The sequence below is a fragment of the Achromobacter ruhlandii genome, assembly GCF_002082135.1.
GTDB classification, from domain to species: Bacteria; Pseudomonadota; Gammaproteobacteria; order Burkholderiales; family Burkholderiaceae_B; genus Achromobacter; species Achromobacter ruhlandii.
This window is the reverse complement of sequence record NZ_CP017433.1, coordinates 3520845-3575011: the sequence shown is the minus strand read 5'-3', so window position 1 is coordinate 3575011 and position 54167 is coordinate 3520845. Positions and strand designations below refer to the sequence as shown.

General features: G+C 67.1%; 56 protein-coding genes and 2 pseudogenes. 38 read left to right on the top strand and 20 right to left on the bottom strand.

All coding sequences use genetic code 11. From position 1 onward, the window contains the following. From AruCF_RS29550 to AruCF_RS16070, 5 genes and pseudogenes are all read right to left on the bottom strand, one after another. Positions 1-401, bottom strand: a pseudogene (locus tag AruCF_RS29550) (flagellar hook-length control protein FliK); the annotation flags it as partial. Beyond that, entirely contained in the window at positions 398-751 is a 354-nt protein-coding gene (locus AruCF_RS16085; protein WP_049074307.1) for a flagellar protein FliT, read from the bottom strand. The gene AruCF_RS16085 and the pseudogene AruCF_RS29550, both read right to left, overlap by 4 nt. 48 nt (positions 752-799) lie before the next feature. After that, complete coding sequence (gene fliS, locus AruCF_RS16080) at positions 800-1228, bottom strand: flagellar export chaperone FliS (RefSeq protein ID WP_049074305.1); 429 nt, start codon at positions 1226-1228, stop codon at positions 800-802. Between the two features lie 18 nt (positions 1229-1246). Beyond that, a complete protein-coding gene (gene fliD, locus AruCF_RS16075; RefSeq protein ID WP_049074303.1) occupies positions 1247-2635 on the bottom strand; it encodes a flagellar filament capping protein FliD in 1389 nt (462 codons plus the stop codon). A 144-nt stretch (positions 2636-2779) separates the two neighbouring features. Next, entirely contained in the window at positions 2780-3157 is a 378-nt protein-coding gene (locus tag AruCF_RS16070; RefSeq protein ID WP_049074301.1) for a flagellar protein FlaG, read from the bottom strand. Positions 3158-3300: 143 nt separating this feature from the next. Between AruCF_RS16070 and AruCF_RS16065 the strand changes: the two genes are divergently transcribed. Beyond that, a complete protein-coding gene (locus AruCF_RS16065; protein WP_049074299.1) occupies positions 3301-4038 on the top strand; it encodes an IclR family transcriptional regulator in 738 nt (245 codons plus the stop codon). 72 nt (positions 4039-4110) lie between these two features. Here AruCF_RS16065 and AruCF_RS16060 read toward each other — a convergent pair whose 3' ends face one another. The 4 genes from AruCF_RS16060 to AruCF_RS16045 form a co-directional block, all read right to left on the bottom strand. After that, positions 4111-5277: an acyl-CoA dehydrogenase family protein gene (locus AruCF_RS16060; protein WP_049074296.1), complete on the bottom strand. Its 1167-nt coding sequence runs from the start codon at positions 5275-5277 to the stop codon at positions 4111-4113. Further along, the gene (locus AruCF_RS16055; RefSeq protein ID WP_372364165.1) at positions 5277-6503 is read right to left on the bottom strand and encodes a CaiB/BaiF CoA transferase family protein; all 1227 of its coding nucleotides are present in this window, start codon (positions 6501-6503) and stop codon (positions 5277-5279) included. The genes AruCF_RS16060 and AruCF_RS16055 overlap by 1 nt, the downstream gene beginning before the upstream one ends. Positions 6504-6505: 2 nt before the next feature. Beyond that, positions 6506-7477: a Bug family tripartite tricarboxylate transporter substrate binding protein gene (locus AruCF_RS16050; RefSeq protein ID WP_049074291.1), complete on the bottom strand. Its 972-nt coding sequence runs from the start codon at positions 7475-7477 to the stop codon at positions 6506-6508. A gap of 78 nt (positions 7478-7555) precedes the next feature. Continuing rightward, entirely contained in the window at positions 7556-7972 is a 417-nt protein-coding gene (locus AruCF_RS16045; protein ID WP_049074288.1) for a cupin domain-containing protein, read from the bottom strand. A gap of 163 nt (positions 7973-8135) precedes the next feature. Between AruCF_RS16045 and folC the strand changes: the two genes are divergently transcribed. The 4 genes from folC (at position 8136) to purF (ending at position 12422) form a co-directional block, all read left to right on the top strand. After that, on the top strand, positions 8136-9446 hold the full coding sequence (gene folC, locus AruCF_RS16040) for a bifunctional tetrahydrofolate synthase/dihydrofolate synthase (protein ID WP_049074285.1): 1311 nt from the start codon (positions 8136-8138) through the stop codon (positions 9444-9446). A 97-nt stretch (positions 9447-9543) separates the two neighbouring features. After that, complete coding sequence (locus AruCF_RS16035) at positions 9544-10383, top strand: SPOR domain-containing protein (protein ID WP_049074282.1); 840 nt, start codon at positions 9544-9546, stop codon at positions 10381-10383. Beyond that, complete coding sequence (locus AruCF_RS16030; protein WP_025138852.1) at positions 10383-10871, top strand: CvpA family protein; 489 nt, start codon at positions 10383-10385, stop codon at positions 10869-10871. Before AruCF_RS16035 ends, AruCF_RS16030 begins: the two co-directional genes overlap by 1 nt. A gap of 30 nt (positions 10872-10901) precedes the next feature. Next, positions 10902-12422 carry an amidophosphoribosyltransferase gene (gene purF / locus AruCF_RS16025; RefSeq protein ID WP_006385207.1) on the top strand — a complete coding sequence of 507 codons (1521 nt, stop codon included), beginning with the start codon at positions 10902-10904 and terminating at the stop codon, positions 12420-12422. A 75-nt stretch (positions 12423-12497) separates the two neighbouring features. On the opposite strand, the gene AruCF_RS16020 is transcribed toward purF, so the two are convergent. The 6 genes and pseudogenes from AruCF_RS16020 to map all read right to left on the bottom strand — a co-directional run bounded on the left by AruCF_RS16020 (position 12498) and on the right by map (position 18390). Further along, positions 12498-12998, bottom strand: coding sequence for a M48 metallopeptidase family protein (locus tag AruCF_RS16020; protein ID WP_049074280.1), 501 nt, complete (start codon positions 12996-12998; stop codon positions 12498-12500). A gap of 4 nt (positions 12999-13002) precedes the next feature. After that, complete coding sequence (locus AruCF_RS16015) at positions 13003-13617, bottom strand: nucleotidyltransferase family protein (RefSeq protein ID WP_235432667.1); 615 nt, start codon at positions 13615-13617, stop codon at positions 13003-13005. After that, the gene (locus tag AruCF_RS16010) at positions 13604-14086 is read right to left on the bottom strand and encodes a disulfide bond formation protein B (protein WP_049074279.1); all 483 of its coding nucleotides are present in this window, start codon (positions 14084-14086) and stop codon (positions 13604-13606) included. The genes AruCF_RS16015 and AruCF_RS16010 overlap by 14 nt, the downstream gene beginning before the upstream one ends. A 68-nt stretch (positions 14087-14154) precedes the next feature. Beyond that, a pseudogene (locus AruCF_RS16005) lies at positions 14155-14869 on the bottom strand (MarC family protein). A gap of 73 nt (positions 14870-14942) precedes the next feature. Beyond that, positions 14943-17549, bottom strand: coding sequence for a [protein-PII] uridylyltransferase (locus AruCF_RS16000; protein ID WP_049074275.1), 2607 nt, complete (start codon positions 17547-17549; stop codon positions 14943-14945). A gap of 19 nt (positions 17550-17568) precedes the next feature. Beyond that, positions 17569-18390: a type I methionyl aminopeptidase gene (gene map, locus AruCF_RS15995; RefSeq protein ID WP_049074274.1), complete on the bottom strand. Its 822-nt coding sequence runs from the start codon at positions 18388-18390 to the stop codon at positions 17569-17571. Between the two features lie 852 nt (positions 18391-19242). Between map and rpsB the strand changes: the two genes are divergently transcribed. The 21 genes from rpsB (at position 19243) to AruCF_RS15890 (ending at position 37546) form a co-directional block, all read left to right on the top strand. Next, the gene (rpsB, locus tag AruCF_RS15990) at positions 19243-19992 is read left to right on the top strand and encodes a 30S ribosomal protein S2 (RefSeq protein WP_049074271.1); all 750 of its coding nucleotides are present in this window, start codon (positions 19243-19245) and stop codon (positions 19990-19992) included. Positions 19993-20173: 181 nt separating this feature from the next. Further along, on the top strand, positions 20174-21052 hold the full coding sequence (gene tsf / locus AruCF_RS15985; protein WP_049074268.1) for a translation elongation factor Ts: 879 nt from the start codon (positions 20174-20176) through the stop codon (positions 21050-21052). 97 nt (positions 21053-21149) lie between these two features. Continuing rightward, entirely contained in the window at positions 21150-21866 is a 717-nt protein-coding gene (pyrH, locus tag AruCF_RS15980; protein WP_006394495.1) for a UMP kinase, read from the top strand. Between the two features lie 15 nt (positions 21867-21881). Then, complete coding sequence (gene frr / locus AruCF_RS15975) at positions 21882-22442, top strand: ribosome recycling factor (RefSeq protein ID WP_049074267.1); 561 nt, start codon at positions 21882-21884, stop codon at positions 22440-22442. A gap of 166 nt (positions 22443-22608) precedes the next feature. Further along, the gene (gene uppS / locus AruCF_RS15970) at positions 22609-23373 is read left to right on the top strand and encodes a polyprenyl diphosphate synthase (RefSeq protein WP_049074264.1); all 765 of its coding nucleotides are present in this window, start codon (positions 22609-22611) and stop codon (positions 23371-23373) included. A 65-nt stretch (positions 23374-23438) separates the two neighbouring features. Continuing rightward, positions 23439-24296, top strand: coding sequence for a phosphatidate cytidylyltransferase (locus AruCF_RS15965; RefSeq protein WP_049074262.1), 858 nt, complete (start codon positions 23439-23441; stop codon positions 24294-24296). Further along, positions 24293-25492, top strand: coding sequence for a 1-deoxy-D-xylulose-5-phosphate reductoisomerase (locus tag AruCF_RS15960; protein ID WP_049074259.1), 1200 nt, complete (start codon positions 24293-24295; stop codon positions 25490-25492). The genes AruCF_RS15965 and AruCF_RS15960 overlap by 4 nt, the downstream gene beginning before the upstream one ends. Before the next feature lie 66 nt (positions 25493-25558). Beyond that, positions 25559-26890, top strand: coding sequence for an RIP metalloprotease RseP (gene rseP / locus AruCF_RS15955; protein WP_049074256.1), 1332 nt, complete (start codon positions 25559-25561; stop codon positions 26888-26890). Positions 26891-26943: 53 nt separating this feature from the next. Next, positions 26944-29289, top strand: coding sequence for an outer membrane protein assembly factor BamA (bamA, locus tag AruCF_RS15950; RefSeq protein WP_049074254.1), 2346 nt, complete (start codon positions 26944-26946; stop codon positions 29287-29289). A gap of 107 nt (positions 29290-29396) precedes the next feature. Further along, positions 29397-29957, top strand: a complete 561-nt coding sequence (locus AruCF_RS15945) for an OmpH/Skp family outer membrane protein (RefSeq protein WP_054416197.1) — start codon at positions 29397-29399, stop codon at positions 29955-29957. A gap of 14 nt (positions 29958-29971) precedes the next feature. After that, positions 29972-31072, top strand: a complete 1101-nt coding sequence (lpxD, locus tag AruCF_RS15940; RefSeq protein WP_049074249.1) for a UDP-3-O-(3-hydroxymyristoyl)glucosamine N-acyltransferase — start codon at positions 29972-29974, stop codon at positions 31070-31072. Positions 31073-31144: 72 nt separating this feature from the next. Continuing rightward, positions 31145-31600 (top strand): 3-hydroxyacyl-ACP dehydratase FabZ, encoded by a 456-nt coding sequence (gene fabZ / locus AruCF_RS15935; RefSeq protein ID WP_006385190.1) that lies wholly within the window; start codon positions 31145-31147, stop codon positions 31598-31600. Then, a complete protein-coding gene (gene lpxA, locus AruCF_RS15930; RefSeq protein WP_049074247.1) occupies positions 31601-32395 on the top strand; it encodes an acyl-ACP--UDP-N-acetylglucosamine O-acyltransferase in 795 nt (264 codons plus the stop codon). It begins immediately after the preceding gene. Continuing rightward, a complete protein-coding gene (gene lpxB, locus AruCF_RS15925; protein WP_049074245.1) occupies positions 32392-33588 on the top strand; it encodes a lipid-A-disaccharide synthase in 1197 nt (398 codons plus the stop codon). The genes lpxA and lpxB overlap by 4 nt, the downstream gene beginning before the upstream one ends. Further along, positions 33575-34183 (top strand): ribonuclease HII, encoded by a 609-nt coding sequence (gene rnhB / locus AruCF_RS15920; RefSeq protein WP_049074243.1) that lies wholly within the window; start codon positions 33575-33577, stop codon positions 34181-34183. The genes lpxB and rnhB overlap by 14 nt, the downstream gene beginning before the upstream one ends. Next, entirely contained in the window at positions 34180-34968 is a 789-nt protein-coding gene (locus AruCF_RS15915; RefSeq protein WP_049074240.1) for a TrmH family RNA methyltransferase, read from the top strand. The genes rnhB and AruCF_RS15915 overlap by 4 nt, the downstream gene beginning before the upstream one ends. A gap of 119 nt (positions 34969-35087) precedes the next feature. Next, positions 35088-35549, top strand: a complete 462-nt coding sequence (locus AruCF_RS15910; protein WP_049074237.1) for a DUF2846 domain-containing protein — start codon at positions 35088-35090, stop codon at positions 35547-35549. Positions 35550-35556: 7 nt separating this feature from the next. Next, entirely contained in the window at positions 35557-36087 is a 531-nt protein-coding gene (locus AruCF_RS29950; protein ID WP_235432666.1) for a hypothetical protein, read from the top strand. Beyond that, entirely contained in the window at positions 36084-36551 is a 468-nt protein-coding gene (locus AruCF_RS15900; RefSeq protein ID WP_049074232.1) for a DUF2846 domain-containing protein, read from the top strand. The genes AruCF_RS29950 and AruCF_RS15900 overlap by 4 nt, the downstream gene beginning before the upstream one ends. Before the next feature lie 20 nt (positions 36552-36571). Further along, positions 36572-37045: a DUF2846 domain-containing protein gene (locus AruCF_RS15895; RefSeq protein WP_157809308.1), complete on the top strand. Its 474-nt coding sequence runs from the start codon at positions 36572-36574 to the stop codon at positions 37043-37045. A gap of 126 nt (positions 37046-37171) precedes the next feature. Further along, complete coding sequence (locus tag AruCF_RS15890; RefSeq protein WP_231891595.1) at positions 37172-37546, top strand: DUF2846 domain-containing protein; 375 nt, start codon at positions 37172-37174, stop codon at positions 37544-37546. Between the two features lie 63 nt (positions 37547-37609). Here the strand turns inward: AruCF_RS15890 and ppsR are convergent, their stop codons facing one another. Continuing rightward, entirely contained in the window at positions 37610-38437 is an 828-nt protein-coding gene (ppsR, locus tag AruCF_RS15885) for a posphoenolpyruvate synthetase regulatory kinase/phosphorylase PpsR (protein ID WP_006394509.1), read from the bottom strand. A 192-nt stretch (positions 38438-38629) separates the two neighbouring features. Between ppsR and ppsA the strand changes: the two genes are divergently transcribed. Further along, positions 38630-40993 (top strand): phosphoenolpyruvate synthase, encoded by a 2364-nt coding sequence (ppsA, locus tag AruCF_RS15880; RefSeq protein WP_049074224.1) that lies wholly within the window; start codon positions 38630-38632, stop codon positions 40991-40993. A gap of 196 nt (positions 40994-41189) precedes the next feature. On the opposite strand, the gene AruCF_RS15875 is transcribed toward ppsA, so the two are convergent. Next, complete coding sequence (locus AruCF_RS15875; RefSeq protein ID WP_080977580.1) at positions 41190-42032, bottom strand: bifunctional transcriptional activator/DNA repair enzyme AdaA; 843 nt, start codon at positions 42030-42032, stop codon at positions 41190-41192. Positions 42033-42143: 111 nt separating this feature from the next. Then, a complete protein-coding gene (locus AruCF_RS15870; RefSeq protein ID WP_049074222.1) occupies positions 42144-42881 on the bottom strand; it encodes a glutamine amidotransferase in 738 nt (245 codons plus the stop codon). Positions 42882-43037: 156 nt separating this feature from the next. Here AruCF_RS15870 and AruCF_RS15865 point away from each other — a divergent pair, with 156 nt between their 5' ends. From AruCF_RS15865 to AruCF_RS15855, 3 genes are all read left to right on the top strand, one after another. Further along, the gene (locus tag AruCF_RS15865) at positions 43038-43478 is read left to right on the top strand and encodes an NfeD family protein (protein WP_006394517.1); all 441 of its coding nucleotides are present in this window, start codon (positions 43038-43040) and stop codon (positions 43476-43478) included. Between the two features lie 150 nt (positions 43479-43628). Beyond that, positions 43629-44555, top strand: coding sequence for an SPFH domain-containing protein (locus AruCF_RS15860; protein ID WP_049074219.1), 927 nt, complete (start codon positions 43629-43631; stop codon positions 44553-44555). 26 nt (positions 44556-44581) lie between these two features. Beyond that, positions 44582-45772: a GGDEF domain-containing protein gene (locus AruCF_RS15855; protein ID WP_049074217.1), complete on the top strand. Its 1191-nt coding sequence runs from the start codon at positions 44582-44584 to the stop codon at positions 45770-45772. A gap of 1 nt (position 45773) precedes the next feature. On the opposite strand, the gene smpB is transcribed toward AruCF_RS15855, so the two are convergent. Further along, a complete protein-coding gene (gene smpB / locus AruCF_RS15850; protein ID WP_006385177.1) occupies positions 45774-46241 on the bottom strand; it encodes an SsrA-binding protein SmpB in 468 nt (155 codons plus the stop codon). 246 nt (positions 46242-46487) lie between these two features. On the opposite strand from smpB, the gene AruCF_RS15845 reads away from it, so the two are divergent. From AruCF_RS15845 to AruCF_RS15815, 7 genes are all read left to right on the top strand, one after another. Then, the gene (locus AruCF_RS15845; RefSeq protein WP_049074216.1) at positions 46488-46922 is read left to right on the top strand and encodes a type II toxin-antitoxin system RatA family toxin; all 435 of its coding nucleotides are present in this window, start codon (positions 46488-46490) and stop codon (positions 46920-46922) included. Beyond that, the gene (locus tag AruCF_RS15840) at positions 46912-47259 is read left to right on the top strand and encodes an RnfH family protein (protein WP_049074214.1); all 348 of its coding nucleotides are present in this window, start codon (positions 46912-46914) and stop codon (positions 47257-47259) included. Before AruCF_RS15845 ends, AruCF_RS15840 begins: the two co-directional genes overlap by 11 nt. A gap of 207 nt (positions 47260-47466) precedes the next feature. Beyond that, positions 47467-48621 carry an acyl-CoA dehydrogenase family protein gene (locus tag AruCF_RS15835; protein ID WP_049074213.1) on the top strand — a complete coding sequence of 385 codons (1155 nt, stop codon included), beginning with the start codon at positions 47467-47469 and terminating at the stop codon, positions 48619-48621. Beyond that, positions 48618-49793: an enoyl-CoA hydratase/isomerase family protein gene (locus AruCF_RS15830; RefSeq protein WP_049074207.1), complete on the top strand. Its 1176-nt coding sequence runs from the start codon at positions 48618-48620 to the stop codon at positions 49791-49793. Before AruCF_RS15835 ends, AruCF_RS15830 begins: the two co-directional genes overlap by 4 nt. Before the next feature lie 80 nt (positions 49794-49873). Continuing rightward, positions 49874-50764: a 3-hydroxyisobutyrate dehydrogenase gene (gene mmsB, locus AruCF_RS15825; RefSeq protein WP_049074205.1), complete on the top strand. Its 891-nt coding sequence runs from the start codon at positions 49874-49876 to the stop codon at positions 50762-50764. Between the two features lies 1 nt (position 50765). Continuing rightward, entirely contained in the window at positions 50766-51203 is a 438-nt protein-coding gene (locus AruCF_RS15820) for a PaaI family thioesterase (RefSeq protein ID WP_049074202.1), read from the top strand. Between the two features lie 58 nt (positions 51204-51261). Next, positions 51262-51951: a VIT1/CCC1 transporter family protein gene (locus AruCF_RS15815; protein ID WP_049074201.1), complete on the top strand. Its 690-nt coding sequence runs from the start codon at positions 51262-51264 to the stop codon at positions 51949-51951. A gap of 62 nt (positions 51952-52013) precedes the next feature. On the opposite strand, the gene ygfZ is transcribed toward AruCF_RS15815, so the two are convergent. Continuing rightward, complete coding sequence (gene ygfZ / locus AruCF_RS15810; protein WP_049074199.1) at positions 52014-53012, bottom strand: CAF17-like 4Fe-4S cluster assembly/insertion protein YgfZ; 999 nt, start codon at positions 53010-53012, stop codon at positions 52014-52016. Between the two features lie 157 nt (positions 53013-53169). Here ygfZ and mltG point away from each other — a divergent pair. Beyond that, on the top strand, positions 53170-54167 hold a 998-nt coding region (mltG, locus tag AruCF_RS15805; protein WP_083037079.1), incomplete at its 3' end, for an endolytic transglycosylase MltG.

Genomic DNA, 54167 nt, shown 5'->3' with positions numbered 1-54167 from the left:
CACAGCGGCGCGCGGCCCTGCACCGCCGGGGCGGTTTCAGGATACTGGGCCAGCAGGGCCAGGATGGCGCGGGCGGTGGTGCCCAGCGTGGTGGGGGCCGAGGCGGTGGTGTCGCTGCTGGTGACCAGGCCGCGCGCGGCCAGCGCCAGCGCGGCGGCGGTCTTGGCATCGATAACGGTGGCCGGGCGATCGCCGCGGGCGCCGCCCGTCTGTATACCTTGGCGGGGATCGCGGTTGGAGCCGTCGGCCGAGCCGGGCTTGTCCAGGTTGCCGGGCTGGCTGACCGCATCCGGCCGCGCGCCCGACACCTGGTTGGCGCTGGCGGCGGACATCGTCGTGCCAAGCACGGCATCCAACCGCTGCACCAGGACGTTGCCGAGTGCCGCGGGACCCACGCTCATGCTTCAGGCGCCTGGTAGCCGTAGGCCGAGAGCAGGGTCTGCTGGCGCTTCATGCGCCCCAGCAGCTCGCCCAGCCGGGCCAGTTGCGGCAACGCCAGATCGCGCGTCATCGCGTCGTTCTCCAGGATGCGCACCAGCAGGTCGTATTTCATGGCGCGGCCGGCCTCGTCCAGCGGCGCCGTCGGCTCGGCGATGCGCAGGCGTTCCACCAGTTCGCAGTACTGCTGGCCATGCGCCATCGCCGTATCCCAGTCACCGGCCTGCGCGGCCGTCAGCATTTCGCCCGTGATGAGGGCTATCTCCTGGTAGTGTTCCAGAATAGGGGAGGTGTACTGGGTAAGGGACGTCATGGAAATCTCGGGCGTTCGATGGCGGGCTGGATTTGTGTTTCTGGGCCATCAGGGCTGCGTTACACCAGCCGGTCGGTCGATGGAAGTCTGCCAAGCCTCGGCCAGATCCGCCAACAGGCGGTCGGCGATGTCGAGTTGCTCGGGATCTGCTTTCAGATTTGCCGTCAGCAGGGTGCGGACGATGTAATCGTAGAGCCGGGCGAGGTTGGCGGCGATGTCGCCGCCGGCCTCCATGTTCAACCCGGTCTTCAAGCCTTCATCGACGATCTTGATCGCTTTCGAGATGGCCGCGCCGCGTTCGGCGACCCGGCCGTCCTGCAGGTGGATGCGCGCTTGCCCGATCGCCGCCCGCGCACCCAGGTACAGCAGGGTGATCAGCCGCTCGGGCGTCGCGCTCAAAACCTGGGTTTCCAGGCCGATATCGGCGTAGGAGCGGACGGATTGGGACCCTGTGGGGCGGCGGGCGGCGTAAGTCATTGATGCATCTTCTACAGGTTATTTGCTCGATTTGTTCATCGCCGCAAATTGTTGGGTCAGGTAGTTGCCCGTGACAGCCAGTTGGGAAACGTATTTGTCCAGCGCCACGAAGCGCGTGCGCATTTGGTCCATTTCGGCATCGCTGGCGGCCTTGGCCCGCTTTTGCTGGGCGTCGAGGTCGCTCATGGATTTGGCGAGGCCATCGGTCCGCGTCTTGAGTGAGCCGGTGCTACCCAGGACGTCCTTGAAGGCGGCTTCGAAGTTCTTGGCCAGGCCGCTGCTCCCGGTTAGCAGCTTGGTGACGTCACCGGGGTTCTCGGTCAGGGCCTTGTCGAGCTTGGTCTGGTCGAGCTTGAGCTGGCGCGTCTGCGGATCGGTGGTGATGCCCAGGTCGGCCAGCGAACGGACGGTGCCTTCGCCAAGCACGGCCTGCAGCGCATTGGTCACCGACGACTGGATCGAACGCGTGGTGCCGTCGCCGGTCAGCGGCTGGTTGGTGGCCGCCTTGGCGTCGAAGGCCGTCAGGTTCTTGATGGTCGTTTGCAACGCGTTGTAGGTCTTGACGAAGTCCTGGACGGCCTTGCTGGCGACCGAGGTGTCGGCTTCCAGTTTGAGCGTGATCGGCTTGCCGGCCTCGGTCTTCTCGGTCAGGTTCAGCGTGACGCCGTCGATGGCCTTGGAGACGTTATTCGAACCGCTCTTGACCGTGATGCCGTTGATAACCACTTCGGCGTCTTCGGCCTTGTTATTGGCCATGCCGCTGGTGGTGCCGTCGGCGGCGGTGCTGAAGGTCAGGATGTCCTTGAGCGATTGGTCTCCGGTGACGGTGATGTTCTTCACCGAGGCCTGGACGCCGGTATCCTTGGCGGTCAGCATCAGGTAGTTGTTGCCATTGCCGTCATTGATGACCGTGGCGCGCAGGCCGGACTTGTCGTCGGCGTTGATGGCCTTGACGATGCCGTTGAGGGAGGTGTCGCCCTTCAGATCGATGGTGCGTTTGGTGCCGTCGGCCAGTTCGACCTCGAATGAGCCCGTGTCGCCGTTCTTGGCGGTGCGATCGGCCACGGCACCCGATTGCAGGCTCTGGGCGCGGGCCAGGTTGTTCACATAGATGGTGTACTGGCCCGCGACGGCGCCCTCGGCGGCCACGCTGGCCGTCAAGGCGGTGCCGCCGGTGACGCTGCCTTTGATGGCGGCCATCGTCTCGGTCTTGCCCAGCACGCCGGCCGACTTCTGCAGCGCTTCCAGCGCGCTTTGGAGCTGCGCGTAGGCATCGATGCGGGTCTGGTAGCTTTGGGCGCGGGTGGTGTAGATCGAGAGCTTCTTGTCCTCGGCGTCCTGCAATTTTTTCAGTGTTTCTTCCAGGGGCAAGCCGGAAACCGAACCGAGGTTAGTGATAGAGGCCATGTGAAATTCCTTCCTAGCGATGCGATTCTGTCAAAAATAGGGTGCCGGCGATTGACCGGGTAAGGGCATAAGGCGGGCCTAATTCAATGCTTCCGGCATCGATTGGCGCCAAAACAGGCACGGCGGAAAATATCCGGTGCCATATCAAGCCGTGGTTTTGATGCCGTTTCCTTGCATGTTGACGATCATTTTGGCGATCTTCAGTACGGCTTCACTCGGGATGGTGCGGATGACGTCCCCGGATTTCGCGTCCACCACCGACACCACTACCTGGTGCACGTCGGGATCGACCTCAAACTGCAATTGGGTGGACCAGGCCTTCATCTGTTCGTTGATCTCGTCGAGCGCCTTTTCCAGCGGCAGCTTCTGGGAGGTCGACTGCTCCGATGTGGCGGTGTCGGCGCCACCGCTCTGGCTGCCGGCGGCCGGCGGCGCGACGGTCACCGACGGATCGGCGGTGACCGGCACGGGCGCCGCCGGCGCGGGCGCGAACGTAGCGGGGGCTAAGGGGGTTACGGCCATGATCACTCCAACGGCGATGAGGGCGTCTCGGAGGAACGCGCTGTTTTCAGGGAATTCTCAGCTACGATTACGGCAGTCCCGCAGGGAACTTTAGGGCCCGGCGCGGACGGTTGTTTCATGTGCTAACAAGTTGGGAACGGGCAATGAGTGTCAAGACGGCGCTGCGAGTCATCGAAATCATCGAAACCTATGCCCGGGAGAAGCGCGCACTGCCCCTGTCTGAACTGGCCCGGCTGCTGGACGTGCCGGTGTCGAGCTGCCTGGCGCTGATCCGAACCCTGACCGGCCTGGGCTATCTCTATGAAACCGGCCGCCGCCAGGGCTATTACCCGACGGGCCGCCTGCTGGCGATGGCGCAGCGCATCGCCCGCGCCGACCCGGTGCTGGACCGGGTCTACCCGAGCCTGATCGAACTGCGCGATGCCACCCGCGAAACCGTTGTATTCGCCAAGCTGACGCAGGATGGCCGGGTGGTCTATCTGGACGTGCTGGATTCGCCCCATACGATCCGATACGCGCCGGTTGCCGGCGAGTTCAAGGACGTACACGCCAATTCGCTGGGAAAAGCGCTCATGTCGCTGATGGACGAGCCGGCCCGCGACGCGCTCCTGGCCGCCACGCCGTTGACGCGCTACAACGACCGCACGCTGGTCACGCGCGAGGCGGTATTGCAGGATATCGACCGGTCGCGCCAGCGCGGCTGGTTCATGAACAGCGGCGAGTCGATTCCCGACGTGGGTGCCATCGCCTGGCCGGTGACGCTGTCAGGCGAGCATTACGCCATCTCGGTGGGCGGACCGATCTACCGGATCGAGCCGTGCCAGGAAGAGTACGCCCGCATCCTGCGGGCGGCCTGCACGGGGCTGGAACAGCAGTCCTGAGGTGGTCCCGGGCCGCCCCGGCAAGGCGTCGCCCGTGCGGAAGGCGCGCCGGCCGCGCGCTGGGCAGGCGCCTCAATAGGACTTCGGCAGGCCCAGCACCTTTTCCGCGATGAAGCACATGATCAGCTGCGGGCTGACCGGCGCGATGCGCGGGATGAAGCTCTCGCGCAGCAGCCGTTCCACGTGGTATTCCTTGGCGTAGCCCATCCCGCCCAGCGTCATCACCGCCGTCTGGCAGGCGTTGTAGCCGGCCTCGGCCGCCAGGTACTTGGCGGCGTTGGCGGCCGGGCCGCAGGGCTGGCCGGCGTCATACAGGCTGGCGGCCTTGAACACCATCAGGTCGGCCGCCTCCAGTTGCATCCAGGCCTGCGCCAGCGGGTGCTGGATGCCCTGGTTCTGGCCGATGGGCCGGCCGAACACCTTGCGCTCGCCGGCATAGCGCACCGCCCGCTCCAGGGCGGCGCGGCCGATGCCCACCGCCTCGGCGGCGATCAGGATGCGTTCCGGGTTCAGGCCATGCAGGATGTATTCGAAGCCGCGGCCTTCCTCGCCGATGCGGTCGGCGACCGGAATCCGCAGGCCGTCGATGAACAGCATGTTCGAATCCACCGCCTTGCGGCCCATCTTCTCGATCTCGCGTACCTCGACCTTGGCGCGGTCCAGGTCGGTGTAGAACAGCGACAGGCCCTGGGTCGGCTTGGCCACGTCCGCCAGCGGCGTGGTGCGGGCCAGCAGCAGCATCTTGTCGGCCACCTGGGCGGTCGAGATCCAGATCTTGCGGCCATGCACCACGTATTCGTCGCCCTCGCGCACGGCGCGGGTGCCAAGCTTGGTGGTGTCCAGGCCGGCGTCGGGCTCGGTCACCGCGAAGCAGGCCTTCTCGCGGCCCGAAATCAGGGGCGGCAGCCAGCGGGCGCGCTGCGCGTCGTTGCCGAACACCACCACCGGGTTCAGACCGAAGATGTTCATGTGCACGGCCGAGGCCCCGGTGAAGCCGGCCCCCGAGGCGGCGATGGTCTGCATCATCAGGGCGGCCTCGGTCATGCCCAGGCCGGCGCCGCCATGCTCTTGCGGCATGGCGATGCCGAGCCAGCCGTCGCGCGCCAGGTCCGCGTGCAGGGGCTCGGGGAAACCGCCTTCGCGGTCGCGTTCCAGCCAGTACTCGTCCGGATAGCGTTCGCAGATGCGCGACACGGCATCGCGCAAGGCCAGTTGGTCGGGGGTGAATTCGAAGTCCATCAGTGGGTTCCGTCCAGGGTGATGCGATGGGTGAAGAGGGCGTCGATGGCCGTGTCGTCGTAACCGGCCTCGGCCAGCACTTCGCGGCTGTGCTGGCCCAGTGTCGGCGCCGGGCGGCGAATAGCGGTCGGCGTGCCCTGGTAGCGGCCGAGCGGGGCGGGGGTGCGCAGGCGGCCTTCGGTGGGATGGTCGTGGCGCTGCACGAAACCGGTGGCCGCCAGGTGTTCGTCCTCCAGCAGATCGTCCACCGTATAGAGCTGCGAGGCCGGGATGTCGGCGTCCGCCAGCGTCCGCAGCCAGTCCTGGCTGGAGCGGGTGCGGATCACGTCGGCGACGAAGGCGTAGACCTCGTCGATGTGCGCGGCGCGCGCGCCGTGGGTGTGAAAGCGCGGATCCTGGCCCAGTTCGGGTTGGCCGATCAGGGCGAAGAAATTGCGCCAGTGCTTGTCGTTGTAGATCAGCAGGCAGATGTAGCCGTCGGCCGTGGCGTACGGGCGGCGGTGCGGCGCCAGCAGCCGCGCGTAGCCGGTGGGGCCGAGCGGTGGCTCGAAGGTCGCCCCGCCCAGGTGGTCGCCCAGTACCAGGTGGGCCATGCCTTCGAACATGGGAATCTCCACCTGCTGTCCCTGGCCGCTGGCCCGGGCATGCAGCACCGCGGACACCAGCGCGATGCCGACGTGCAGGCCGACCGCCCGGTCGGCCAGCGTCAGCGGCGCGTAGCGCGGCACGTCACCGCTCTGGCGCGCCGCCAGCGCCGCGATGCCGGTCTGGCCCTGGATCAGGTCGTCATAGGCGGGACGGCCGGCGTAGGGGCCGGCCTCGCCGAAGCCGTACGCGCCCAGGTAGACGATGCGCGGATTGCGCGCGGCCACCGCCTCGTACGACAGGCCCAGCCGGGCCATGGCCTGGGGGCGGATGTTGTAGAGCAGGGCGTCGCAGTTCTCGGCCAGGCGCAGGCAGGCCTCGCGGCCCTCGGGGGTTTTCAGGTCCAGCACCACGGAGCGCTTGTTGCGGTTCAGGTGCAGGTACAGGTGCCCCATGCCCGGATTGCGCATGGGGCCGACCGCGCGCATGTTGTCGCCCGCCGGCGATTCGACCTTGATGACGTCGGCGCCGAGGTCGGCCAGCACCTGGGTGGCATAGGGGCCCATCACGACCGAGCTGAGGTCGAGGATGCGCACGCCGGCAAGGGGGCCGGCGGCCTGCGGGGCGGCTGCGTGGGGCATCGTCATTGCTGCTCGATCCCCGCGTCGCGGATCAGCTTGCCCCACAGGTCGCGCTGTTCGCCGACGAACTGGCCGAAGGCCTCCGGCGAGCTGGAGAAAGCGTCAAAGCCCAGGCCCGCCAGGCGCTTGCGCACGTCGGGCTTGGCCACCACCTGCTTGATGGCGTCGTTGAGCTTGGCCACCACCTCGGGCGGCAGGCCGGCCGGGCCGAAATAGCCGTTCCAGGAGTTCAGGTCGAAGTCCGGCACGCCCGACTCGGCCATGGACGGCAGGTCCGGCACGATGGCGCTGCGCTCGGCCGTGGACACGGCCAGCGCCCGCAACTGGCCGGACTGCACGAACGGCAGGCCTGACGCCAGGTCGGTGAACATGAAGTCGACCTGGCCGCCGACCACGTCGGTCAGCCCCTGGGGCGTGCCTTTGTAGGGCACGTGCAGGATGTCGATCTTGGCGCGGTTGGCCAGCGTGGCGCCCGCCACGATGCCGGTGCTGTTGCCGCTGGCGTAGGTGATGCGGTCTGGATGCTGGCGCGCGTCGGCCACCAGGTCGGCCACGCGCTTCCAGGGCCGCTTGGGATTGACCACCAGGATGAAGGGCAGGTTGCCGCCACGCGCGATGGGGGTGAAGTCCTTGACCGGATCGTAGGGAACGTTCTTCATCAGCCAGGGGGCTGCCGAATGCGAGGTGTTGGTGGTGACGAACAGCGTGTAGCCGTCAGGTTTGGCGCGCGCGACGTAGCTGGCGGCGATGGTGGCGTTGGCGCCGGGCTTGTTCTCCACCACGATCTGCTGGCCAAGGATGGTCGACAACTCGGCGCCGAAGATGCGGCCGACCGCGTCGGTGCCAGAGCCGGCAGGGAATGGCACGATCAGCGTGATGGGTTTGTTCGGATAGTCCGCGGCGTGGGCCGCGGGCAGGGCCAGCAGGCTGGCGCCACCGATCAGGGCGGCTCCCAACAGGCGTGGAAGTTGCATGGTTTGTCTCTCCAGATGGTGGGAAACCGGGCGCGGCTTCTGCGGCCGCTGTCCGGGGATGCCGGGGACCCCGGCGCCTCAGGCGCCGGCGGTGGGCGCGGGGAAATCGCGGATGACGCGGTCGGGGGATTCCTCGTAGGGCGGCGTGTAGATCACCAGCAGCCGGGCAGGCTCGTCGCTGGTCACGGTGAATACGTGCGGAATGTCGGGCGGGAAGTAGCAGCAGTCACCGGGTCCCATGTCGGCCCATTCGTCCTGGACCTGGGCGCGGGCGGTGCCGGACAGCAGGTAACAGACCTGTTCGATGCCGGGATGGGCATGCGGCAGCGCGCCTTTGCCTTTTTCGATCACCCCCAGCAGCACCTCCACGCCGCGCGCGCCCACGGTGTCGGGGCCGATCAGGCGGCGGTTCAGGGTGCCGGTGTGGTTGGCCGGGTGATAGCCGGGCACGTCGGCTTCGCGGATCAGCCAGGCCGGGGTTTTCTGCTGCGTCATGTCACCTTCCTTTTGAATTCTCATATGTGAATTTATTTTTACGTATGAGAAAAACATCGGCAAGCGGTTTTTCCCGAGAACCCGTGCCGCGCCCTGGGGGATTAGGGAAAACACCGGGCGCGCGCTGCTAAAATCCGCGGTTGTTCACCTTTTCGATGCCGTCATGCCTTCTGCCCTCCCGCCCGCCGCCGGTGCTTCCCTGTCCGTCTGGCTGCAGTACCTGGAATCCATCCACGCCACCGCGATCGACATGGGCCTGGAGCGCGTGCGGGAAGTGGCGGCGCGCATGAACCTGGAACTGTCCGGCGTGAAGTTCGTGGTCGGCGGCACCAACGGCAAGGGCTCGACCTGCGCCATGCTCGAAGCCATCCTGCTGGCGGCGGGCTACAAGGTCGGCCTCTACACCTCGCCGCATCTCATCGATTTCAACGAGCGCGCCCGCGTCAACGGCCAGATCGCCTCGGACGAGGCCCTGATCGAGCAGTTCGCCGCCGTCGAGGCCGCGCGCGGCGAGGTATCCCTGACGTACTTCGAATTCACCACGCTGGCGATCCTGCGCCTGTTCTCGCAATCGCGGCTGGACGCGGTGGTGCTGGAAGTGGGCCTGGGGGGGCGCCTGGACGCCGTCAACATCGTCGACGCCGACTGTGCCATCGTCACCAGCGTGGACCTGGACCACATCGAATACCTGGGCGACACGCGCGACAAGATTGGCTTCGAGAAAGCCCACATCTATCGCGCCGGCCGGCCGGCCATCTGTGCCGACCCGGTGCCGCCGCAGTCGCTGCTCGATTACGTCGCGCAGATCGGCGCCGACCTGTGGCTGTTCAGCCGCGACTACAACTATTCCGGCGACCGTCAGCAGTGGGCCTATGGCGGGCGCGAGCAGCGCCGCAGCGCGCTGGCGTATCCGGCGCTGCGCGGCGCCAACCAGCTGCTGAACGCCTCGGCCGCGCTGGCCGCGCTGGAATCGGTGCGCGACCGCCTGCCGGTGCCCCAGCAGGCCGTGCGCCAGGGATTGCTGCAGGCCTCGCTGCCTGGCCGCTTCCAGATCCTGCCGGGCCAGCCGACCGTGATCCTGGATGTGGCCCACAATCCGCACGCCGCCGCGGTGCTGGCCCAGAACCTGGACAACATGGGTTTCCATCCGTACACCTACGCGGTGTTCGGCATGCTCAACGACAAGGACTTGGCCGGCGTGCTGGCCAAGCTCGGCACCCGCATCGACCACTGGTTCTGCGCCGGCCTGCCCGGGCCGCGCGGTGGCACCGGCGAGCGCCTGGCCGAGCAGGTGGCCGCCGGGTTGCCGGCGGCGCCGGCCGGGGCCGAGGCGCCGGGTGTGTCAGCCTACGCGGATCCGGCCCAGGCCTTCGCCGCGGCGCGCGAACGGGCGGGCGAGAATGATAGAATCGTGGTGTTCGGATCATTTCTCACCGTGGCCTCGGTTTTGCAGTCTCTGGGTCGCAAGGCGTAGGTAAAGCGGCATAGGCAAAACCGGGTGCAGCGTCGTGGCGGTTTGCCGCCATACCCGCAAATCCGCCGCCGCGAGGCGCCGCAAGGAATTCTCTCCCATGGGTTTTTTCAAACGCAAAGATCCTGCCGACCAGGCGCAGCCCTCCAAGCGAGCGGCGGTGCCCAGCGAGGTCCAGGCGGCGGAGTTGCGCGGGCGCGCCCGGCGCCGGCTGGCCGGCGCCATTGCGCTGGTGCTGGCTGCTGTCATCATCCTGCCCATGGTCCTGGACTCCCAGCCGACGCCCGTCGCCGATAACATCCCCATCAAGGTGCCGGAACGCAACACGCCGTTCCAGCCGCAGGTGAGCGAACCACAGGCCACCGCGCCGGCCACGCCGACGCCGGGCGCCGCGCCCGCCGATCCGTCGGCCGTGCAGACGCCGCCGCCGCTCACCTCGGCCCAGCCGCAGGCCACCACGCCGCCCGCCACCACACCGCCCGCCGCGACGCCGCCCATGGCCACGCCGCCGCAGGTAGCCGCCACCACGCCGCCGCGCGCGCAGCCGGCCACGCCGCCCAAGCCGGAATCCAAGCCCGAGCCCAAGCCGGCCACGCCCAAGCCCGAAACCCGTTCCGATGACGGCGCCCGCGCCCTGGCATTGCTCGAAGGCCGCGCGGCGCCCGCCGCGGCCGCCACGCCAGCGGCCAAGCCGCCGGCCGCCAAGGGCAATTTCGTGTTGCAGATCGCGGCCTACACCACGTCCGAGGACGCCCAGTCGCGGCGCGCCAAGCTGCATCAGGCCGGGGTGACCAACGCATTCGTCGAGCAGGCTTCCATCGGAGGCAAGCAGCAGTACCGTTTGCGGGTGGGGCCGTTCCCCTCGCGCGAGGCGGCGCAGGCGGCCCAGGCGCGGTTGCGCACCCTGGGCTATGACAACGGTTTCATTGCCGCCCAGTAGTGACCGGCTTCGACTTCGTCGTGCTGGCCATCCTGGCGGTATCGGGTGTGCTGGGCCTGGTGCGCGGCCTGCTCAAGGAAGTGCTGTCGCTGGTCGCGTATCTGCTGGCCTTCGTGGCCGCGATCTGGTGGGGGCCCACGGTCTATACCTGGCTGGAGCCCTATATCGAAACAACGCTGCTGCGCATGGGTGTCTCGTACGCGGTGGTTTTCATTATCGTGCTGCTCGGCGTGGGGTTGGTCAACATGACGCTTGCCGCCTTGATCCGCAGCACCGGGCTGGGCCCGGCCGATCACGGCCTGGGCGGCATGTTCGGACTGGCCCGGGGGCTGCTCATCGTGCTGGCGCTGGTCGCCGCCGCCGGCTATACGCCGTTGCCGCAGGAGCCGTGGTGGCAGGACGCCATGTTTTCGCATTCGGCCATCGAGGCCATCAAACATATCAAGACGTGGCTGCCGCCGTCCCTGGCGACATGGCTGCCGTATTGATTAGCTTCACATCAACCAGGAAATCTCACCATGTGTGGAATCGTAGGGGTCATCGGGCGCGGGCCGGTCAACCAGCTGCTCTATGACAGCTTGCTGCTGTTGCAGCATCGCGGGCAGGATGCCGCGGGCATCGCGACGTCGCAAGGCAACCAGTTCAATATGTACAAGGCGCACGGCCTGGTGCGCGACGTATTCCGCACGCGCAACATGCGTGCCCTGCCGGGCACCTCGGGCGTGGGCCAGGTGCGTTATCCCACCGCCGGCTCCAGCGCCAGCGAGGAAGAGGCCCAGCCGTTCTACGTCAACGCGCCGTTCGGCATCATGTTCGCCCACAACGGCAACCTGACCAACTGGCGCGAGCTGCGTGAATCGCTCTACCGCGTCGACCGCCGCCATATCAACACCAATTCCGACTCGGAAGTGCTGCTGAACGTGCTGGCCCACGAGCTGCAATCGGCCGCCAGCGGCGTGTCGCTCGATGACGACGCCATGTTCCGCGCCGTTGCCGCCGTGCACAAGCGCGTGCGCGGCGCCTACGCCGTGGTGGCGCAGATTTCCGGTTACGGCCTGCTGGCGTTCCGCGATCCCAACGGCATCCGTCCGCTGTGCATCGGCCGCCAGGAGACCGACGAAGGCGTCGAGTGGATGGTGGCTTCGGAATCCGTGGCGCTGGAAGGCAGCGGTTTCGCCTTCGTGCGCGACGTCGAGCCCGGCGAAGCGGTGTTCGTCGACCTGGATGGCCGTTTCGTCAGCCGCCAGTGCGCCGACAATCCGCAGCTGGTGCCCTGCATCTTCGAATACGTCTACTTCGCCCGCCCGGATTCGCTGATCGACGGCGTGTCGGTGTACGACGCCCGCCTGCGCATGGGTGAATACCTGGCCGACAAGGTCGCGCGCAACATGCGGCTGGGCGACATCGACGTGGTCATGCCGATCCCCGATTCCTCGCGCCCGGCCGCCATGCAGCTGGCCGCCCGCCTGAACCTGGACTACCGCGAAGGCCTGATCAAGAACCGCTACGTCGGCCGCACCTTCATCATGCCCGGCCAGGCCGTGCGCCGTAAATCGGTGCGCCAGAAGCTCAATGCCATCGGCATGGAATTCAAGGGCAAGAACGTGCTGCTGGTGGACGACTCCATCGTGCGCGGCACCACCAGCCGCGAGATCGTCGACATGGCGCGCGCCGCCGGCGCCAACAAGGTGTACTTCGCCTCGGCCGCGCCTCCGGTGCGCTTCCCCAACGTCTACGGCATCGACATGCCGACGCAGAGCGAACTGATCGCCACCGGCCGCAGCGACGAGGAAATCGCCCGCGCGATCGGCGCCGACAGCCTGGTCTACCAGGACCTGCACGACATGCAGCAGGCGGTGCGCGACCTGAACCCGAAGCTGTCGCGCTTCGAAGCGTCGTGCTTCGATGGCGAGTACATTACCGGCGACATCACCGCGGAATACCTGGCTCGCCTGGGCCAGTCGCGCGCGGAGTCGGGCGATGGCGAAGGCGCCAGCGGCCTGCAGTTCAACATGGGCTATGCCGCCAACGACGCCTGAGGTCGGCGCCCCATGCAAAAGCCGCTCCCTGGGGAGCGGCTTTTTTTTGTCCGTCGGCTCGCGCGGGCGGAGGCCTCACCACAGGCTCTCGCCGCTGGCTTCCAGATGGGTCAGGTACAGCCGCAGGTCGAATTCATACTGGTGATATTGCGGCTCCATTAGTCGGCACAGGTTGTAGAAGGCCTTGTTGTGGTCTTTTTCCTTCAGGTGCGCCAGTTCGTGCACCGTGATCATCTTCAGGAATTCCTCCGGCACCGTCTTGAACAGCGTGGCCACGCGGATCTCGTGCTTGGCCTTGAGCTTGCCGCCCTGCACCCGCGAGATGAACGTGTGCTGGCCCAGCGCGTGCTGGATCGCGTGGATCTTGCTGTCGAAGGCGATCTTGCTGAGCGGCGCGCCGTTGCGGATGTAGGTGTTCTTCAGGTCCACCACGTAGTCGTACAGCGCCTTGTCGGTGCGCACGGCATGCGCGCCGGCGGGATAACGGGCTCGCAGCGCCGGTCCCAGCTTGCCCTGGTCGAGCAGCGCGCGGGCCTGCGCCAGCAGGGGTTCCGGATAACCGGTAAGGTATTTCATGGCGTCAGGAAAGCGGGGAGGGCAGCACCCGCAGGCGCGGCCATTTGTCGGTGTAGCGCTTGGCCAGCAGCCGTTGCGCGTAGAGCTCGGGATCGCGCAGTCCGGGGCTGGGCCGCAGCACCAGGTTGAACAGGTCGTCCAGACCGTGCGGCGCCAGGATGCGCAGGCGGTCGTCGGCGTCGAGCGACACGCCGATACAGGTGGCGGTCTCGGGCCAGGTGGCGATGCCGGCCGCCAGCGACGCCAGCGGGGGTGGCGCCATGCCGCCGTCGCGGCGCCACAGGTGGACCCGCGCCTGGTTCACCACCTCCCAGGGCGCATCCGGCGCGGCGCCGCGCAGGCGGTGCGCGATAGCGGCCTCTCGCTCCGCCGTCAGATCGGCGGCGTCGAAATAGACAAAGTCCACATCCGCGGGCGCATGACTGTCCGGCGGCAGGTCGTGCAGATGGTTCCAGACCAGCGTGCGGACCACGCCCGCGCCCAGGCACCAGTCGGCCAGGCCGCAATCGCGCGCGGCGCGCAACCACCGCATCAGCGGTGCGTGATCGCGGATCAGGGCGCGCAGGCGTTCGGCGTGGGGCGCTTCCAATGGCGAGGCGTGCGGCTCAGGCGCGGCCACGGCCGAACGCCGCGGCCAACGCCATGACCAGCAGGATCACGAACAGCGCCAGGCTCCACAGCGCATACTCGATGCCCAGCACTGGCACCACCGCGTCCATGCAGGTGGCATAGATGCCGAACAGCCAGGGCACGCCGCCATCCAGGCCGATGCCGGTCATGAAGCGGTCGGCGAAGGTCTGGTCGCAGGACAGCATCTTGGCGGCCACGGTGTACTGGTACCAGGCGGCGGCGATGCCGCTGATCGACAGCAGGGCGGCCAGGGACGCGCAGATGCGCGTCAGCGCGCGGCCGCCGCCGAAACCGCCGACCAGGGCGATGACGCCGATCACCAGGTAGATCAGGCGCTGCAGCACGCACCAGGCGCAGGGCGGCATGTCGAAGGCATACTGGGAGACCAGGGCGATGCCGACGGCGCCAAAGCAGAAGAGGGCGATCAGTCGGAGCAGGCGTTCTGAACGAGAAGTCATGGTTGTTGCAAGGTAAGGGGTTCGCGGGGGCGGAGCCCCCGGTGGATGGCCGGTCCGGCCGCCAGGCGTTAGGCCCTGGGAACCGGAATTGGTTGCATGACCTGCTGCAAGACGCCGAGCAGCAGTTCGCGCGAGCCTTCCCAGAAGATCTGCACGCCCAGGCACAGCATGATGAAGGCCGACATGCGCATGAACACGGCGGTGCCATTATCGCCCAGCCGATGCAGCATCTGCGCGGCAAAGCGCAGGCAGACATACAAAGTCAGCGAAACCACCACGATGCCCGGGATCGAGCCGCCCAGGCGCAGCAGGCTCAGCACGTGGTTCTGGTCGCGCAGCGACACGCCCACGGTGATGGCCGCGGCGATCGAGCCGGGGCCGCAACTGATGGGGAAGGTCAGCGGGTAGAAGGCGCGCGCCTTGGCCATTTCCGGGGTGAAGGATTCGGCCATGCGGGCCACGCGCTCGGTGTCGGCATCGGGGGAATTGACCAGGCGCCACGCGCTGGCGATCACCAGCATGCCGCCGCCCACCCGCACGATCGACAGCGAGATGCCGAAGAAGCTCAGCAGCACGTTGCCCGCCACCATGGCCACGATCAGCATCAGGCCGACGTTGACGGCCACGCGCTTGGCCAGCACCGTGCGGGTTGCCGACGAGGCGCCTTCGGTGAGCGACAGGAAGATGGGGGGCGATGGCCGGTGGGTTCAGGAACGGCAGCAACGTGGCCAGCGCGAAGAAGAAGCTGGTCCCCAGCACCCGCAGATATTCGTTTAGCTCCATCGCACGGTATCGCCAAGCCGAAAACCGGATTGTATGCGGTCGGCGACGGTCTGGCGATGGCGCGGCGAGGCGGTCAGGCGGCCTGCTGCCGGGCCTCTTCCCCGGCCAGGGCGTCCAGGATGTCGCGTTCGAACTGCATCTGGCTGCGCGGGCGCGCCAGCGCGGCGCCGTCGACGATGAAAACGTCCTCCACACGGTCGCCCAGCGTCATGATCTTGGCCATCAGCAGGTTCACCTCGTGCTGGGCAAAGACCCGCGCCAGGGCGTGCAGCAGGCCGGGCCGGTCGGTTGCCGTGACCGACAGGCGCCACGAGGTGCTGCGTTCGTCGGGCTGCAATTCCGCCTGCGGCATGATCGGAAACACGCGTGACATGCGCGACTGGCGCCCGCGGCCGTAGTAGCCGCCACGGCCGGGCTGGACCTGGGCCGCGGCCTTGGCGTCCTTCAGGCGTTCGGCCAGTTCGTGCTCGACCAGCGTGGCCTGCGCGCGCAGGTCGCTGGCGCCTTCGGGCAGCAGCACGATGAAGCTGTCCAGTGCCCAGCCATGGCGCGTGGTGTGGATGCGGGCGTCCTGCACCGACAGCGACTTGGCGTCGAAATACCCGCAGATCGCCACGAACAGGTCCGGCACGTCGCGCGTGTAGACCATGATCTGCAGGCCTTCGCCCTGCTCGGTGGGGCGGGCCCGCACCACCGCGTGCGGCGGCGCCACCTGGTGGTACAGATGGCGCGTGTGCCAGGCGATGTCGGAGGCGTCGTGGCGCAGGAAATACGCCACGTCGAGCTGGTTCCAGAAGGCTTCGCGGGCGTCGTCGCGCAGGCCGGCCAGGCGCGTCAGGCGCGCGGCCTCTTCCTTGCGTTCGGTCAGCACCGTATGGGCGTCGGCATGGGCGCCGCCCAGCGCGGCCAGGGTCAGCTTGTACAGGTCCTCGAGCAGCTTGCCCTTCCAGGCGTTCCAGACCTTGGGGCTGGTGCCGCGGATATCGGCCACCGTCAGCAGGTACAGCGCGGTCAGGTGGCGTTCGTCCTTGACCGTGGCGGCGAAGTCCTGGATCACGGTGGGGTCGGACAGGTCGCGCTTTTGCGCCACGGCCGACATCAGCAGGTGCTGGCGCACCAGGAATTCGACCAGCCTGGCGTCCTCGGGCTCCATGCCGTGATCGTGGGCGAACTTGCGCACCTCGCGCGCGCCCAGCTCGGAGTGGTCGCCGCCACGGCCCTTGGCGATGTCGTGGAACAACGCCGCCACGTACAGCAGCCAATGGCGATCCAGGCCGGCGATCAACTGGCTGGCCAGCGGGTATTCCTGGGCGTGCTCGGGCATGGTGAAGCGTCGCAGGTTGCGCACCACCGCCAGGGTGTGCTGGTCCACCGTGTAAGCGTGGAACAGGTCGTGCTGCATCTGGCCGACGATGCGGCGGAACACCGGCAGGTAGCGCGGCAGGATGTTCAGCATGGTCATGCGGCGCAGCTCGTGCACGATGCCGCGCGGCTGCTGCAGGATCTGCAGGAACAGCTTGCGGTTGACCGGGTTGCGGCGGAATTGCGCGTCGATGCGGTGGCGCGAGTGCCAGATGGCGCGCAGCGTGCGCGCCGACATGCCGGTCAGCTCGGGATGCTGTTGCATCACCAGGAAGGCGCGCAGCAACAGCGTCGGGTTCCGCTCGAAGCCGTCGTCGCGGATGATGTCGAGGCGGTCGCGCAGGTTGCGGAAATCGTCGTCGATGTCGCGCGCGTCGCTGTCGGGGCGCGGGAACAGCCGTTCCTCGATGTTCTGCACCAGGATGCCGTTGAGCTGCGTCACCAGGCGCGCAGCCCAGTAGTAGCGCTGCATCAGCAGCTCGCTGCCGCGCCGGGTGGCCGTGGCATGGATGCCGTAGACTTCGGCCAGGGCCGGTTGCAGGTCGAATAGCACGCGGTCCTCGCGCCGCTTGGCCAGCAGGTGCAATTCGATGCGCAGGCGCTTGAAAGCCTGTTCCGCCTTGCGCAGGTCGCGCGCCTCGGAGGGAGTCAGCAGGCCGGCCTGCGCCACCGCGCGCCAGTTCTCGCCGAAGCCGGCCGCGCGCGCCATCCACAGGATCACCTGCAGGTCGCGCAGGCCGCCGGGCGATTCCTTGCAATTGGGTTCGAGCGCGTAGGGCGTGTCCTGGTAGCGCGCATGGCGCTGCTGCATCTCGACGCGCTTGGCGCGAAAGAACGCGCGCGCGTCCAGCCGCGACTGGGTGGCGGCCTCGAACTTCTTCATCAGCGCGCGGCTGCCGGCCAGCCAGCGCGATTCGAGCAGCGCGGTCTCGACCGTAATGTCGGCATCGGCCTCGCGCTCGCAGTCCTCGATGGTGCGCACGCTGTGGCCGGGCTCCAGGCCCAGGTCCCAGAGCGAGGCCACCAGGCGCTCGATCGCGGATTCGTCCTCGGCGGTGGGCGCGTGCGGCAGCAGGATCAGCAGGTCGACATCCGAATGCGGATACAGTTCGCCGCGGCCGTAGCCGCCCACCGCGGCCAGCGTGGCGCCGGCAGGCAGGGGATAGTGCTTGACCAGGTCGCGCAGCGCCGCGTCGACGATGCGGCGCAGTTCGCCCAGCAGCGTGTCGGGGCGTTCGTGCTCGCGGAACTGGGCCACCGCGGCGCGCCGGGATTCCTGGATGCGTTCGCGCAGGGTGCTGAGGATGTCGGCGGTCATGGTGGCGGACGGGCCGGGGTCAGACGGCGGGGATGACGATCGGTTCGGTGATGAAGGCGGGCGGCTTGGGCATGCCGGGCGACAGGGTCAGGACCTCGTAGCCGGTGTCGGTGACGCAGACAGCATGCTCCCATTGCGCCGACAGGCTGTGGTCGCGCGTCACGACCGTCCAGCCGTCGGACAGCTGGCGGATCTCGCGGCGGCCGGCGTTGATCATGGGTTCGATGGTGAACAGCATGCCCGTCACCAATTTCACCCCGGTGCCCGGCTTGCCGTAGTGCAGCACCTGCGGGTCTTCGTGAAAGCGCTGGCCGATGCCGTGGCCGCAGAACTCGCGCACCACCGAAAAGCCGTTGGCCTCGGCATGTTTCTGGATGGCGTTGCCGATGTCGCCCAATGTGGCCCCGTTTTTGACCTGCTGGATGCCTTTCCACATGCACTCGAAGGTGATGTCGGTCAGGCGGCGCGACAGGATCGACTGTTCGCCCACGGCGTACATGCGGCTGGTGTCGCCGAACCAGCCGTCCTTGATGATGGTGACGTCGATATTGAGGGAGTCCCCGTTTTTCAGGGCCTTGTCGCCGGGGATGCCGTGGCACACCTGGTGGTTGACCGAGGTGCAGATGGCGCCCGGGAAGGGCGGATAGCCGGGCGGGGCGTAGCCGACGGTGGCGGACTTCACCTTGAGCTCGTCGGTCAGGTATTCCAGGCAGAGGCGGTCCAGTTCCCCGGTGGTGACGCCAGGCTTGACGTAGGGGGTGATGAAATCGAGGACTTTGGCGGCGTCCTGGCAGGCCGCGCGCATCTTGGCCAGGTCGGCCGGATTGGTAATGGTGCCCATGGAATGACTGACGGATCTCGCTTGAATGTCTGCTTGAAAGAATAGTAGAATTATAGGCTTCCCTAAAATTTTGGGGAGCAATCTGGGTAGCGGCAAGCGCCGATCCCGGCGGGTGGGGATGGAATCTCCAGGCCACACCCGGTTGGTTGTCTGATTTACGTACGTTGGGCCGCGCCGCTTCTTGTGAGATCGGTGGCGGGCTTCGGAGTTTCATCGCAAGCGAAGGTTGTGGTGGGGGTTCGGGCCAGTCGCCAGGTTCCGGGAGGCACGGCGGCACAGCGGATGAGAGAAGGCGGCGGGCCGGGGCGGCGGGATGGTTGCATCGACACAGGTCGGGGCGCTGCGTGCTCGCAAGCCCGGTCATGTTTTCGAGCAGCGATGCAGGTTCAGGGTGGCTGCCGGCTTAAGTTCTTGGAAGGTTTCCAGTTCCTGGGAGTTTTCCTGAAGAACCGCCCCCGGCGACTGATGCGCGGCAGGGTCAAAAACCGTCTGGTTGAAAAGCCGGGGGGTTGAAAACCAGGGCGCGAGTGAACTGGATTTCGCTGCCAACAAAACAGGTCCGGGTGCGCTGGAAGAAACTGCCAGGCATTTCCTGGCGGGTCGGACGGTGCGATGCGTGCGGGCGGGGCAAGGCGCTTTGTCGTGGCGGCCGTCTGGGTTTATCGCGGCAGCGTAGCAGCAGGCGCCAAGGGCATCGCCCGGCGGCGTCGGAGTATTGCGGCAGTGATCGGCCGGCCCGGTTAAAATCGTTATTCATCCCGCATGTGCGGGAAATCGCGCGCAACACCACCCAGGGTGTCAGCCACAGGCTGATGCAGGTGCGGCGCAAGAAATCAACCCTTGGAGAAAGTTATGTCTTTGATGCGCGAAATGCTGGAAGCGGGTGTCCACTTCGGTCACCAGACCCGCTACTGGAACCCCAAGATGGCCCCCTTCATCTTCGGCCATCGCAACAAGATTCACATCATCAACCTGGAAAAGACGGTTGATAAGTACCAGGAAGCCACCAAGTTCGTGAAGCAGCTGGCTGCTCGCGGTGGCAACATCCTGTTCGTCGGCACCAAGCGCGCCGCCCGTGAGCTGGTCGCCGCCGAAGCCGCCCGTTGCGGCATGCCCTACGTCGATGCCCGCTGGCTCGGCGGCATGCTGACCAACTTCAAGACGGTCAAGACCTCGGTCAAGCGCCTGAAGGACATGGAAGCCGTGGTCGCCGAAGGCGGCGCCGAGCGCATGATCAAGAAGGAAGGCCTGCTGTTCCAGCGCGAACTGGAAAAGCTGAACAAGTCGATCGGCGGCATCAAGGACATGAACGGCCTGCCCGATGCCATGTTCGTGATCGACGTCGGCTACCACAAGATCGCCATCGCCGAAGCCAAGACCCTGGGCATCCCCGTGGTCGCCGTGGTTGACACCAACCACTCGCCCGAAGGCATCGACTACGTGATCCCCGGCAACGACGACTCGGCCAAGGCCATCGCGCTGTACGCCAAGGGCATCGCCGACGCCGTGCTGGAAGGCCGCGAGCAGAACCTGAACGGTCTGGTCGAGGAAATCGGCGAAGGCCAGGAAGAGTTCGTCGAAGTGCAGGACAACCAGGCCTAAGCCTGCTGTCATGTCCGGCGGTTAGTGTCAGGGGGCGGTCGCGGAATGCGGCGTGCCCCCGCCTCGCCGGCAGTGCGAAGGCGGACTCCCGCCTTCCTCATCCGCAGCTTGCGGACGTCTCATCGAATCACACCAATGCCCCGGCCCGCCGGGGCATGTCTTAGCAAAATTTGGAGCTAACATGGCTGAAATTACCGCCGCCCTGGTCAAGGAACTGCGCGAAAAGACCGATGCGCCCATGATGGAGTGCAAGAAGGCCCTGACGGAAGCCGAAGGCGACCTGGCCCGCGCTGAAGAGATCCTGCGCGTCAAGCTGGGCAACAAGGCCAGCAAGGCTGCCGCTCGCGTCACGGCCGAAGGCCTGATCGGCCTGTTCATCTCGGCCGACGCCAAGCAAGGCGCCGTCATCGAAGTGAACTGCGAAACCGACTTCGTTGCCAAGAACGACGACTTCGTCGCCTTCGTCAACAAGCTGGCCGAGCTGGTCGCCACCCAGAACCCCGCCGACGTGGCCGCCCTGTCGGCGCTGCCCTACGGCGACGGCACCATCGAATCGACCCGTACCGCCCTGATCGGCAAGATAGGCGAAAACATCTCGATCCGCCGCTTCGAGCGCATCCAGACCCCGAACGCGCTGGCCAGCTATGTGCACGGCGGCAAGATCGGCGTGCTGGTGGAATACGCCGGCGCCGAGGAAGTGGGCAAGGACCTGGCGATGCACATCGCCGCGACCAAGCCGAAGGCCCTGAACGCCGACGGCGTGAACCCGGCCGACATCGCCGCCGAACGCTCGGTCGCCGAGCAGAAGGCCGCCGAATCGGGCAAGCCGGCTGAAATCGTCGCCAAGATGGTCGAAGGCTCGGTGCAGAAGTTCCTGAAGGAAGTCACGCTGCTGTCGCAACCTTTCGTCAAGGACGACAAGAACACCGTCGAACAGATGCTCAAGGCCAAGGGCGCCTCGATCACCAAGTTCGTGCTGTTCGTCGTCGGCGAAGGTATCGAGAAGAAGACCAGCGACTTCGCCGCTGAGGTTGCCGCCGCCGCCGCCGGCCGCGCCTGATCTCGGGGTAGTCCTTACAGGCCGGCGCTAGATATTTTCTAGTCCGGCCTATTTCTTGTCTTACACTTTCGTCGGAATGTTCTTCGGGATATCACCTATGAGCAGCAGATCATACAAACGGGTTCTTCTCAAACTTTCCGGCGAGGCGCTGATGGGCGACGATGCATTCGGCATCAATCGCGCCACCATCGTCCGCATGACCGATGAGATCGCCGAAGTCGCCGCCACTGGCGTCGAGCTGGCCATCGTCATCGGCGGTGGCAACATCTTCCGTGGCGTCGCCCCGGGTGCGCAGGGCATGGACCGCGCCACCGCCGACTACATGGGCATGATGGCCACCATCATGAACGCGCTTGCCCTGCAGGACGCGCTCAAGCACAAGGGTATCGACACCCGCGTGCAGTCGGCCCTGAACATCGACCAGGTCGTCGAACCGTACATCCGCCCCAAGGCCCTGCGTTACCTCGAAGAAGGCAAGGTCGTCATCTTCGCCGCGGGCACCGGCAACCCCTTCTTCACGACCGACACCGCGGCCGCCCTGCGTGGCGCCGAGATCGGCGCGGAGATCGTGCTGAAGGCCACCAAGGTCGACGGCATCTACAGCGCGGATCCCAACAAGGATCCTTCCGCCACGCGCTACGCGCGCATCAGCTTCGACGAGGCCATCGTCCGCCGCCTGGAAGTCATGGACGCCACGGCGTTCGCCCTGTGCCGCGACCAGAAGCTGCCGATCAAGGTGTTTTCGATCAATAAGTCGGGCGCGCTCAAGCGCGTCGTCAGCGGCGAAGACGAAGGCACGTTGGTACACGTTTAAAGAAAAGGAAAATCCATGAGCGTCGCAGAAATCCGCAAATCCGCCGAAGCCAGGATGGCCAAGTCGCTTGACACGCTCAAGACCAACCTGGCCAAGATCCGCACGGGCCGCGCCCACACCGGCATCCTGGACCACGTGCAGGTCGAGTACTACGGTTCGCCCGTGCCGATCAGCCAGGTCGGCAACGTGAACCTGATCGACGCGCGCACCATCAGCGTCCAGCCCTACGAAAAGAGCATGGCCGCCGCGATCGAGAAGGCCATCCGTGAGTCGGACCTGGGTCTGAACCCCATGTCCATGGGCGATACCATCCGCGTGCCGATGCCGGCCCTGACCGAAGAGCGCCGCCGCGACCTGACCAAGGTCGTGCGCAGCGAAGGCGAGGATGCCAAGGTGGCCGTGCGCAACCTGCGCCGCGAAGCCAACGACACCTTGAAGAAGCTGGTCAAGGACAAGGAAATCTCCGAGGACGACGAGCGTCGCGCCCAGGATGACGTCCAGAAGCTGACGGACCGCAACGTGGCCGACATCGACAAGATGGTCGCCCAAAAAGAAGCGGAAATCATGACCGTATAATCCTTGCAGTGCCGGACGGGCCGATTGGCCCGCCCGGCGCCAGGATTCCTGCTTTCGCGCCGTCCTATCCATCGCTACGCGGCACGCCTGTGCGGCGATGGATCGACGGCGCGGGTTTTTCACCGTATTCCCTGTTTTACGCCGGTCGACGGCGCTTCCCGGATCCATGGCAACCAGTTCCACCCAGGCGGTTCCCGATACCCGCGATATCCCCGAGCACGTGGCCATCATCATGGATGGCAACGGCAGATGGGCGACGCGGCGCCTGCTGCCGCGCACGGCGGGGCACGCCAAGGGCGTGCAGGCGGTGCGCCGCGTGGTCGAGGCCTGCGGCCGGGTGGGGGTGCGCTACCTGACGCTGTTCGCCTTCAGCTCCGAGAACTGGCGCCGGCCCGCCGAGGAAGTGTCGCTGCTGATGCGCCTGTTCGTGCAGGCGCTTGAGCGCGAGGTTGGCAAGCTGGAAGAGCAGGGCGTGCGCCTGCACGTCATCGGCGACCTGTCGGCCTTCGAGCCGCGCTTGCAGGAACTGATCTTCGCGGCCCAGGCCCGCACCGCCCACAACGACCGCCTGCACCTGACGGTGGCCGCCAACTACGGCGGCCGCTGGGACATCCTGCAGGCCACCCGCGCGATGCTGGCGGCCGAACCCGAGCTGGCGGCGCATCCGGAGCGGGTCGACGAAGAGCGCCTGGCGCGGCATCTTTCCATGTCCTGGGCGCCCGAGCCCGACCTGTTCATCCGCACGGGCGGCGAGCAGCGCATTTCCAATTTCCTGATCTGGCAGATGGCGTACGCGGAGTTCTACTTCACCGACCGCTTCTGGCCGGACTTCGGCGCCGACGAACTGCGCCAGGCATTCGAGTGGTACCGGACGCGCGAGCGCCGTTTCGGCCGCACCAGCGCCCAGCTCAACGAGAGCAGCGGAAAATAGTCCGGCGCTCCGCCTGCCACGCGCCGTACGGGGCAGCGCCGAGTCGACCCTGAGGAGACCGTCATATGTTGGGCCAGCGTATCGTTACCGCCGTCATTCTGCTCGCCGTCCTGGCCGCCGCGATGATGAGCGCCAATCCCTGGTGGTTCGTGGCGTTGCTGGCGCTGGCCGCGGCCTGCGCCAACTGGGAGTGGCTGCGCCTGACGCTGCCGCAACCGCCGTCGCCGCTGATCGCCGCCGGCATTCCCGTTCTGCTGTTCGCGGCCATGCTGGCCCTGGCGTCGGCTTGGCTGGCGGGCAATCGCGCCGGTCTGGCCGATCCCGACTGGATCCTGCGCTACGCTACACCGCTGGTGGTGGTGGTCTGGCTGTTCGGCGCCACCGCGGCAGTAGTGCGCGGCCGTTCCGACGCCGCGCCCGCCAGCCTGGGGTGGTCGTTGTTCTCGGTGCCGGCCGCTTTCGTCGCCTGGGCCGTGCTGGCGCAGTGGTACATGGCGCGCGGTCCCGTTTTCGTGGTGTCGCTGCTGGCGCTGGTCTGGGTGGCCGACATTGCCGCCTATTTTGCCGGCCGCGCCTTCGGCAAGCGTAAACTGGCGCCACGCGTCAGCCCCGGCAAGACGGTGGCCGGCGCCGTGGCCGGCGTGCTCGGCGCGGTCATCTGGATCGGCCTGTCGAGCCTCTGGGACGGCACTTATGGCCACGCCCTGGTGGCGCGCTGGACGTTCTGGCTGGCCCTGCCGATCGCGGCGCTGCTGGGCGTGCTGTCCATCATTGGCGACCTGTTCGAATCGCTGCTCAAGCGCCGCGCCGGCCGCAAGGATTCCAGCGCGCTGCTGCCCGGCCATGGGGGCGTCTACGATCGCATCGACGCTATCCTTCCGGTCGCGCCCTTCGCGCTAATTTTGTCTGGAGTGTTGTTTTGACGGCTTTTCAACGCGTCGTGGTGCTGGGGTCGACCGGTTCGATCGGCGAAAGCACGCTGGATGTGATTGCCCGCCACCCCGATCGGCTGGCCGTGTATGCCTTGTCCGCCTATAGCCGCATGCAGCGCCTGGCCGAGCAGGCGCTGGCCAGCCGCGCCGCGGTGGTGGTGGTGCCGGATGCCGAGGCGCGCCGGCAGTTCGTTGCGGCCTGGCCTGCGGGTCGGACACTGCCCGAGATCCGCGTCGGCGCGCAGGCCCTGGCCGACACCGCGGCCGACCCGCAATGTGATTCGGTCATGGCCGCCATTGTCGGCGCCGCGGGGCTGCCCGCGGCCCTGGCGGCCGCGCGCCAAGGCAAGCGGGTGCTGCTGGCCAACAAGGAAGCGCTGGTGGCGGCGGGTTCGCTGTTCATGCAGGCAATTCGCGACAACGGCGCCGAACTGCTGCCGATCGATAGCGAACACAACGCGATTTTCCAATGCATGCCGCACGGCGGCCGTGCCGGCGCGCCAGATGCGCCGGCCCCCGGCGTGCGCCGCTTGTTGCTGACCGCCTCGGGCGGCCCGTTCCGGGGCCGCGACCTCGAGGATCTGCACGATGTTACGCCGGCGCAGGCCTGCGCCCACCCCAACTGGAGCATGGGCCGCAAGATCTCGGTCGATTCGGCCACCATGCTCAACAAGGGCCTGGAGGTGATCGAGGCGCACTGGCTGTTCGCCATGCCGGCCGACCGGATCGAGGTGGTGGTGCATCCGCAAAGCGTGATCCACTCCATGGTGGAGTACGACGACGGCTCGATCCTGGCGCAACTGGGCCAGCCCGACATGCGTACGCCTATCGCCTACGGCCTGGGCTTCCCCGAACGCCTGGACAGCGGCGTGGGGCCGCTCGACCTGACGCGCCTGGGTCGGCTCGATTTCGAGAAGCCCGACCTGGCGCGTTTTCCGTGCCTGGCGCTGTCGTTCGCGGCGCTGCGGGCCGGGCAGGGCGCCTGCATTGCCCTGAATGCCGCCAACGAGGTGGCGGTGGAGGCCTTTCTGGCGGGCCGCCTGGGCTACACCTGGATTGCGCGGGTTATCGAGGCGACCCTGGAGTGGCAGGTGGGGCAATCATCTGTTACGCTCAATAGTCTTGACGATGTGCTGGCGCTGGATGCCGCCGCGCGCGCCTACGCCGGCAATCTGGGCCTGGCGTAATCGCGCTCGATTGCGTATCAGCGCCCCGGCCCGCCTCGTCGCCGATTCCTGGATTTCCTGACCCCGATGCTTTTCACCCTGCTGGCCTTTGCCGTCGCGCTTGGCTCCCTGATCATTTTTCATGAGTTGGGGCATTATTGGGTGGCGCGCCTTTGCGGTGTGAAGGTGCTGCGATTCTCGGTCGGCTTCGGCAAGGTCATCCTGCGCCGCACCGACCGGCATGGCACCGAATGGGCCCTGTCGGCGCTGCCGCTGGGCGGCTACGTCAAGATGCAGGACGATGCTCCGGCTGGCGCCAGCCCGGCCGAGGCGGCCGGCGCCTTCAATAACAAGCCCGTCGGCAAGCGCATCGCCATCGTTGCCGCTGGTCCCATTTTCAATCTCATCCTCGCGGTCTTCCTGTATGCCGGCCTGAACATGGCGGGCACCGAGGAGCCGGTGGCCGTCATCGCCCAACCCGCTGCCGGTACGCCCGCGGCGCGCGCCGGGTTGGCGGCGGGCGACCGCATCCTGGCCATCGACGGCCAGGAGGTCGCGTCGTGGTCGGACGCCCGCTGGCGCCTGATGGACGTGATGGCCACGGGCGGTCGCACCCAGATCGAAGTCGGCGCCCCCGGTGGTGCATCGCAGCAACGGGAACTGGCCCTGCCGGCCAACGCTATGGATCCGGCCGGCGGCGATCCGCTGCTGGCCGCCGGCATCCGCCTGGCCCAACCCAAGCCCGCCGTGCGCGTCGTCAACGATGGCGGCGAAGGGCAGGCGGCCGGCCTGCGTGCGGGCGACCTGATCCTGGCCGTCGATGGCCAGCCCACGCCGGACACCGGCGCGCTGGTAAAGCAGATCCAGGACAGCGCGGGTAAGACGCTGGCCCTGACGCTGGCGCGCGATGGCGCCCAGATTTCCGTTAATGTCACGCCGCGCGCCGAAACGGTCAACGGCCAGGTCATCGGCCGGCTCGGCGTCCAGCTGGGCGGCGACGTGCCCATGGTGACGGTGCGTTATGGCGTGTTCGACAGCCTGTGGCGCGGCGCGGTCCGCACCTGGGACACCGCGCTGTTTTCGCTGCGCATGATGGGTCGCATGGTGACGGGCGACGTCTCCTGGCGCAACGTCAGCGGCCCGGTCACCATCGCCGATTATGCGGGCCAGACCGCCCGGATCGGCATTGTTGCTTATATCGCTTATATCGCGTTGATCAGCATCAGCCTTGGCGTACTAAATTTGCTGCCCATTCCTATGCTGGACGGGGGCCATCTGCTGTACTATCTCGTCGAAATTGTGCGGGGCAGTCCGCCGCCCGCACGGTGGATCGATATCGGACAGCGCGCAGGCATTGGTTTATTGGCAAGCCTGATGGGGCTTGCGCTGTTCAATGATTTCACGCGCTTGTTTACTTAAGCGCCAATTAGCATAAAATCCCCCGCCATTTGCACGACCGAGGATACTCAAGGATGTCTTTTCGCCGGATGTTTCATCACAAAAAGGGTGTACTGCCGGGCGTAGTGCCGAGTCTGATCGCCGCATTGCTGCTTCCAGGCATGGCTCACGCCTTCGACCCTTTTGTCGTGCGGGATATCCGCGTAGAGGGGATCCAGCGTACCGACGCGGGTACCGTCTTCGGTTATCTGCCGGTCAAGGTGGGTGAGAAATTCACCGAGGAAGAAGCCACCGAGGCGATCCGCCGCCTGTATGGCACCGGCTTTTTCACCGACGTGCAGATCCAGACCGACAATAATGTCGTGGTCGTGGTGGTCCAGGAACGTCCGACGATCGCATCCGTGAATTTCAACGGCATGCGCGAGTTCGATTCCAAGGCCATTACCAAGTCGCTGGGGCAGGTGGGTTTTGCCGAAGGCCGCATTTTCGACCGCTCGATGCTCGAGCGCGCGGAATATGAGCTCAAGCAACAGTATCTGTCCAAGGGCAAGTACGGCGTCGAGGTCACCTCCACTGTGACGCCGCTGCCGCGCAACCGCGTCGGCGTGAGCTTCGACGTGTTCGAAGGCTCGGTCGCCCGCATCCAGGAAATCCGCTTCGTCGGCAACAAGGCCTTCTCCGAAAGCGACCTGCTCGACGAATTCAAGCTGACCACGCCGGGCTGGCTGACCTGGTACACCGATACCGACAAGTACTCGCGCGAAAAGCTCGAGGGCGACCTCGAACGCCTGCGTTCGTTCTACCTGGACCGCGGCTACCTCGAATTCACGGTCGAGCCGCCCCAGGTGACGATCTCGCCCGACCGCAAGGACATCCGCATCACCATCACGGTTCACGAAGGCGAGCCGTACAAGGTGCGCAGCGTCAAGCTGGCCGGCAACCTGATCGGCCTGGACAAGGAAATCAACGCCCTGGTCAAGATCAAGCCGGACGAGACCTTCTCGGCGGCCAAGGCCAACGATTCGGCCAAGGCGATCACCGACTACCTGGGTGAACTGGGCTACGCGTTTGCCAACGTCAACCCGAATCCGCAGCTCGACCGCGCCAAGCACGAGGCCGACCTGACGTTCTACGTCGATCCGAGTCGCCGCGTGTACGTGCGCCGCATCCAGATCGGCGGCAACACCCGCACGCGCGACGAAGTCGTGCGCCGCGAGATGCGCCAGCAGGAAGCCGCCTGGTACGACGCCAAGGACATCAAGACTTCGCGCGACCGCGTCGACCGCCTGGGCTACTTCAGCGACGTCAACGTCAAGACCGATCCGGTGCCGGGTTCGCCCGACCAGGTCGACGTCAACGTCGACGTGAAGGAAAAGCCCACCGGCATGATCAACCTGGGCGTGGGCTACGGCTCGTCTGAAAAGGCGATCCTGTCGGCCGGCATCAGCGAAGACAACGTGTTCGGCAGCGGCACCAACTTGACGCTGCAGCTGAACACCAGCAAGAGCAACCGCGCGGTGGTGCTGTCGCACACCGACCCGTACTGGACCAAGGACGGCATCAGCCGCACCACGTCCGCCTACTACCGCGTGACCGAGCCCTGGAACAACAACGACGGCGATTACCGCGTCAAATCCATGGGCCTGGGCATGAACTTCGGCGTGCCGATCTCCGAATACGACCGGATATTCCTGGGCGCCAACCTCGAGCGCAACCAGATCGATCTGTTCTCGAATTCGCCGCTGGCCTATCGCAACTTCGTCAATCAGTACGGCGACTCGACCAACTCGGTGATCTTCACCGCCGGCTGGTCCAACGACACCCGCGACAGCGCCCTGGCGCCGACCAAGGGGTCGTACACCCGCTTGAAGAGCGACTTCTCGACGGTCGACCTGAAGTACTACATGCTCACCGGCCAGCAGCAGTACTTCATCCCGCTGGGCGGCTCGTACACCCTGGCGCTGAACGGCATGGTCGACTGGGGCCAGAGCTACGGCGGCAAGGACTACCCGATCATCAAGGACGTGTACGCGGGCGGTATCGGCACGGTGCGCGGCTACGAAGGTTCGTCGCTGGGTCCGCGCGACCCGGTCACGGGCGACTACCTGGGCGGTTCGCGCCGCATCGTGGCCAACGCCCAGCTGTATCTGCCGTTCCCGGGCGCCTCCAAGGATCGCACGCTGCGCTGGTTCATCTTCAGCGACGCGGGCCAGGTGGGCGCCGGCAGCGGCCTGTCTTGCACCAACGGCAAGCCCGGCAGCGAGGTCGACGATCCTTGCGGCTGGCGCTTCTCGGCCGGTATCGGCCTGTCGTGGCAGTCGCCGATGGGTCCGTTGCAGCTGTCGTATGCCCGTCCGCTCAACGCCAAGCCGGGCGACGACAAGCAGAGCTTCCAGTTCCAGATCGGGACCGGGTTCTAACCGGCGTTACGCTTGAAAACAAGGGAGGGGCCCGCCGGCCCGGCCCTTTTGCCGTTTAGTGGCACAATACATACTTTGGCTTTGCCTTACTGGAAGGTGAGATTTTCATGATGTCTGACTTCGCACTTAAATCATCGAATACGCCGCGTGCCAACCGCCGTGGCAAGCTGGGCGGCTCCATTGCCCTGGTGGGTGCGCTCATTCTCGGTTCCGTCGCGGCGGTGCCCGCTCAGGCTCAAAACACCAAGATCGGCTTCGTCAACACCGAGCGGATCCTGCGTGAGTCCGGTCCGGCCAAGACGGCGCAAAGCAAGATCGAAGCCGAATTCAAGAAGCGCGACGACGAGCTGCAGCGCCTGAACTCCAGCCTGCGTTCGCAAGCCGAAAAGTTCGACAAGGACGCGCCCGTGCTGTCGGAATCCGACCGCGTCAAGCGCCAGCGCGAACTGTCCAACCTGGACACCGACCTGCAGCGCAAGCGCCGCGAGTTCCAGGAAGACTTCAACCGTCGCCGCAACGAAGAGTTTTCCAGCATCGTGACGAAGGCCAACGAGGCCATCAAGCGCATCGCTGAACAGGAAAACTACGACCTGATCATCCAGGACGCCGTGACGGTCAACCCGCGCATCGACATCACCGACAAGGTGATCCAGAGCCTGGGCAAGTAAGTCGCAGTCGCCGTATGCCGGTTCTACTGGATCTAGCCCGCGCCCCGACGCTGGAAGCGCTGCTGAGCGCGGCCGATACGCAGGGCATGGGCTGGCGCATCAGCGCGCCCGCAGGCGCCGCGGAGCCCCTGCGGGTCCGTGGCATCGGCACCCTGGCCTCGGCCGGCGGCCAGGAAATCAGTTTCCTGGCCAATCCGAAGTACCAGAGCCAGCTCGCCGCCACCCAGGCGGGGGCGGTGATCGTCTCGACCGAGGTGGCCGAGGCGCTGGAAGCCGCTGGCGCCGACCGGCCGCGATTCACGCTGGTCGCCTGCAAGCATCCCTACCTGCTGTACGCCCGGGTGGCCCAGTGGTTCGACGCCGCCCGGCGTCCGGCCCTGCCGGCCGCCACGCATCCCTCCGCGGTGGTCGCGCCTGACGCGCACATCGAGGAAGATGTGCGCATTGGTCCGAATTGCGTGATCGAGTCGGGCGCGCGCATCGGCCGCGGCAGCGTGCTGGGCGCAGGTTGCGTCATCGGCGCCGGCTCCTCGGTGGGCCCCGGCAGCCGCCTGCATGCCCATGTCACGCTGTACGAAGGCGTGAAGGTCGGGGCACGCGCCATCATCCACAGCGGCGCGGTGCTCGGCGCCGACGGCTTCGGTTTCGCGCCGGACTCGTCGTTGGGGCAGGGCGCCTGGGGCAAGATTCCGCAACTGGGCGGGGTGACGGTGGGCGACGACGTCGAAATCGGCGCCAACACGACCATCGACCGCGGCGCGCTCGAAGATACCGTGGTGGGCAACGGCGTCAAGCTGGACAACCAGATCATGGTAGCCCACAACTGCCGCATCGGCGCATACACCGCCATCGCGGCGTGTGTGGGCGTGGCGGGTTCGACCACCATCGGCGAACGCTGCACCATTGGCGGCGCCGCCATGCTCTCGGGACACCTGACCCTGGCGGACGACGTGCACATTTCGGGCGGCACCGCGGTGACGTCCAATATTTCCAAGCCTGGCCGCTATACCGGGGTGTACCCGTATGCGGATCATGGTGAATGGCAGCGCAACGCCGCCGTGATACAACAGTTGGCGCAATTGCGCCGCCGCGTGCGGACGCTGGAAAAAGACTAGGGCGCAGCCACGCCGCCCTGGGCGCGTCCGGCGCCGCAAGATTTATTTCATTTCGCAGGAATTCACAGAAAAATGGAACTCGACATCAAGGGGATCATGGAGAGGCTGCCGCATCGTTACCCGATGCTGCTGATTGATCGCGTCGTCGAAATGGTGCCCGGCAAGTCCATCGTCGCCATCAAGAACGTCTCGATCAATGAACCGTTTTTCAATGGCCACTTTCCCCATCATCCGGTGATGCCTGGCGTGCTGATCGTGGAAGCCATGGCCCAGGCTTCGGCCCTGTTCTCGTTCACCGACGAGAACGGCGGCCTGAAGTGCGAAGGCGCCAAGACGGCTTACTACCTGGTGGGCATCGACGGCGCGCGTTTCCGCCGCCCGGTGGTGCCGGGCGACCAGTTGCGCATCGAGGTCGAAGCCGAGCGCCTGAGCCGCAGCATCTGTAAATATCAGGCGCGCGCCACGGTGGATGGGCAGGAAGTGGCGTCGGCCAAGCTCATGTGCGCGATCCGTAGCCTGGAAGAGTAAATGGCAGGAAACATCCATCCTACCGCCGTCGTCGATCCGGCGGCGAAAATCGACCCCAGCGTGGTCATCGGCGCGTTCTGTGTCGTGGGACCCGATGTAACGATCGGCGCCGGCACCGAGCTCGGCCCGTATTGCATGGTCGATGGCGTGACCACCATCGGGCGCGACAACCGGTTCTACCGGTATTGCTCGATCGGCGGCATGCCGCAGGACAAGAAGTACAAGGGCGAGCGCACCCGGCTGGTCATCGGCGACCGCAACACGGTGCGCGAGTTCGTCACGCTGAACACTGGCACGGTGCAGGACGGCGGCGCCACCACGCTGGGCGATGACAACTGGATCATGGCCTATGTGCACGTGGCGCACGATTGCCACGTTGGCAACAACACCATCCTGGCCAATTCCGTGCAGCTGGGCGGCCACGTCCACGTGGGCGACTGGGCCATCGTCGGCGGCTTGACCGGCGTGCACCAGTTCTCGCGCATCGGCGCCCACAGCATGACGGGCGGCAACAGCTCGCTGATGCAGGACACGCCGCCGTTCGTGCTGGCCGCGGGCAACCCCTGCCGGCCGGTCGGCGTCAACGTCGAAGGCCTGAAGCGCCGCGGTTTCACGCCGGCCCAGGTGTCGGCGCTGCGTGACGCCTACAAGATCATCTACCGCCGCGGCCTGTCGCTGGACGACGCGCGCGCCGAACTGCGGGCCCGCCAGCAGGCCGAGCCCGAAGTCGCCGAGCACCTGCAGACGCTGCTGGATTTCCTCGACGTCGCTTCGCGCGGCATCATCCGTCCATGAGCATGCGGATCGGCATGGTGGCCGGCGAGCCTTCGGGCGACCTGCTGGCCGGCCGCATCATTGCCGGTTTGCAGGAGCGCGCGCCGGGTGTGCGGTGCGAAGGCATTGGCGGTCCGCAGATGCAGGCGCGCGATTTCGATACCTGGCATCCGATGCATGCGCTGACGGTGTTCGGGTATGTGGATGCGCTCAAGCGCCTGCCGAGCCTGCTGCGGACCTATCGCGACGTGTCGCGCCGCTGGCTGGCCGAGCCGCCGTCGGTGTTCGTCGGCATCGATGCGCCCGATTTCAACCTGCGCCTGGAGCACCAGTTGCGCCAGGCCGGCACGCCCACGGTGCATTTCGTCGGCCCGTCGATCTGGGCCTGGCGCTACGACCGCATTCACAAGATCCGCGAGTCGGTCTCGCACATGCTGGTGCTGTTCCCGTTCGAGGAAGAGATCTACCGCAAGGAAGGCATCCCGGTCACCTATGTCGGCCATCCGCTGGCTGGCGCCGTGCCGATGCAGCCCGATCGCGCCGCCGCGCGCGCGCGGCTGGGCATCGACCCGGATGCGCGCGTGCTGGCGATCCTGCCGGGTAGCCGTTCGTCCGAGATCCGCCTGCTGGCGCCGCGCTTCCTGCAAGCCGCGCAGATGCTGCAGAAGCGCGATCCGGCGCTGCAATGCGTGGTGCCGATGGTCAACGACCAGCGCCGCGCCGAATTCCAGGCGATCCTGGCCAAATACCCGGTGCCGGGGCTGCGCTGCGTCACCGCCCAGGACCTGCACGGGGCGGATGGCGATCGCCAGGCCCCGGTGGCGTGGTCGGTGATGGAAGCCAGTACCGCGGTGCTGGTGGCCAGTGGCACCGCTACTCTGGAAACGGCGCTGTACAAGCGGCCCATGGTGATTTCCTACGTGCTGTCGCCGCTGATGCGCCGCATCATGGCCTGGAAGTCCGGCCAGGAGCGGCCCTACCTGCCGTGGGTGGGACTGCCCAACGTGCTGCTGCGCGACTTCGCGGTGCCCGAACTGCTGCAGGACGACGCCACGCCGGAGAAGCTGGCCGAGGCCACCTGGACCGCGTTGACCGACGAGGCCCTGGCGGCGCGCATCGAGGCGCGCTTCACGGCCTTGCACCAGGAACTGCTGCGCGACACGCCGGCGCTCGCCGCCCAGGCGATCCTGGAGGTGGCCGGTGGAGCAGCCTGACCTGTTTGCCGCGCCGGCGCAGCCGGCGCTGGTGACCGCCGGCGTCGACGAGGCCGGCCGCGGCCCGCTGGCGGGCGCCGTGTACGCGGCCGCCGTGATCCTGGACCCGGCGCGTCCCATCGACGGCCTGGCCGACTCCAAGGTGCTCAAGGCGGCGACCCGCGAGGCGTTGGCCCTGGAGATCCAGGCACGCGCCCTGGCCTGGTGCGTGGCCAGCGCCAGCGTGGCCGAGATCGACAGCCTGAACATCCTGCGCGCCACCTTGCTGGCGATGCGCCGCGCCGTTGAAGGCCTGGCGCTGGCGCCCCAACTGGCGCTGGTGGACGGGAACCAGGCCCCCAAGCTGGGCTGCACGGTGCAGACGGTGATCAAGGGCGACGCCCTGGTGCCGGCCATCTCCGCCGCGTCGATCCTGGCCAAGACCGCGCGCGACGCCGATCTGCTGCGCCTGCACACGCTCTATCCGCAATACGCCTTCGACCAGCACAAGGGCTACGGCACCGCGCTGCACCTGCAGATGCTGCGCGAACACGGCCCCTGCGCCGAGCATCGCCGCAGTTTCGCGCCCATCAAGGCCTTCAACCTGGTCCCATGAAACACATCAGCTCCCGCGACAACCCCGCGGTCAAGGCGCTCGCCAGGCTGGCTGGCACGGCCGGCAAGCGCGGCGCGCCTGTGCTGCTGGACGGCGTGCATCTGTGCCAGGCGTGGCTGCAGCATCACGGCGCGCCGGATCAGGCCATCTTCGACGTCGAACGGCTGTCGCAGCCCGATATCGCGGCGCTGGCGGAGGCGGTGCCGGATGCCCGTTGCCTGGCGCTGGACGCGCGCCTGATGCAAGCCTTGGCCAGCGTCGAAAGCGGGCAGGGCGTCGCCTTCGTGGTGACGCCGCCGCAGCCATCGCCGCCCGAGGCGGTGGAGGAGAATTGCGTGCTGTTCGATCGCATCCAGGATCCGGGCAATGTCGGCACCTTGCTGCGTACCTGCGCCGCGGCCGGGGTCAAGCGCGTGTTCCTGGCCACCGGCACCGCCGCGGCCTGGTCGTCCAAGGTGTTGCGCAGCGGCCAGGGGGCGCACTTCGCGCTGGCGATCCACGAGCACGTGGACTTGCAGGCGCTGCTGCCGATCCTGCGCGTGCCGCTGGTGGCGACCGCCCTGGAAGGGGCCGAGGACCTTTACGCGGGGCGCCTGCCCGAACGCTGCGCCTGGGTCTTCGGCCACGAAGGGCAGGGCGTGGCGGCCGATCTGCTGGCGGCGGCGCGGCTCAAGCTGCGCATTCCCCATGACATTGCGGCGGTCGAATCGCTCAACGTGGGCGCGGCCGCCGCCATCTGCCTGTTCGAACAGCGCCGCCAGGCGCTGGCGGCCGGGGCGCGCTGACACCGTCCCATCTTTCCGTGCGGCTCCGCTAATGGGGCCCGTCCCCGCATATACTCTCGCGATATTCAGGATCGGGATGCCGCTGTCGGCGTCCGGCCTCGACCGCCCCAGGAGTGCGCATGAAGATCGGAAGGATGCTTGTGATGTCGGCCGCCGCGTTGTTGCTGGCGGGCTGCGCCGGGCCGCGTCATGGCGAGATCGCCTCCCAGATTCCGCCGATCGAGGCCGGCAATGGCCGTATCTACATCTACCAACTGGCCCAGGCCGACGGCGCCAACGCCGCCGAGCCAGCGATCCTGATCGACGGCCGCAAGGTCGGCCGCTCCAAGCCGGGACGCTTCTTCTTCGTCGACCGGCCGGCCGGCGCGCATACGCTGGCCACCGCCCACTACAAGCGATCGGCCAGGCCGGCGCTGCCGGTGCCGTTGGAAGCCGGCCAGACCCGCTATGTGCGCACGGACATCGTCGCCGGCGCCCAGGTGCTGCGGTTGGAGGAATCGGCCGAGACGGCGCAACAGGACCTGACCGGGCTGCGTTATTGGGGAGCGGGCTGGCGCGACCGCGAGAAGCTGCGCTACTGACGCAGGCGTGCTCGTCGCTATTGCCGCCCTCGGCAAGGCGTTCGGGCGGCTAAGTTTTGTAAAGTTATGTCGCGTTTATATATACTCGACGCTTTTGCCATTCGAGGAACTCATGGCGTCATCTCAGGTCAGGGGCGGGAAAGTGGGCCACGTGGTCCGTGCGTGGCTTGTCGTGGGCGCATGTGCGCTCGTGCTTGGGGGCTGCATGGCCGTGAGGTCGGAGCGCGTGTCGCTGGTGCCGGTCGCGGCATCGGAGCCGGTCAATACGATCCAGCTGTCGCGGGCGGTGATCGCGACGCTGCCCAATGAGGGAGCGGTAACGCTGCCCTCGGGATCGCAGTGGCAGCGAGTCGGCGCCATATTGCAGGGTGATGTCTACCGCGCGCAGGGACGCCTGTTCACGATCCAGACGCGTCGGCAGAACGAGGCCTATCCGGTGGCCTCGTCGGGCAAGCTGGTGGGTTTCTACCTGCCCGGCGAGGGGTCTTATATCGCACTGTCGCGGCCTGTGACCCTGCCGGTGGAGATGCGCCAATGAGTCCGGTGAAACTGGCCGCCGCGATGTTGGCGGCGATGGCCCTGGTTGGCTGCGCCGGCGCCAAATACGAAAAGGCCGCCTCGCGGATCCCACCGATCCCGCAGGACAAGGGTCGCATTTATTTCTATCAGCCACAGCCCGAAATGATGTCGTCCACGCAGCAGAAGCTGCGCGTCAACGAGGTGGTGGTGGGCCGCAACAAGCCGGGAGCTTTCTTCTTCGTAGACCGGCCGGCGGGCAGCTACACGGTGACCAACCTGTATTGGACCGGCGATGGAGTGAGCTTCATGTTGGATGCCGGGCAGACGCGCTACGTGCGCATCATGGCCGAGTCGCTCGGCAGCACGAGCGCCTCGGGCAAGCTGATGATGGAGCTGGTCGATCCGCCCGAGATGGCCGAACGGGAAATGAACCGGCTGCGCTATTGGGGCGCGGCGTCGTCGGAGCAGGTGCCGGGGCTGTGACTCCAACTCGAGGTATGACGATGAATCGCAGGACCGTATTGTCGGCCGCCGTGGCGGTGATGGCTGTGGCGTTAGCGGGGTGCGCCGGAACGCGCTATGAGACTGCTGGCGCGCGAATTCCTCCCATTCCAGAGGGTAAGGGGCGCATCTATTTCTATCAGCTTCACCCTAACCTGGTGACAACGCGACAGCAGAAGCTGCGCGTCAACGGCGTCGTAGTGGGCCGCAACAAGCAGGGCGGATTCTTTTTCGTCGATCGGCCCGCCGGCAGCTATGTGGTGACCAGCCGATATTGGACCGACAGTGGCGTGAGCTTCATGTTGGACGCCGGGCAGACCCGCTATGTGCGGGTTGATGTCGCATCCAATGATGGCAAGACGGCGACGGGTGGGGCCGGGTTGACGTTGATTGATCCGCCGGAGACGGCCGAGTTCGAAATGCGCAAGCTGCGTTACTGGGGGGCGGCTTCGCCCGAGCAGGTGCCAGGCCTATAAACACACACAACGAGGAAGGATATGAAGCGCGGGATCAGGATGTTGGCCGCCGCCGCAATCGCGGTGGGGGTATTGGCGGGATGCGGTGGCGCGCGTTACCGGGACGTGGCGGCGAACATTCCCGTCATGGTGCCGGATACCGGCCGGATTTATTTCTACCAGCCGCCGGCGCCGGGCAGCGTGTTGTCGAGCCAGCCTTACCTGCGGGTCAACGGCACCAAGGTTGGACGTTCCAAGCCCGGCAGCTTCTTCTTCATCAATCGTCCGCCCGGTACCTATCGCGTCGACACGATGCGCGAGAATGAATTCGTGACCTTCGACCTGGCGCCGGGACAGACGCGCTACGTGCGCCTGAGCATCGAGGGCGTCGGCGGCAATTCGTCCAGCGTTGGCACCCAGGTCATGCGCATGGAAGACTCGGAAACGCTGGCGCAGCAGGAGATGGCGCCGCTGAAGTACTGGGGCGCCGGTTCGCGCGAGCGGGTCAAGCTGCGTCGCTGACCGCCGCGGGGCGGCCCGTTTGCCGCCAGACAAGGGCGCGCCGGTGGCGCGCCCTTGGCGTTTTCAGCCGCGGTCCAGGCCGACTTCCTGCAGCACCGTGGTCGAGATTTCCTCGATCGACTTGGTGGTGGTGGACAGCCACGAAATGCCCTCGCGACGCATCATGCGCTCGGCCTCGGCCACCTCGTAGCGGCACTGTTCCAGCTGCGCGTAGCGGCTGTTGGGGCGACGCTCGTTGCGCACCTCGGACAGGCGCTCGGGCTGGATCGACAGGCCGAACAGCTTGGCGCGGTGCGGCGCGATGGTCGAGGGCAGGGTGCCGCGCTCGAAATCGTCAGGCGTCAGGGGGAAGTTGGCGGCCTTGATGGCGTATTGCATGGCCAGGTACAGGCTGGTCGGGGTCTTGCCGCAGCGCGAGACGCCCACCAGGATGACGTCGGCCTGGTCCAGCTGGTTGACGAACTGGCCGTCGTCGTGCGCCAGGCTGAAGTTGATGGCGTCGATCCGGTTGCGGTACTTTTCCGAATTGGCCTGCATGTGCGAGCGGCCGATGGAATGGCTGGATTTGAGCCCCAGCGCCTGCTCGATGTGGCTGACGAAGGTGCCGAACAGGTCCAGGAAAATGCCGTTCGCCTGGCGAACACGGGCCAGGATGTCGGGATTGACCAGGGTGCTGAAGACGATCGGCGGCACGCCGGCCTCCAGGGCGCTGCGGTCGATGCGCATGGCCACTTCGGCGGCTTTTTCCAGCGTGTCGACAAACGGCAGCCGCACCGGCTTGAAATCGACTTCTTCGAACTGGGAAAGCACCGACTGGCTGAAGGTTTCCGCGGTGATACCGGTACTGTCGGAAACGATGTATACCGTGCGTACGATCGGGGTAGATGTCATATGTAAAAATTCCAACCAGGCGGATGGCCGGATGTGCTCCTCCGAGTACAATCAGGCCCCTATAAGTCACCCCAAGGGCGGTCCAAGGCCAGTTTGGTCAGCGCAGGCGGATCGGCGAAAACCAGGCGATAAGCCGGCGTCGAATCTGCATTGACCAAACTCGCTTTCATTCCATTGTAAAAGGTGACTTCAATGTCGTACGTTGTTTTGTTCGAGCAGCTCCGCATGACGGACGTGGACTCGGTAGGAGGCAAGAACGCATCACTAGGCGAAATGATCAGCCAGCTGTCTGGCGCGGGTGTCCGCGTGCCGGGCGGCTTTGCCACGACCGCTGACGCCTTCCGCGACTTTCTCAAGGCCTCCGGCCTGGACAAGCGCATCGCCGAACGCCTGACCACGCTGAACCCCGAAGACGTGCGCGAGCTGGCCAACGCCGGCGCGCAGATCCGTCAATGGATCGTCGAAGCGCCGTTCTCGGCCGAATTCGAAGCGCAGATCCGCGACGCCTTCGCCAAGCTCGACGCCGATGGCAAGGGCTCGTTCGCCGTGCGCTCGTCCGCCACTGCCGAAGACCTGCCCGACGCCTCGTTCGCCGGCCAGCAGGAAACCTTCCTGAACGTGGTCGGCATCGACGACGTGCTGGACAAGATCCGCCACGTGTTCGCCTCGCTCTACAACGACCGCGCCATCTCCTACCGCGTGCACAAGGGCTATGCCCACGCCGATGTGGCCCTGTCGGCCGGCATCCAGCGCATGGTGCGTTCGGACAAGGGCAGCGCCGGCGTGATGTTCACCATCGACACCGAATCGGGCTTCCAGGACGTGGTGTTCATCACCTCGTCGTACGGCCTGGGCGAAACCGTGGTGCAGGGCGCCGTCAACCCCGACGAGTTCTACGTCTTCAAGCCCACGCTGGCCCAGGGCCATTTCCCCATCGTCGGCCGCCGCATCGGTTCCAAGCTGATCAAGATGGAATTCGATCCCGAGCGTCCGGAAGGCCGCGCCGTGCGCACGGTCGACGTGCCGGTGTCCGAACGCAACCGCTACTCGCTGACCGACGACGAGGTCATCGAGCTGGCCCGCTACGCCGTCATCATCGAGAAGCACTATGGCCGCCCGATGGACATCGAGTGGGGCCGCGACGGCGTCGACGGCAAGATCTACATCCTGCAGGCGCGCCCGGAAACGGTGAAGTCGCAGCAGGGCGCCAACGACGTGCAGCAGCGCTACCGCCTGAAGGCCACCGGCCAGGTCCTGATCACCGGCCGCGCCATTGGCCAGAAGATCGGTTCGGGCCCGGTGCGCGTGGTCGGCGACATCTCCGACATGGACAAGGTCCAGCCCGGCGACGTGCTGGTCACCGACATGACCGATCCCAACTGGGAACCCGTCATGAAGCGCGCCTCGGCGATCGTGACCAACCGTGGCGGCCGTACCTGCCACGCGGCCATCATCGCGCGCGAACTCGGCATTCCGGCCGTGGTGGGCTGCGGCAACGCCACCGACGTGCTCAAGGAAGGCCAGGCCGTGACCGTGTCGTGCGCCGAGGGCGACGAAGGCCGCATCTATGACGGCCTGATCGAGACCGAGGTCGAGGAAGTGCGCCGCGGCGAGATGCCTGCCATCGACCTGAAGATCATGATGAACGTGGGCAATCCCCAGCTGGCGTTCGACTTCGCCCAGATCCCCAACGGCGGCGTCGGTTTGGCGCGCCTGGAATTCATCATCAACAACAACATCGGCATCCACCCGAAGGCGGTGCTGGACTATCCGAACGTCGACGGCGAGCTGAAGAAGGCCGTGGAATCGGCCGCCCGCGGCCATGCCAGCCCGCGCGCCTTCTTCGTCGAGAAGATGGCCGAAGGCGTGGCCACCATCGCGGCGGCCTTCTACCCGAAGCCCGTGATCGTGCGCATGTCGGACTTCAAGTCCAACGAGTACCGCAAGCTGGTCGGCGGTTCGCGCTACGAGCCCGAGGAAGAGAACCCGATGCTGGGCTTCCGCGGCGCCTCGCGCTACATCGCCGACGACTTCGCCGAGTGCTTCCGCATGGAATGCGAAGCGCTCAAGAAGGTGCGCGATGACATGGGCCTGACCAACGTCGAGATCATGGTGCCGTTCGTGCGCACCCTGGGCCAGGCGGAAAAGGTGGTCAACCTGCTCGCCAAGCACGGCCTGGCGCGCGGCGAGAACGGCCTGAAGCTGATCATGATGTGCGAAGTGCCATCCAACGCCATCCTGGCCGACGAGTTCCTGCAGTACTTCGACGGCTTCTCGATCGGTTCGAACGACATGACCCAGCTGACCCTGGGCCTGGACCGCGATTCCGGCATGGAACTGCTGGCGGCCGATTTCGACGAACGCGACGACGCCGTCAAGTTCATGCTGCGCCGCGCGATCAAGGCTTGCCTGGCCGCCAACAAGTACGTCGGCATCTGCGGCCAGGGCCCCAGCGATCACCCGGATTTCGCGCAGTGGCTCAAGGACGAAGGCATCCTGTCGATGTCGCTGAACCCGGACACGGTGGTCGACACCTGGCAGCGCCTGGCGAAGTAATCGCCGGTCCGCATGCAAAAAACCCGCGCCAGGGATGGCGCGGGTTTTTTTTTGCCATCGGGCCGTCCCAAGGTGAAAACGTCGCCTGGGGCACGGCGGTGGCGCGTGCGAGGCTTGCGCCTGGCGCCTGGCGCGCGCGGCGTTGGAAGAGGAGGGCGCCGCGGCCGGCCGCGCCGTGTGGGGGCGCGCCCTGGAATCAGGCCGCCTTGGCCTCGCGCTCGATCAGTTCGCGCTTGCGCTCGATGCCCCAGCGGTAGCCGGCCAGCGAGCCGTCGGTGCGCACCACGCGGTGGCAGGGGATGGCCAGCGCGATGTTGTTGGTGGCGCAGGCCCGCGCCACCGCGCGCACCGAACGCGGCGAGCCGATGCGTTCGGCGATGTCGGTGTAGGTGACGGTAGTGCCCACCGGGATCTCCCGCAGCGCCTCCCAGACGCGGCGCTGGAAGGCGGTGCCGCGCACGTCCAGCGGCAGGTGCAGGCCCACCGAGGGGTTTTCGACGAAACCGACCACCGCCGCCATCCATTGCTCGAATTCGCGGTCGGCGCCGATCAGCCGGGCGGCCTTGAAGCGGTCCTGCAGGTTGCGCACCAGTTGTTCGGGGTCTTCGTGCAGCGCGATTTCGCAGATGCCGGTGTCGCTGGCCGCCACCAGCAGGGCGCCCAGCGCGCACTGGCCCACGGCGAAGCGGATTTCGACGCCTTCGCCGTCCTTGCGGAAGGCGGTGGGCGTCATGCCGAGGATGGCCGGCGCCGCCTCGTAGAAGCGGCCGCTGGAGTTGAAGCCGGCGCCGTACATGGCGTCGGTGACGCTGGCGCTCTGGCGCAGCTGCTGGCGGGCGCGGTCGGCGCGCAGCGCGTTGGCGTAGGCCTTGGGCGTGATGCCGGTGGCCGCCTTGAAGATGCGGTGGAAATGGAAACGGCTCATGCCGGCCTGTTCGGCCAGCGTGTTCAGGTCGGGCGGCTGCTCGGCCTCCAGCGCCCGGCAGGCGCGTTCGACGGCGGCGGCGTGCTGTTTGCTCAAGGGGGCGGCGTGGGTCATGTCGGGCTCCAGGGGCGCGCCGGTTTGCGCGCTTTCGACCATGTTCTCAAAGGCCTGCCCGCGCCGCACTCCGGTTGTTGCCGGGAGCGGCCTGTGCCCCTGGCCGGGGCCTCAGGCGGGCGCGTAGGCGTCCAGGAAGCGGCGCACCAGTTCGCCCGACACCGGGGTGGCGCGCACGTTGGCGGACAGGCCGGGCACGTCGAGGTTTTCGGCGGCGTAGCGGCGGCCGAAGCGTTCGAGGTGGGCGCGCACGAAATCGGGGCCGAATTCGGGGTGGAACTGGGTCGAGAAGATGTTGCGGCCGATGCGGATCATCTGGTGCGGATCCAGGTCGGAACGCGCCAGCACGGCGGCGCCGGGCGGCGGCTGCAGCACCGTCTGCGCGTGCAGCATCTGGGCCGGGAAGGTGGGCGGCAGGTCGGCCAGCAGTTTGTCGCCGGCGGCGGCGGGCAGCAGCTCGACCGTCTGGGTGCCGACCTCGCGGCCGGCGGGGTTGTAGCCCACCTTGCCGCCCAGGGCGTGCGCCAGGAGCTGGTGGCCGTAGCAGATGCCGAACATCGGCAGGCCGGCCGCGGCGGCCTCGCGCAGCCAGGCGGCGGTGGCTTCGCTCCAGGGCTCCAGGTCGGTGACCATGGCCGGCGACCCCGTGATCAGGGCGGCGCGGTACTGGTCCGGCGCGCGCGGCCGTTCGCCGGCGTGGACGGCGACCACTTCGAGGGCGTCGGGCGCCAGGCCGGAGGCCCGCGCCAACTGTTCGGCATAGCCGCCGAACTGGCTCTTGAGCGTATCGTCCGGGTCGCCCGTGTGCAGGATGAGGACGGGACGGGCGGGGGAGATTGCAGCGGTCATTGGGGGTGTATGCGTGGTAAATGCCAGCGGCCGGGGACGGCAGCCAGCGCACATCATAATCCAGGCGATTGTCCGAGGTGGGCGGGGGCGTCACCGCGGCGTCATGGAAATACGTACAATCCGCTGACCGACTCATCCTTTCAGGCAAACGTAACTATGTGGATTTGGTTAGGGCTGGCCGCGCTGGCGCTCATCGGCGAACTGGCGACAGGAACCTTCTACCTGCTATTGGTGGCGCTGGGATTGGCCGCGGGCGGCGTCGCCGCCTGGCTGCTGGCGGGCCTGGAATGGCAACTGGTGGCGTGTGGCGTCGTGCTGCTGCTGGGCCTGCTGGTGCTGCGCAAGACGCGCGTCCTGAAAAAGCGCGAGGTCGACGCCTCGCGCAACGCCGACGTCAACCTGGACATCGGCCAGACCGTCAAGGTGGAAGCCTGGAGTCAGGACGGCACCGCGCGCGTCTGGTACCGCGGCGCGCACTGGCAGGCGGAACTGGCCGAGGGGCAGCCGGCCCACGGCGGCGAACACATCATCACCGAAATGCGCGGCACGCGCCTGGTCCTGACTCCGAAGGGGGACGCGACCGGCGCCACGCGCTAGGGCGTGGCGGCGTGGAAGGCTCCTTGCCTTTGCGCGCCGGCCCGTTCCAAGGCAGGACCCGGACCCGCGCAGACGGGCCGGCCGCAGCAGGCGCCCTGGCTATCGCGGGCAGGCGCGTCACCGCATTCACCCCAGAAGAGGCACTACACCATGATGGACACTTCCACTATCGTCCTGCTTGTTATCGTCGCACTGGCGATCCTGATCGTCATCAAGGCGATCGCCATCGTCCCCCAGCAGCACGCCTGGGTGGTCGAGCGGCTGGGCAAGTTCGACCGCGTACTGTCGCCGGGCGCCGGCTTCGTGATCCCGTTCATCGAGCGCGTGTCGTACAAGCATTCGCTCAAGGAAATCCCGCTGGACGTGCCGAGCCAGGTCTGCATCACGCGCGACAACACCCAACTGCAGGTGGACGGCGTGCTGTACTTCCAGGTGACTGACCCGATGCGCGCGTCGTACGGTTCGTCCAATTACATCTCGGCCATCACGCAGCTGGCGCAGACCACGCTGCGCTCGGTGATCGGCAAGATGGAACTGGACCGCACCTTCGAGGAACGCGACGCCATCAACAGCACCATCGTGTCGTCGCTGGACGAGGCGGCGCTGAACTGGGGCGTGAAGGTGCTGCGCTATGAGATCAAGGACCTGACCCCGCCCAACGAGATCCTGCGCTCGATGCAGGCGCAGATCACCGCCGAGCGCGAGAAGCGCGCGCTGATCGCGGCCTCGGAAGGTCGCCGCCAGGAGCAGATCAACATCGCCACCGGCGAACGCGAAGCGGCCATCGCCCGTTCGGAAGGCGAGAAGCAGGCCCAGATCAACCAGGCGCAGGGCGAGGCCGCGGCGGTGCTGGCGATCGCCGAAGCCACCGCCAAGGCCATCACGCAGGTGGCCGACGCCGTGCGCCAGCCCGGCGGCATGGAAGCGGTCAACCTGAAGGTGGCCGAGCGCTACGTCGAGGCCTTCGGCAACGTGGCCAAGGAAGGCAACACGCTGATCCTGCCGGCCAACCTGGCGGACGTGGGCGGCATGATCGCCTCGGCCATGACCATCGTCAAATCCACCCGCAACAGCTGAACCGCGCGCCGCCTGGCGCATTGCCCATGATCGCTCCCGTCCATTTGCTGTCGATCGCAGTACTGACGGGGGTGCTATCGCTGTGTGTGCTGGGGTCCCTGGCGCGCAGCGGCATGGCCGGGATCCGCGAAACCATACGCGCCAACCTGCTCACGCTGTTGGCGTTTTTTCTGTTCGGGCTGCAGGCCACCGAGGCGCCGCGCTGGCTGTCGATTGTGCTGCCCAATGTGCTGATCGGGCTGGCGCTGTGCGCCTACTACACCGGTATCCGGCGCCTGCTGGGGCAGCGGGTGCCGCGCCACCTGATGGGGCTGGCCTGCGGCGCGGCCTGGCTGGTGCTGGCGGGATACACCTACCTGGACAACCAGGTGGCGCCCCGCATCGTGGCCATGTCGACGCTGCAGATGGGCTTCATGTTCGCGGTGGCGGCGGCGGTGCGGCGGGGACTGCCCGCCAACCGTTCGCGCTACAGCTATTACTTCGTCTGGTCGGTGGCGATGATATCCGGCCTGACCTGCGCGCTGCGGTCGGTGCTGTTCGCGTCCGGCGTGGCCCGGGCCGATTTCCTGCTGCAACCGACCAACTGGAATATTGTGTTCATGACGCTGGGCGTGCTGGCGATGCCCTGCCTGACGCTGGGCACGATCATGATCATCCACGACCGCATGCTGGCCGATCGCGAGCACGAGGCCAGCACCGATTTCCTGACAGGGTTGTTGTCGCGCAAGGCATGGTGGCTGCAGGCGGAGCGCTTTTGCGCCCAGGCGCTGCGCACGCGGCGGCCATTGTCCCTGATGCTGCTGGATATCGACCACTTCAAGCGGATCAACGATACGCACGGCCATGCCGCCGGCGACGCGGTGCTGCGCCATTTCGGCCTGCTGGCCACGGCCACGTTGCGAACCGGCGACCATGTCGGCCGGGTGGGGGGCGAGGAATTCAGCGTGCTGTTCGCCGATTTGCGCAGCGACGCCGTGATGGACGTGGCGCAGCGCTTGCTCGACTCGGTGCAGCGCACGCCCTGCGCCCATGGCGGCAGCGTGATTGCCTATACGTTCAGCGCCGGGGTGGCGGAGTGGGTGCCGGGCGAGAACCTGCAGGCCTTTTTTGAGCGCGCCGACCGCATGCTGTACGCGGCCAAGCAGGGCGGCCGCAACCGGGTGCTGGGGCCGGGCATGCAGCCGGCCGAGCGCGTGCCGCTGCCGGCGGCCGCGTGATTCAACTGTCTTTGCGCGACGCCCGCGTGTCGTGCTTCATGATGCGCTCTTTTTCGCGCTGCCAGTCCTTCTCGCGCGCGGTGTCGCGCTTGTCGAAGAGTTTCTTGCCGCGGCCCAGCGCGAAGTCGAGCTTGATGCGGCCGTTCTTGTAGTGCAGGTTGAGCGGCACCAGCGTATAGCCGCGCTGTTCGACCTTGCCGATCAGCTTGCTGATCTCCTCGGCCTTGAGCAGCAGCTTGCGCGTGCGCATGGCGTCGGGGTGGATGTGGGTGGAGGCCGTCGGCAGGGGGCTGACGTGCATGCCGAGCAGGAACAGCTCGCCGTCGCGCACGATGACGTAGCTTTCCTTGAGCTGCACGCGGCCATCGCGGATCGCCTTGACTTCCCAGCCCTGGAGGACCAGGCCGGCCTCGTAGCGGTCCTCGATGAAATAATCGTGCGTGGCCTTGCGATTGTCGATAATGCTCATCTTGTGGGGGCCAAAATGCCCATCTGTTCTCTGATCCGTTCCGGGGCCGCCGTTCCCGGACCGGCATGCGGATCCGTTCCGTGGCGGGATCTGTTCTTGGGTTTGCTCTGCGGCAGGCGATGGGCGGGCAGTCCGGGGGGCGTTCGCCCGGATACCCGGCTGCCGCGGACCCGCCGCGGCCATGTTTGCGCCCCGGGTGGCGCGGTGCCGGTAAAATCCTATCATTCTAGCCATTTGCGATAGTCGATGCACAAAGTACAGCGATCCGTCCTGGTGCCCTACAGCGCCGCCCAGATGTTCGACCTGGTGGCCGACGTGGAGAAGTACCCCGAATTCATGCCGTGGTGCGGCGGCGCGGAGGTCCAGCGCCGCGACGAGCACGGCATGCAGGCTTCCATCCTGATCAGTTTCGCGGGCATGAAGCAGCGCTTCACCACGCGCAACCGGCATGTCTATCCCGACCGCATCGACCTGGAACTGGTCGATGGTCCGTTCTCCAGCCTGGTGGGGCACTGGGAGTTCCAGCCGTTGGCCGAGGACGCCTGCAAGGTGCTGTTCACCATGGAATACGCGTTTTCCAACCGGGCGCTGGAAATGGTGGTGGGGCCGGTGTTCAACCGCATCGCCACCAGCTTCATCGATTCCTTCACCAAGCGCGCGCAGGCCAAGTATGGGGAATGAGGCGCCCGCGGACGGGCGGATCGCCGTGTCGGTCTGCTATGCCTTGTCGGCTCAGGTCTGGTTGCGCGAGCTGCGTCTGCCGGCGGGCGCGACCGTGGCCGACGCCCTGCACGCCAGCGGCTTTGCCCAGGCTTTCCCGGTGGTCCAGCCCTGGGAGCGGGGCGTGGGCGTGTTCGGACGCGCGGTCGAGGCGGATACGCCGCTGCGCGATGGCGATCGCGTCGAGATCTACCGGGGCCTGAGTTTCGATCCCAAGGAGTCGCGCCGCCGCCGCGCCGAGCATCGGCGCGCCAAGACCGCGCGCAACGGGCGGGTGCGCCCGGCCGGGCTGCTCTAGCGGCTTGCCGCGAGGCGCGCTGCCCGGGCAGCGCTGCCAGCCCTCACATTGTCGTCATCGGGACAAATCGCGTCGCGTCTTCCGGCGTAACATTGACGGCGCCGCACCCTTACGTTTACGTCAACGTCATGTCAAAATGGCCTGGCTGGCGTTCACGAGACGGCAGCAACGCCAACAGACAATACCGATGACATCAGGAGACAGGCTGTGGACTTGGAACTGACCGACGAGCAGCGCGCGTTCGCGCAGGCCGCGCGCGACTATGCCGAGGGCGAACTGGCGCCCCATGCGGCGCGGTGGGATGCCGAGGGCATCTTTCCCAAGGAGGCGTTCGCGCGCGCCGGCGAGATGGGCTTCTGCGCCATCTATGCCAGCGAGGACATTGGCGGCCTGGGGCTGCCACGCCTGGACGCCACCCTGGTGTTCGAGGAAATGGCCGCCGTCGATCCGTCGACCACCGCATTCCTGACGATCCACAACATGGCCACCTGGATGGTCGGCAAGTGGGGCCAGCCGGCCCTGCGCGAGGCCTGGGGGCCGCTGCTGGCCAGCGGCCAGAAGCTGGCCTCGTACTGCCTGACCGAACCGGGCGCCGGCTCCGACGCCGCCTCGCTGTCGACCCGGGCGCAGCGCCAGGGCGACCACTATGTGCTCAATGGCGCCAAGGCCTTCATCTCGGGCGGCGGCGACACCGACCTGCTGGTGGTAATGGCGCGCAGCGGCGGCGAGGGCGCGGGCGGCATCAGCGCCTTTGCCGTGCCCGCCGACAGCGAGGGCATCAGCTACGGCCGCAAGGAAGAGAAGATGGGCTGGAACAGCCAGTCCACCCGTCCGATTGTGTTCGAGAACGTGCGTGTGCCCGCCGGCAACCTGCTGGGCGAGGAGGGCGAGGGCTTCAAGATCGCCATGAAGGGCCTGGACGGCGGCCGCATCAACATCGGCACCTGCTCGGTGGGCGCGGCCCAGGGCGCGCTGGACGCGGCCCGCCGCTACATGGACGAGCGGCGCCAGTTCAACCGCCGCCTGGCGGAATTCCAGGCGCTGCAATTCAAACTGGCGGACATGGCCACCCACCTGGTGGCGGCGCGCCAGATGGTGCGGCTGGCGGCCTGCAAGCTGGACGCCGGCGCGCCCGACGCCGCCACCTACTGCGCGATGGCCAAGCGCTTTGCCACCGACATGGGCTTCCAGATCTGCCTGGACGCCCAGCAGATCCACGGCGGCTATGGCTACTTGCGGGACTATCCCTTGGAGCGTCTGGTGCGCGATACTCGCGTACATCAGATTCTGGAGGGGACAAACGAGATCATGCGCGTGATCATCGCCCGCCAATTGTTGGAAAAAGGAGCCGACATAAGATGAATGCACCGGTGCTGTTCGAAGAAAGGGCCGCCGCCAATGGAATGCGCTTCGGGATCGCGACGCTGAATTCGCCGCAGACCCTGAACGGGCTGTCGCTGGAGATGGTCGACCTGCTGGCAGAGCGCCTGGATGCCTGGGCGCGCGATCCGGCGGTGGCGCTGGTGGTGCTTCAGGGCGCGGGCGAGAAGGCCTTCTGCGCCGGCGGCGACTTGCACGGCCTGTACCGCAGCATGACCGAGAACGCCGGCAAGGGCGCGTGGGGCAATGCCTACGCGCGCCGTTTTTTCGAGCATGAATACCGCCTGGACTACCGCATCCACAGCTACCCCAAGCCGGTGCTGTGCTGGGGCCACGGCATCGTCATGGGCGGCGGCATCGGCCTGATGATGGGCGCCAGCCACCGCGTGGTCAGCGAGACCTCGCGCCTGGCGATGCCGGAAGTGTCCATCGGCCTGTTCCCGGATGTGGGCGGCAGCTGGCTGTTGAACCGCATGCCGGGCCGCATCGGGGTGTTCCTGGCGCTGACCGGCGCCCAGATCAATACCGCCGACGCGTTCTTCGCCGGCCTGGCGGACTTCCGCCTGAACCACGAGGACTGGCCCAAGCTGCTGGCTTCGCTGGAGGAACAGCCTTGGGCCGGCCAGGCCGCCGGCGGCGCGGAGGATGCGATTCCGCCGCGCTCGATCAACGACGGCCTGTTGCGCCGGGCGCTGACGGCGCTCGAACCGCAGACGCCGCTGGAGGGCGGTCACCTGCGCCAGCACTCGTTCATGATCAACAGCCTGTGCAGCGGCAACCGCCTGGACGAGATCTACGAGGAACTGGCTGGACTGAAGGACCATGCCGACCCGTGGTTGGCGCGCGCCGCCGCCACCATGCTGGCCGGTTCGCCCGGCTCGCTGCGGCTGTCGTTCGCGCTGCAGCAGCGCATGCGGCTGCGGTCGCTGGACGATGTGTTCCGCGCCGAATACATCGCCGCGCTCCATTGCACCGCGCATGGCGATTTCGCCGAAGGCATCCGCGCGCTGCTGATCGACAAGGACAAGACGCCGCGCTGGAACCCCGCGGTGCTGGACATGGCCACCGAGGCCTGGGTGCAGAAGTTCTTCGACGAGCCCTGGCCCGAGGGCCAGCCGCATCCGCTGGACGACCTGGGCAAGGAAGGCCGCTGACGTCCGCCGCGGAGCGGGCCGGCATCGCGTCGCAACACTGATTTCATACCTACAGCAATAGCAACAGGAGACAGGACATCATGAGCAGTATCGCGTTTATCGGTTTGGGCAACATGGGCTCGCCCATGGCATTGAATCTGGTCAAGGCCGGTCACAGCCTGACGGTGTTCGACCTGGTGCCGGCGGCGGTCAAGGTCTTGACCGATGCGGGCGCCAAGGCGGCGGCCTCGGCCGCCGAGGCGGTCAAGGGCGCCGAGGTGGTGATCTCGATGCTGCCGGCCAGCAAGCACGTCGAAGGCCTGTACCTGGACCAGGACCTGCTGGGCAAGATCCCGTCCAGCGCGCTCGTGATCGAGTGCAGCACCATCGCGCCGGACTCGGCTCGCAAGGTGGCGCAGGCCGCCGAGGTGCGCGGCATCGCCATGATCGACGCGCCGGTCTCGGGCGGCACCGGCGGCGCGGCCGCGGGCACGCTGACCTTCATCGTCGGCGGCCAGACCGCCGCGCTGGAGCGCGCCCGTCCGGTGCTGGAAAAGATGGGCAAGAACATCTTCCACGCCGGGCCCGCGGGCGCCGGCCAGGTCGCCAAGATCTGCAACAACATGCTGCTCGGCATCCTCATGGCCGGCACCTCAGAGGCGCTGGCGCTGGGCGTGGCCAACGGCCTCGATCCCAAGGTGCTGTCGGACATCATCGCCAAGAGCTCGGGCCGCAACTGGGCCACCGAGCTGTACAACCCGTGGCCCGGCGTGATGGAACACGCCCCGGCCTCCAAGGGCTACGCCGGCGGCTTCGGCGTCGACCTGATGCTCAAGGACCTGGGCCTGGCGGCCGAGGCGGCGCTGTCGGCGCGCGCTTCGATCCCGCTGGGCGAGCTGGCGCGCAACCTGTACTCGCTGCACAGCGCGGGCGGTTCGGGCCGGCTGGACTTCTCCAGCATCGTCAATCTGGTCAAGCGCGACCAGGACTGACATGGCCGCGCCCGCGACTTGCGTCGATCCGGCCGGGCGGGTCCAGGCGAGCTTCGAGCGGCAGAGCATCATGCGGCTGCTCGGCGCCAGCCTGGACGTGGTCGAGCCGGGCAGGGTGGACATCGCGCTGCCGTACCGCGCCGACCTGTGCCAGCAGAACGGCTTCCTGCACGCCGGCATCTCCACCACCATCGCCGATTCGGCCGGCGGCTATGCCGCCTTCAGCCTGTTCCAGCCGGGCGAGGACGTGCTGACCTCGGAGTTCAAGATGAACTTCCTGGCGCCCGCCAAGGGCGAGCGCTACGTGGCCAGCGGCCGCGTGGTCAAGCCGGGCAAGCGCCTGTCGATCTGCCAGGTCGAAGTGCATGCCTACGAGGGCGAACAGGCCACGCTTTGCGTGATAGGCTTGCTCACCGCGGTGCGCGTGACACCGCGTTGAGCCGCTGGCGGCGGCCGTCCGCCGCCAGCCTTGTCGCGCCTTGAACGGGTCCACGGCAATGCCTTCCAAAGAACATCACCGGATATTCCGCAGCAACTGGCTGCGCGCGGCCGTGCTGGGCGCCAACGACGGCATCGTCTCGACCGCCAGCCTCATCACCGGCGTCGCCGCGGCCCAGGCCTCGCATGAGGCGGTGCTGACCTCGGGCCTGGCCGGCCTGGTGGCCGGGGCGCTGTCGATGGCGGCGGGTGAATACGTCTCGGTGCGGTCGCAAGCCGATATCGAGGCCGCCGACCTGCGCATGGAGCAGCGTTCGCTCAAGCGCAATTCTGGCGAAGAGCTGGAAGAACTCATCGAGATCTATGTCGAGCGCGGCCTGTCGCGCGACCTGGCCGAGCAGGTGGCGCGGCAATTGACGCGCCATGACGCGCTCGACGCCCATGCGCGCGATGAGTTGGGCATTTCCCTGCACAATCGTGCCCGTCCGGTGCAGGCGGCGGTGGCGTCGGCGGCCTCGTTCGCCGGCGGCGCGGCTTTGCCGCTGGCCGTTGCCGCGGTTGCGCCGCTGCCGCATCTGATCAGCTGGGTAATCGTGGCGTCAGTCGCCTGTCTGGCCTGTCTGGGGGCCCTGGCGGCAGGCGCCGGGGGCGCGCCCAAGGGGCCGGCGGCATTGCGGGTGACGGTGCTGGGCGCGCTGGCGATGGCGGTGACGGCGGGCGTGGGCGCCATGTTCGGCGCCGTTGTCTGAGGGGCGCTGGCGGCGACGGCCGCGCGGATCGGGTCCGCGGGCCGGCAACCGGGCGGCGTGCGTCAGGGGGTGAGGGAGTACGGCAGCGGGGCGGCCGCGATGCGCGGGCCGTCCGCCGAGGCCAGCCGCAGATCGCCTTCCGGCAGGGCGGCCAGGGTGGTTTCGAACAGCACCGACACGGTGTCGTGCGCGCGCGAAGCATCGACGATGCGGCCGATGGGCTCGCCCGGCTGGGTGGCGTCGAATACGTCCTGGCCCGCCAGGCTTTCAGTGGAGAGGTCGGCGCCGGCAATGGTGCCAAAGGCCATGCGGCGCTTGACCGTGCCGCGGTAGTGGCTGCGCGCCACCACTTCCTGGCCCGGATAACAGCCCTTGGTGAAGCTGACACCCTGGATCAGGTCCAGGTTGACCGTTTGCGGAATGAAGACGTCCTGGGTGGCCGTGGTGATCCAGGGGATGCCGGCGGCCAGGTCGGCGGCGTGCCACTGGGCGGGCGGGACCTGGCCGAGCACGGGCGCCAGCGGCGCCGCGGCCTCCAGCTGGGCGTCGGAAGCGACCCACCACCAGCGCAACGTGGCGTCGGCCGAGGGCGCGGCGATCCAGGTGCCGGAGGGCAGTTCGGCGCGTTCCCACGGCGTGCGCGGCAGCGCGCCGGCGACGGCTTCCAGCGCGGCCAGTTGCGCCGGCGCGGCCTGCACGCCGGTCACATGGAGGGAGGCGGCGGCCAGCTTGACCTTGGCGCGCAGCACGAACATGGACAGACGCTTGATCAGAGCCGCGGCCAGGTCCTGGCGCACCAGACCGTACAGGCGCGGCGCGTCTTCGGCCGGATCGGCGCCGCGCCACATCACCAGCGTGGCCAGCAGGCGGCCCTTGGCGGTGCAGTAGCCGGCCAGGCGGGCGGCGTCGGCGGGCAGGCCGGTGACGTCCTGCGTCAGCTGGCCGTGCAGGAAGGTCAGCGCGTCGGCGCCGCTGGCGCTGAAAACGGCGAAATCATCCAGGGGGGCGCATTGCGCGCAACCTTCGGCGCGCGCCGGGATCGAAGAAAAGAAAGCATGCATGGCTGCGTGGGCCCGTGACTCGTCATCAAAGGCTTGATGATAGCTGTGTTCTCCTCCTGGCAGGCCCATGCCCGCGCGGGGCAAAGGGGCGCGCGGCGCGCTCCGGCCCTCGTTTTGCCCCGCCAGGTTCGCGCGATCCATTAAACTTCCCGGACTTATGAAGAAGCGACTCCGTTTTTACGTCTTGTGGTCATTCCTGCTCATCGTGCTGGCCGCCGCCGCGGCTGCCGGCGCCGCCTGGCATTGGATGCACCGGCCTATCCACCTGTCGGCCGACAGGATCGATTTCGTGGTGGACCCGGGCAGCAGCCCGCGCACGGTCGCGCGCGCGCTCAATGCAGCCGGCGTGCCGTTGTGGGAGCCGGGCTTCGTATGGATGGCGCGCCTGTCCGAGCAGGACAAGCTGATCAAGGCGGGCGGCTACCAGGCCATCAACGGCGACACGCCCTGGCTGCTGCTGCAGCGCATGGCGCGCGGCGACATGACCCAGCGCCAGATCACCTTCCTGGAGGGCTGGACCTTCCGCCAGATCCGTCAGGCGCTGCGCGAGAATCCCGACGTCAAGCAGACGCTGGGGGACATCAGCGACGAGGCCCTGATGGAACGCCTGGGCTCGGACATCAAGCACCCGGAAGGCCTGTTCTTCCCCGACACCTACATCTTCACGCCGGGCAGCACCGACTTTGACCTGCTGCGCCGCGCCTACCAGGAAGGCCAGCGCATCCTGGACGACACCTGGGCCAAGCGCCAGTCCGATCTGCCGCTGTCCACGCCCTATGAGGCGCTGGTGCTGGCGTCCATCATCGAGAAGGAAACCGGTCATGGCCCGGACCGCCGCCGGGTCGCGGGCGTGTTCGCCAACCGCCTGAAGATCGGCATGCTGCTGCAGACCGATCCCACCGTCATCTATGGCATGGGCGACGCCTACCAGGGCCGCATCCGCAAGCGCGACCTGCAGACCGACACGCCCTGGAACACCTATACGCGCCCGGGCCTGCCGCCCACGCCGATCGCGGCCGCCGGCCGCGCGGCGCTGCTGGCGGCGGTGCAGCCCGAGCAGCACAAGTTCCTGTTTTTCGTGTCGCGCGGCAACGGCACCAGCGAGTTCTCGGTGAACCTGTCCGAGCACAACCGCAACGTTTCCCGCTACATCCT

Bases quoted from the DNA above. Each gene is read 5' to 3' on its own strand.
- AruCF_RS16020 (WP_049074280.1), bottom strand. From the start codon at position 12,998: ATGAAATACCTTACCGGTTATCCGGAACCCCTGCTGGCGCAGGCCCGC.
- pyrH (WP_006394495.1), top strand. From the start codon at position 21,150: ATGAGCAGCAGATCATACAAACGGGTTCTTCTCAAACTTTCCGGCGAG.
- AruCF_RS15945 (WP_054416197.1), top strand. From the start codon at position 29,397: ATGATGTCTGACTTCGCACTTAAATCATCGAATACGCCGCGTGCCAAC.
- fliD (WP_049074303.1), bottom strand. From the start codon at position 2,635: ATGGCCTCTATCACTAACCTCGGTTCGGTTTCCGGCTTGCCCCTGGAA.
- rpsB (WP_049074271.1), top strand. From the start codon at position 19,243: ATGTCTTTGATGCGCGAAATGCTGGAAGCGGGTGTCCACTTCGGTCAC.
- AruCF_RS16065 (WP_049074299.1), top strand. From the start codon at position 3,301: ATGAGTGTCAAGACGGCGCTGCGAGTCATCGAAATCATCGAAACCTAT.
- AruCF_RS15860 (WP_049074219.1), top strand. From the start codon at position 43,629: ATGATGGACACTTCCACTATCGTCCTGCTTGTTATCGTCGCACTGGCG.
- mmsB (WP_049074205.1), top strand. From the start codon at position 49,874: ATGAGCAGTATCGCGTTTATCGGTTTGGGCAACATGGGCTCGCCCATG.
- AruCF_RS15915 (WP_049074240.1), top strand. From the start codon at position 34,180: ATGAAACACATCAGCTCCCGCGACAACCCCGCGGTCAAGGCGCTCGCC.
- ppsR (WP_006394509.1), bottom strand. From the start codon at position 38,437: ATGACATCTACCCCGATCGTACGCACGGTATACATCGTTTCCGACAGT.
- AruCF_RS16000 (WP_049074275.1), bottom strand. From the start codon at position 17,549: ATGACCGCCGACATCCTCAGCACCCTGCGCGAACGCATCCAGGAATCC.
- AruCF_RS15875 (WP_080977580.1), bottom strand. From the start codon at position 42,032: ATGACCCACGCCGCCCCCTTGAGCAAACAGCACGCCGCCGCCGTCGAA.
- AruCF_RS15890 (WP_231891595.1), top strand. From the start codon at position 37,172: ATGGTGCCGGATACCGGCCGGATTTATTTCTACCAGCCGCCGGCGCCG.
- AruCF_RS16070 (WP_049074301.1), bottom strand. From the start codon at position 3,157: ATGGCCGTAACCCCCTTAGCCCCCGCTACGTTCGCGCCCGCGCCGGCG.
- AruCF_RS15965 (WP_049074262.1), top strand. From the start codon at position 23,439: ATGTTGGGCCAGCGTATCGTTACCGCCGTCATTCTGCTCGCCGTCCTG.
- AruCF_RS16085 (WP_049074307.1), bottom strand. From the start codon at position 751: ATGACGTCCCTTACCCAGTACACCTCCCCTATTCTGGAACACTACCAG.
- lpxA (WP_049074247.1), top strand. From the start codon at position 31,601: ATGGCAGGAAACATCCATCCTACCGCCGTCGTCGATCCGGCGGCGAAA.
- tsf (WP_049074268.1), top strand. From the start codon at position 20,174: ATGGCTGAAATTACCGCCGCCCTGGTCAAGGAACTGCGCGAAAAGACC.
- folC (WP_049074285.1), top strand. From the start codon at position 8,136: ATGCCTTCTGCCCTCCCGCCCGCCGCCGGTGCTTCCCTGTCCGTCTGG.
- AruCF_RS15820 (WP_049074202.1), top strand. From the start codon at position 50,766: ATGGCCGCGCCCGCGACTTGCGTCGATCCGGCCGGGCGGGTCCAGGCG.
- AruCF_RS15840 (WP_049074214.1), top strand. From the start codon at position 46,912: ATGGGGAATGAGGCGCCCGCGGACGGGCGGATCGCCGTGTCGGTCTGC.
- AruCF_RS15900 (WP_049074232.1), top strand. From the start codon at position 36,084: ATGAGTCCGGTGAAACTGGCCGCCGCGATGTTGGCGGCGATGGCCCTG.
- AruCF_RS15865 (WP_006394517.1), top strand. From the start codon at position 43,038: ATGTGGATTTGGTTAGGGCTGGCCGCGCTGGCGCTCATCGGCGAACTG.
- AruCF_RS16035 (WP_049074282.1), top strand. From the start codon at position 9,544: ATGGGTTTTTTCAAACGCAAAGATCCTGCCGACCAGGCGCAGCCCTCC.
- AruCF_RS16045 (WP_049074288.1), bottom strand. From the start codon at position 7,972: ATGACGCAGCAGAAAACCCCGGCCTGGCTGATCCGCGAAGCCGACGTG.
- lpxB (WP_049074245.1), top strand. From the start codon at position 32,392: ATGAGCATGCGGATCGGCATGGTGGCCGGCGAGCCTTCGGGCGACCTG.
- fliS (WP_049074305.1), bottom strand. From the start codon at position 1,228: ATGACTTACGCCGCCCGCCGCCCCACAGGGTCCCAATCCGTCCGCTCC.
- AruCF_RS15895 (WP_157809308.1), top strand. From the start codon at position 36,572: ATGAATCGCAGGACCGTATTGTCGGCCGCCGTGGCGGTGATGGCTGTG.
- smpB (WP_006385177.1), bottom strand. From the start codon at position 46,241: ATGAGCATTATCGACAATCGCAAGGCCACGCACGATTATTTCATCGAG.
- AruCF_RS15855 (WP_049074217.1), top strand. From the start codon at position 44,582: ATGATCGCTCCCGTCCATTTGCTGTCGATCGCAGTACTGACGGGGGTG.
- map (WP_049074274.1), bottom strand. From the start codon at position 18,390: ATGGGCACCATTACCAATCCGGCCGACCTGGCCAAGATGCGCGCGGCC.
- ppsA (WP_049074224.1), top strand. From the start codon at position 38,630: ATGTCGTACGTTGTTTTGTTCGAGCAGCTCCGCATGACGGACGTGGAC.
- purF (WP_006385207.1), top strand. From the start codon at position 10,902: ATGTGTGGAATCGTAGGGGTCATCGGGCGCGGGCCGGTCAACCAGCTG.
- AruCF_RS16050 (WP_049074291.1), bottom strand. From the start codon at position 7,477: ATGCAACTTCCACGCCTGTTGGGAGCCGCCCTGATCGGTGGCGCCAGC.
- AruCF_RS16060 (WP_049074296.1), bottom strand. From the start codon at position 5,277: ATGGACTTCGAATTCACCCCCGACCAACTGGCCTTGCGCGATGCCGTG.
- AruCF_RS16055 (WP_372364165.1), bottom strand. From the start codon at position 6,503: ATGCCCCACGCAGCCGCCCCGCAGGCCGCCGGCCCCCTTGCCGGCGTG.
- AruCF_RS15845 (WP_049074216.1), top strand. From the start codon at position 46,488: ATGCACAAAGTACAGCGATCCGTCCTGGTGCCCTACAGCGCCGCCCAG.
- AruCF_RS15830 (WP_049074207.1), top strand. From the start codon at position 48,618: ATGAATGCACCGGTGCTGTTCGAAGAAAGGGCCGCCGCCAATGGAATG.
- AruCF_RS16010 (WP_049074279.1), bottom strand. From the start codon at position 14,086: ATGACTTCTCGTTCAGAACGCCTGCTCCGACTGATCGCCCTCTTCTGC.
- bamA (WP_049074254.1), top strand. From the start codon at position 26,944: ATGTCTTTTCGCCGGATGTTTCATCACAAAAAGGGTGTACTGCCGGGC.
- AruCF_RS15910 (WP_049074237.1), top strand. From the start codon at position 35,088: ATGAAGATCGGAAGGATGCTTGTGATGTCGGCCGCCGCGTTGTTGCTG.
- uppS (WP_049074264.1), top strand. From the start codon at position 22,609: ATGGCAACCAGTTCCACCCAGGCGGTTCCCGATACCCGCGATATCCCC.
- rseP (WP_049074256.1), top strand. From the start codon at position 25,559: ATGCTTTTCACCCTGCTGGCCTTTGCCGTCGCGCTTGGCTCCCTGATC.
- frr (WP_049074267.1), top strand. From the start codon at position 21,882: ATGAGCGTCGCAGAAATCCGCAAATCCGCCGAAGCCAGGATGGCCAAG.
- lpxD (WP_049074249.1), top strand. From the start codon at position 29,972: ATGCCGGTTCTACTGGATCTAGCCCGCGCCCCGACGCTGGAAGCGCTG.
- AruCF_RS15870 (WP_049074222.1), bottom strand. From the start codon at position 42,881: ATGACCGCTGCAATCTCCCCCGCCCGTCCCGTCCTCATCCTGCACACG.
- AruCF_RS15815 (WP_049074201.1), top strand. From the start codon at position 51,262: ATGCCTTCCAAAGAACATCACCGGATATTCCGCAGCAACTGGCTGCGC.
- fabZ (WP_006385190.1), top strand. From the start codon at position 31,145: ATGGAACTCGACATCAAGGGGATCATGGAGAGGCTGCCGCATCGTTAC.
- ygfZ (WP_049074199.1), bottom strand. From the start codon at position 53,012: ATGCATGCTTTCTTTTCTTCGATCCCGGCGCGCGCCGAAGGTTGCGCG.